The sequence below is a fragment of the Janthinobacterium sp. OK676 genome, assembly GCF_900103595.1.
Classification (GTDB): domain Bacteria; phylum Pseudomonadota; class Gammaproteobacteria; order Burkholderiales; family Burkholderiaceae_D; genus Janthinobacterium.
Window position 1 is genome coordinate 401,015 of record NZ_FNHA01000002.1, and the last position, 57,671, is coordinate 458,685.

Genomic DNA, 57,671 nt, shown 5'->3' on the forward strand with positions numbered 1-57,671 from the left:
GAACAGCACGCTATTGCCGGGCACGTCCGCCGGATGCATGATGTCGTTCATGTTCAGGCTCAGCAGTTCCTCGGCGGACCGGCCCAGCATGCAGCACAGGGCGCCGTTGACCCTCTGGAAACGGCCGTCGAGGCCCAGCTCGGACAAGCCCACCGAAGCCTGGCCGAAAATGGCCGCCATGCGCTCCTGGCTGGCGTAAAGTTCATCCTCGATCTGGCGCCGCTCCGTCACGTCGAACGACACACCCACGTAGCGGCGCTGGCCCGGCACGCGGCCGGCCACCACCTCGCCCTGGCGCGCGATCCAGCGCAGCGCCCCATCGGCCGGGCGGCGGATGCGGTACTCCACGTATTCGAGGGGATTGGGCGCCACGTCAAGCTTGCTCGGTCCAACCTTTTGCTGGTCGCGCGCGTCGACCAGGCTCACCAGCAGGCCTTCCGTCACGTCCTCCTCGTCGCCGATGCCCCACAGGCGGCGGAAGGTGGGCGACACCAGCATCGCGCCCGTCTCGGGGAACCATTCGAAGGTGCCGATGCCGCCTGCCTGCTGGGCCAGGCGCAAACGCTCCTCGCCTTCCATGCGCTCGGTGACGTCGATGCCTTCGACGAGAATGCCCGTGACCACGCCCTCGTCATCCTTGATGGGCTGGTAGACGAAATCGATCTGGCGCTGGCCCGTCTGCCCGTCCGCCGTCCGCAGATCCACGGTCACCTGGCGCCCTTCGTACGCTTCGCCCGTGCGGTAGACCTGATCGAGCAGCGCAATAAAACCTTGCTCCTTGACTTCTGGCAAGGCCGCTTCGACCGTCTTGCCCAGCAAATCGCGGTGGCCGACCAGGCGCAGATAATGTTCATTCGCCAGTTCGAACACGTGCTGCGGTCCGCGCAGCAAGGCCATGAAGCTGGGCGCCTGCTGGAACAGGGCGCGCAGCAGCGCGCGCTCCTCGCCCAGGCGGCGGTTGGCCGCGCGCACGGCCTCGCTCTCGGCCTGCAAGGTCGTATTGAGTTTGCCCAGCTCGGCCGTGGCCAGCTTCAGCTGGCGCCCCTCTTCCATGCGCGCCGTCAATTCCAGCGCCGTGCACAGCACGCCGTCCACCTGGCCGTTGGCGCCATGCACGGGCGTATAAAACAGGTCGAAGCAGACGTCGGCGCGCTGTCCGCCGCGCAACAGCGGCAAGCAGCATTCGCGGTGCACCTGCGTCTCGCCGCGCAGCCCCGCGTCGAGGATGCGCGCATTCCAGTCCCAGATTTCGGGCCAGATGCCCGGCACCGTGCCGCCCAGCGCCGCCGGATGGCGCTCGCCTGCGATCTGGATGTAGTCGTCGTTGTAAATCATCACGTGCTGCGGGCCCCACATCAGCACCATCGCCATCGGCGAATTGAGCACGATGTCGACGCTGGTGCGCAAATGGGCGGGCCAGCCATCGAGCGGGCCCAGGCTGGTGGCGGACCAGTCGTGCTGACGCACCAGCTCGCCCATGCTGCCGCCGCCGCGCGGCCAGGCTGGCGCGCTCATGTGGCCAGTCCCGCTTGCACGCACACCTGGCACTGGCGCGGGATGCGCACGGTCGCCAGCGTGCCCTGCGCGGCCGTCGAACTGATCTCGACCGTGCCGCCGTGGGCCTTGACGAACATGTTCACCGTGTACAGGCCCAGTCCCAGGCCCTGCCCCGTCCGGCGCTTCTCGCCCGCTTGCTGGAATGGCTCGAACAGGGTCGGCAGCAAGGCGGGGGGGATAACGCCGCGATTGGCGATGCGCAACTCGATGCGCTCGGCATCCCGTCCATCGAGGGCCAGTTGCACGGGCGCCCCCGCCTCGCCATGCGTGATGGCATTGTTTAACAGATTCGACATGACTTGCGACAGCAGGCCCGCATCGCATTGACCGTGCAGGTCGCCCACGCTGCTGACTTCGACAAGCGGGGCCTGCCCTGCCGTCTCGCACTCCTCGACGATGGCGCGCGCCAGCGCCAGGTAGTCGTGCGTGCTACTGCGCAACTCCATCGTGCCGGAACGGATGCGCGCCAGGTCCAGCAACTGGTCGACCATGCGCCCCATGCGCTTGGCGCTGCTTTCGATGCGCTGCGCCGTGACGATCACCTTCGGGTGGTCGCTCATCATCGGCAACAGCATGGCGCCGTTCATCACGACGGACAAGGGCGTGCGCAAGTCGTGGCCCAGCACGGCCGTGAACAGCTCGTTCAGGTGCAAGGCATGCTTGAGCTCGTCGAGCTGGGCCGACAATTCGCGCTTCTGCTGGTACAGCTGGACGAGCACGGCCACCTTGCTTTGCAAGGCTTTCACGTCGATGGGCTTGTACAGGAAATCGACGGCGCCCGCCTCGTAGCCGCGGAAGCTGTAGCTCGGCTCGCGCGACGCGGCCGTGAGGAAAATCAGGGGAATGCTGCGCGTGCGTTCGCTGCCGCGTATCAGCTCGGCCAGCTCGAAGCCATCCATCTGCGGCATTTGCACGTCGATCAGGGCCAGCGCCACTTCATGCGTCAACAGCAATTCCAGCGCTTGCGCGCCAGAGTTTGCCTTCAGGATGACAATACCGGGCCGTGCCAGCACGGCTTCGGCGGCGACCAGGTTTTGCGCGATGTCGTCAACGACGAGGATATGGATAGGTGCGGTCACGGGGTCATCTTCAGGCATCGCAACGGCAAGATGCCATCGTGTTTCGATATGGACATAAATATTGTTTCAATTCTCACATATATTACACGCACTACACCACTCCCATTCACTTGTGTTCGCCATTGCCCAACAATGCCAGGCTGGCCGCCATCTGCGGCAAATCGAGCACGCGGTCGGCGCCGGCCCGCTTGAGCGCGGCGGCCGGCATGATGCCACAACTGGCCCACTGCGGGTCTTGCACCCAGGCACTGCCGCCCAGTTGCCGCACGCGCGCCAGGCCCGCCGCACCATCGGCCGAGGCGCCCGTCAGGATGATGGCCAGCATGGTTCGCCGGTAAGCCAGGGCCGCCGTTTCCAGCAAGACATCGATGGACGGGCGCGAAAAATACACGGGTTCTTCCTGCGACAGGGAAAAACAGCCATCGGGTTCCACCTGCAGGTGGTAGTCGGGCGGCGCGAAATACACAACGCCGGCCCGCAGCGGCTCCTTGTCCTCGGCCTCGCGCAAGGGCAGCTGGCAACGTTCCGCATACAGCTGCGGCAACTGACTGGAGCGGCCCGGCGCCAGGTGCAGCACCACCACGACCGTTGCGCGGCAGGTCGCGGGCAAGGCGCGCAGCACGATGCCCAGCGCTTCCACGCCGCCGGCCGAAGCGCCGATGGCGATCAGGCGCAGGCCGGCGGGCGGCGGCGCGACGTCGCAGGTCGGCAGCATGTCAGGCACGCTGGAAAATGCGTTCGGCCGGGCTCAGCTCGTTGAAGCTGGCCGCATGGCGGCTGAAATGCAGGCTTTCCTTCATGCCCAAGCCCAGGAAGCCCCGGTTCACCAGCGCTTCATGGAACAGGCCCAGGCTGCGGTCCTGCAAGTCTTTATTGAAATAAATCATCACGTTACGGCAGGAAACCATGTGCACCTCCGAAAACACGCTGTCCGTCGCCAGGCTGTGGTCGGCGAAGACGAACTGGCGCCGCAAGCGCCGGTCAAAGATGGCGCCCTTGTAGGCGGCCGTGTAATAGTCGGACAGCGAGCGCTTGCCGCCCGCCAGCTGGTAATTCTCGCTGAACTGGGCGATGCGCTCGATCGGATAGATGCCCGCTTCGGCGGCGGTCAGCGCTTCGACGTTGATGTCGGTCGCATAAATCATGCTGCGCTCGAGCAAGCCCTCTTCTTCCAGCAAGATGGCCAGCGACCACACTTCTTCGCCGCTGCTGCAGCCGGCCACCCATATCTTGATGGAAGGATAGGTATGCAGGATGGGCACGACTTTTTCGCGCAGGGCACGAAAATACGCGGGATCGCGGAACATCTCGCTCACTTGCACCGTGAAAAACTGCAGCATCTGCGCGAACATGGCGGGCTCGTGCAAGATGCGGTCCTGCAATTGCGACAGGCTGGCGCAGCCGAAGCGCTCCATGGCCTGGCGCATGCGCCGGCGCAGGGAGGCCACGGAATAATCGCGGAAATCGTGCTGATAGCGCAGCAGTATTCCCTCAAGCAATAACTTCAGTTCTATATCGAAAATATCGTCATCTAACAACATCCACCTCATCGGATACCTGACCGTTGAACAGCGTGCAAAGCGCAGCGCGCAGTCACTGCCAAATGCTAGCAGATCGCCGGCAATTATCCTGTAGAGAAAGTTTCAGTTAGGTACGCTGGCGTACACTCACGCGTTTTTTCTGGCTCTGTCATCAGCAAGTAGGGGAAATGCCGGAATCTTCCTGTGGCCGTGCTGTCTGACTCTGCATACTCACTCTGCGGGAGCCAATCATGCGGCCAGCCGAATGGATCACCTTGATTGCGCAGTTTGCCCGGTTGAGCCGACGCCAGCGGCAGGCAGGCATTGCCCTGTTGCATGGCAACTCTCCACACGACGCGACCATCGCGCTGCTGGAAAGCGTGGCCCAGCCGCGATTGGCCTGTCCCGCCTGCCATTCAGACCACTTGCGGGCAAAGGGGCGCTGACAAAGGCGCAGCTGCATCGCTGTTGATTGCCCGTCATCGACAAGGACGTGCTGCTGGTCTCCGACGGCCATGCTGCCTACCGGGCTTTTGCCCGGGAAGCTCGTATCAGCCACCAGGCCGTCAACTTGCGCGCCGGCATCCGCGTGCAGGGCGCCGCCCACGTGCAGAACGTCAACGCGTATCACAGCCGATTGCGACAATGGCTGGGGCCGTTTCATGGCGTGGCGACACGGTATCTGCCGAACTACCTGGGGTGGTGCTGGATACTCGACGCCAGACGCATCCGCTCACCCGAAACGTTATTGAAGGCAACACTGGGCGCATTCCCACATCTGACGGTGACATAGCTTTTTTTCTCAGGCATCCACGCCCTTCATCCCTTCTTCCGTATAGCGCGCGCCGGCCGCCATGCCCAAGGGAAAGGCCGCGTTCATCGCCGCCAGTTCCGCCCCGTCCAGCTGCACGGCCAGCGCGCCGAGGTTGTCTTGCAAATACGCGATGCGCTTGGTGCCGGGAATGGGAATGATGTCGTCGCCTTGCGCCAGCAGCCAGGCCAGCGCCAGCTGGGCCGGGGTGCAGCCTTTCGTGCGCGCCATGTCCTTGACCTGCGCGACGATGGCCTGGTTGCGCGCCAGGTTCTCGGCCGCGAAGCGGGGATTGAAGTGGCGAAAGTCGCCCGCGTCGAGGCTGGCCGCATCGGCGATGGCGCCCGTGAGGAAACCGCGCCCCAGCGGGCTGTAGGCAAAGAAACTGGCGCCCACGCTGCGGCAGGCGGCCAGCACGCCCTGCTCCGGTTCGCGCGTCCACAGCGAGTATTCGCTCTGCACGGCCGCCACGGGGCAGATGGCCGCCGCGCGCCGCAAAGTGACGGCGCTCACTTCGCACAAGCCCACGGCGCGAATCTTGCCCTCTTGCCGCAGTTGCGCCAGCACACCCATCGACTCTTCCAGTGGCGTCTCCAGGTTCAGGCGGTGCAGATAGAACAGGTCGATGCGCTCGACGCCCAGACGCGCCAGCGACGCTTCGCAGGCCTGGCGGATGTAGGCCGGGGAATTGTCGACGCGGCGCGCATAGCTGCCCGCCTCGCGCGCCAGGCCGCACTTGCTGGCGACCAGGGCCTGGCCCGGGTGGCGCGCCAAAAAGCGCCCCAGCAATTGCTCGTTGTGGCCGAAACCGTAGGCGTCGGCCGTGTCGAACAGGGTCACGCCCGCCGCCAGGGCCGCTTCCAGGGTGGCCAAGGATTGCGCCTCGTCCGTGGCGCCATAGAATTCCGACATGCCCATGCAACCCAGGCCCAATGCCGAACTGCTCATACCGCTATTGCCGATGCGTCGTTGTTGCATGCTGCTCTCCTCGGTGGTTGACTCGATGCCGCCAGTCTGGACCGCGCCGGCTGGCAAGGGAATGCCCGATTTCGTGATACCTTTCTGGTATGAGAGCCCTCGATACCCATGCCTTGAGCCTGTTTTGCGCCGTCGCCCGCTGCCTGAACTTCCGCCAGGCGGCGGAGCAATTGCACATGACCCAGCCGCCATTGTCGCGCGCCATCAAGGGGCTGGAAGACAGGCTGGGCGCGCGCCTGTTCGAACGCGACACGCAAGGCGTGGCCTTGACGCCAGCGGGCCGTACCCTGCTGCCGCAGGCGCTGCACATCCTCGATTTGCTCGATATTGCACAGCAATCGCTGCGACAAGACAGCGCCCCCGCGCGCCTGCGCCTGGGCTTGACGAGTTCCGTGGCGGCCGGCCTGTTCCGTCCTTTGCTGGCGGCGCTGGAGGAGCAACTGGGCAATATCCGCCTGGAATTGACGGCCGCGCCGTCGCCGCGCCTGGTCGCCGCCGTGCGCAAGGGCCAGCTCGATGCGGCCCTGCTTGCGCTGCCCAGCGCCGCGTTCGAACTGGCAGTGCAGCCGCTGGCGCGCCAACCCATGATGCTGGCCCTGCCCGCCGGGCACCGGCTGGCGAAAAAGCGCAAGCTGAGCCTGCTTGACATCGCCCAGGAACCCATCTACTGGTTCGAACGGGCGCGCCAGCCCGCCTTTTTCGACCATTGCCAGCAAGTATTCCGCCGCCATGGCTTCGCGCCGCATTTCTTGCGCGAAGCGCCCGACCACCATGTGCTGCTCGGCGACGTGGCGGCCGGCAAGGGCATGGCGCTGCTGGCCGACTCGTTCCGCGCGCTGCGCATGGATGGCGTGGCCTACCGGCAACTGGCGGAGGGTGAGGAATTGGCGGCCGGCATCGGCCTGGCCTGGCAGCCTGATGCCGGTCATGCGGCCCTGCCACTGCTGCGCCAGCTGGCGCAGGAACACCTGACAAAGTAAGGGCCGCGCGCGGATGCGCCAGACGCGCTACCATGTCGCCTTCCCCATTTTCAAGCGCCACCACGACCATGACGTTTACCATCAGCGACGCCGCCTACGGCACCGACACCCCCGCAGCAAAACAAGCCATGTACGCGGACTTGCGCTCGCAGCTGCAAGGCTTGCTGTCGGGCGAGAGCGACCTGATCGCCAATACGGCCAACTTCAGTTCGCTGGTCTTCAACACCATGCCGGGCCTCAACTGGGCCGGCTTTTATTTCCTCAAGGGCGATGAACTGGTGCTGGGACCGTTCCAGGGCAAGCCGGCCTGCATCCGCATCAAAAAGGGACGCGGCGTGTGCGGCACCACGGTGGTCGAAGGCAAGTCCATCGTCGTGCACGATGTGCATGCGTTTCCCGGCCACATCGCCTGCGACGTCAATTCCCGTTCGGAACTGGTGGTGCCCGTGTTTGCGCACGGCCAGACCATCGGCGTGTTCGACCTCGACAGCCCGTTGACGGGCCGTTTCGACGACGTCGACGCGCAAGGCGTGGAATCCTTGGTGCGCGTGCTGGAAGCGGCTATCGTTGCTGAATAGTTGCTGAATAACTAGTTGCCTGCCTTGACAGCGATGAATTCGCCCTTGCCGACGGTGGCCAGGCACGTCGTGTAGCGGCTGTCGGCGCGGATGGCCTCGATAAAGTCGGCCATGTCCGCGTAGTGCGAACTGGCGTTGTCGACCACCAGCACGCCGCCGGGCGCCAGCGCGCGGTCCAGCTGCGGCCACCACTGCGCGTATTGCTGGCGCGCGGAATCGAGGAAGATGAAATCGTAGGCGCCGTCCGCCGCATCGCGCAGCACGTCGCCCGCATCCGCCAGCAATTGCCCGATCACGCCCTGCAATTGCGCGCGCACGAAGTTGTCGTGCGCCATGTCGAACTTGTCCTGCGCCTTTTCCACCGTCACGACACTGCCGCCCAGCGCCTGCACGGCGCGTGCCAGCCACAAGGTGGAATAACCGTTCGAGGTGCCGAGTTCCAGCACCCGCCGCGCGCCGCGCGCGTGCACCATCACGGCCAGCAATTCACCCGTGTCGCGCGTGATGTTGAGCATGCGGCTGGCGCGCGCCGTGTGCGCCGCATCATTGGACACGCCAAACGTTTCAAGTTCACTCAACAGTGTATCGATGCTGGGCATGGCGCCTCCTTGTTCAAAACACCAGCATAGCAAAAAAACTATGCCGGTGCGCGGCGCAGCGGACGTTTCAGGTATTGCACCATCACCACGCCCAGCAGGGTCACGCCGCCGCCGATCACATCGTAGCTGTGCAGGGTTTCACCAAGGAACAGCATGGCGATGATCACCGTGAAGACGGGCAGCAGATTCATCAAGGTCGTCGCGCGGCTCGGACCCAGCTTGGCCAGGCCATGCATCCATAAAAACGGCGCGATGATGGAGGCGGGGATGCCGGCAAACAGCACCAGCGGCAAGCCGGCGCCCGTGACGGACGGCGCGGACTGGCTCAGGTAATACACGAACAGCACGGGCACGGCGCACCAGACCTGGATCAGCAGAGAGTGCCAGTTATTCAGGGGAATCTTCCAGCGCTTGAGCAGCACGCCATAGCCCGCATACGACAAACACGCCAGCAACATCAGGGCGTCGCCCACGGCCGCGCCGTGCGCAATCAGGGCGGCCGGGTCGCCATGGCTGAGCAAGTAGGCGAGTCCCAGCAGCGACACGAGACCGCCAAACACGCCGCCCACGGTGGGCGTCTCGCCCAGCAGCAGCACGGACAGACCCACGGCCAGCAGCGGCATCAGCGAGGCGAGGATGCCCATATTGGTCGCCGTCGTCGTTTGCGCGGCGATGTAGGCGAGGCACTGGTACATGACCATGCCCAGCATGCCCAGCACAAACAGCTTGCCCAGATACGGCCGCACCACGGCCCGCTGCTTCCACACGGCGCGGCCGAACACGAGCGCCAGCAGCACGCCGGCCAGCAGCCAGCGATAGAACGAGATGGCGGCCGGGTCGATCACGCCGACGGCCATCTTGCTGACGATGGTATTGATGGCCCAGATCAGCACGGCGATCACGGGTAACAGATAGTGCTTGGCTTGCATGTGGCGTACTCCAGTGTTCAAGACCGCCATTTTCGCATGGTCTGATTCCATGGATATAATGAAAATCGGACAAACGATGCGAAGAACAGGACAAAGACACCATGGCCAGCAACCAGCATTTCCCCGCCGTTTCCGACGTCCTGCCCTATCCCGTGTATTTCCGCCTCGACGATTACCACGCGCACCAGCAATTCGATTACCAGAGCCATCCGTGGGGACAGCTCACGTATTGCTCCACAGGCGTGATGGAAATCATGGTGGCGGGCCAGCGCTACCTGTCGCCGCCCCAGTACGCCGTATGGATACCGCCCGAGACCTTGCACGACGGCTATATCCGCCAGGATGTCGTATTTCACTCCGCCTACATCGACGCCAGCCTGTGCACGCAGTTGCCGGCGCAGCCGTGCGCGCTGGTATTGAGTCCCCTGCTCAAGGCCATACTCGGCGACTTCGCCGCGCGCAACGTCACCACGCCCGCCACCGAAGCCGACCAGCGCCTGGCGCAGGTGCTGGTCGACCAGCTGCGGCTGGCGCCGTGCAGCCGCAACTACCTGCCAGGCAGCGACGAGCCCGTCATCGCGGCGCTGCTGGCCGCCCTGCAGGCGGAGCCCGGCAGTAACCGCTCACTGGCCGAATGGGCCGCGCAATTGCACGTCACGGAACGCACTTTGGCGCGCCGCTGCCAGCGCGAACTGGGCATGCCGTTTGGCGAATGGCGCCAGCGCCAGCGCTTCCTGGCCGCCCTGCCCCTGCTGGAAAAAGGCGACACCGTGCAGGCGATCGCGCTGGAACTGGGCTACAGCACGGCTTCCGCCTTCATCGCCATGTTTCGCCGCCAGGGCGGCGGCACGCCCGACCAGTTCCGCCGCGGCTTGCGCTGAAAAAGCGGATCGGCTTTGTCATGGTTTGTCATATGGGGATGCTAAAATTCAAACATCTTTCCAGAGAGCAAAAGGACGCGCATGAACCCCAGCACCGACACGGCCACCGATATCGAGGGCAGCGAGGACATGCCCCAGGCATCCGCAATGGCCGTGACGGCGCCAGCGCCCCTCAAGCTCGACAAGGAAGAAATACCCACGGTGCTGGGCAAGCTGCGCTCCCTGGTGCAGGACAAGACGCGCTTCGAGCCGCAGGACATCACGCCGCTGGACGAGGAAGACGTGCTGCAGGATTTTTCGCTGCAGGCGAACTACGCGCTCGAGGCGCGCTTCGAGCAGCGCGTCATCAATGGCTATTTCACGCCAGCGGGCAATGACTGCCGCTGTGGCTCCCACGAGGTGGGAGCACTCGCTCACGCGCAGGAGAAGGAAAGGCTGCGCCGCGCGGCCGGCAAGCTCGACAATGCCCTGCGCCAGCCGGGCCAGGCCTACGACGGCGTCGAGGCGGGCATCTACCTGCCGCACGCCGTCAAGTACTGGCATCTGGACACCTGCGGCAACTGCCATGGAAAAGGCCGCATCGGCTGCCACACCTGCCACGGCGCGACGACGGAAACGTGCTGGAACTGCCATGGCGGGCGCACCGTCAGCTGCGACGGCTATGGCTGCTACGGCAGCGGCAAGGTATCGTGCTCGTATTGCAGCGGCAGCGGCACGGTCTCCGAACAAGTCACCGACTACATTACGGTGCAAGTACCCACTACCACCTACAGCAACGGCAGCTCGCACACCAGCTACCACAGCGAAACGCGGCCCCAGTACCGCACCGAATACCGCTCTTGCTACCATTGCAGCTACGGCAAGGTCACGTGCAATAGCTGCCACGGCTCCGGCAACATCAATTGCGGCACCTGCCGCGCCAGCGGCAGCGTGACGTGCCGTACCTGCAGCGGCGTGGGCGACTTGCGCTGCAACCCGTGCGACGGTTCCGGCAAGGTGGGCAAGGCGGCCTGGGTCGACGTGCACGTGACGCCGGGCTACAGCGTCAGCCTGCCCAAGCAGGCGCCCGACGACGCGCGCCGCATCCGCGACAAGGAAAGCGTGCACTCACTGGCGGACATTGCCAGCAGCCTCGCCCTGGCGAAAGTGAGCATTTACAATGAAGACCAGCCGCAGGAAGTCGACGCCCTGTATGGCGGCAAGCTGCGCATCGTGCGCCTCGATGCATCATGCAACGCAGAAAAGCACCATCTGGTGGCGTACGGCACGGACTTGCGCTGGCTGACCCTGGACGACATCGTGGAAAAGCTGCTGCGCGGCGACCTCAAGGCGCTCAGCGACGCGCTGGCCGGCAGCGCCGACGACGGCCTGTTCTCCGCCCACGTGCAAGGCTTGCTGACGCCGCTGCGCGACGTGGCCGCCTCGGAACTGAATGCGGACGTCATCGAATCCGTCCTCAGCGGAGAAGCCGACCACGCGCACGTCGATGTCGTCTCCGCCGACTATGCCAACAATGTGCGCACCTGCGTGCTCGGCGCCTTGCGCCAGGTCTACACGCGGCTGGCCAAGCAATTCTGGTGGAAAAGCGCGCTGGCCGCGCTGGCCGCCGCCATCGCCACCTGGTTCTTCGCCGGGCGCGGTGCGGCCGCCGTCGCCGGCTTGCTCGTCACGGGCGCCGGCTACTGGCTGTTCAACCGCAAGGTGAAAGCCGTGCTGAGCGAGGCGCTGGGCGGCGAGCGGCAAGCCGAACGGGCCATGGGCATCGCCGGCAAGGGACGCCGCAACCAGCTGGCGCAAGTGCTGATCCTCGCGCCCGCCAGCCTGGCCGTGCTGGCCGCCAGCTATGGCTTGCCCGTGCGCGTGCGCCCGGTGTCCCCACCGCCGCAAACGGCCATGGCCTCGGCCCCCGTCGCGCCCCATGCGCCAGCGCCCGTGCCGCCGGATGCGAGCAGCGCCAAGGCCGTCAAGCTGTACGAAAATGGCGACAAGGCGCAGGCCCTGGCCATGCTGGAAAGCCTGGTCGGCAAGGGCGACGCGGGCGCGTATGGCCTGTATGGCTGGATGCTGCTGATGGGCGAAGGCAAGCCCGGTCCCGTCACCGCGCCAACGGCGCAGCAGCGGCAAGCGCGCCAGGTGGCCGCCAAGCCCCTGATCGGCAAGGGCCTCGTGAAGAACGACAGCTATGCATTAACGGCGAAAGGCGTGATGCTGGCAGAAGGCTGGCAGGAACCGCGCAACATGGCGCGCGGCCTCGACCTGCTGAAACAGGCGGCGAACAAGGGCAATGCGCAAGCGATGCACTTGCTGGGCCTGTACAACGTGCGCGGCTACCAGATTCCCGTCAACCACAAGGAAGCGCGCAAATGGTTCACCCTGGCCGCCGACAAGGGCAGCGCGGGCGACATCTACAACCTGGGACTGATGGACTGGGAAGGCGCGGGCCTGGCGCGCCCGGACCGCGCCAGCGCCATGCAGCGCTGGAAGATCGCCGCCGCCATGGGAGAAGAACGGGCCATCAAGGCGGTGGCGCAAGGCAAACCTTAAGCTGCCGCCGCCAGTGCCTGCAAGGCCATCGGGTTCGGCGTCGGCTCGGCGATTTTCGTCAGCAGGTTGCGGTCCGTGTGGTGGAACGGTTCGTCCTTGCCGCGGATAAGCATGACCGTGTCTTCGTCGTAGCCCCAGGTGCCATCGGCGTGGATATCGACCTTGATCCGGTATTCGACGGTGGTGAATGCGTGTTCGAGGAAGGGATTCGAGCAGATGCCGTACGCCGTCGAATCGCGCTTGGCCACCAGTTCGAAACTGGTGGCGTCGGCCGTCGTCGTGCCGGACGCCATGGCGATCTGGCCGCGCGGGATGGCCAGGGTCTGGATCACGGCGCCCGTGGCCGGTTCCCACAGCCAGTAGCCGACCTGCTCATGATACGTCTTGACTTGATCCGGCTTGGTGATGTGGATGTAGTAGCGCAAGCCGTAGAACAGTTGCGGGCCGTTGGTGACGGGGTCGATCGGCTGCAGTTCGATGCGCTCGACGAAGGCCTGCTTGCGCGGGCCGTCCGCTTTCGGCTTGACGTCCAGGCCGCGCGTGCCCGTCCAGATGCCGGCCATGCCCGTCAAGGGGCCCAGGTTGTTCAGGGTGTGCACGTCGGCGGACGGCTCGGTGTAGATATCTTCGGGAAAATCGCTCATGCGGAAGTCTTCAAAATGGGGCAACGGTGCTTGCCGCCATTGTAAGACGCAGGGCACTCTCAGGGAAAGAGCGCGATGTGGCGTTCGATGAACAGCAGGGCGGCGGCAGCCAGCGCGGGGCGCTGCGCTTCGAACACCGTTTCGTCGCGCGTTTGCAGCAGATTGGCGGCCACCTCGGGCAGGTCCAGTGCGCCGGCGATGAGCGCCGCCACCGCGTCGATATTCACGTACAGGGCGCTGTCGTAACCTTCCCAGTCCACATAGGCCAGCCACTCGGCCAGCATCACCATGCCAGCGACGGGCGGCGCCAGGGCCGCGATGCGCTCCGCGCGCAGCACGCTGTCGCTGCCGATGCCGATGCCTTCCTGCTGCAGCACGGCCAGCGCCACGTGCTGCAGCGCGTCTTCCGGATCGCGCCGGTATTTATTCAGCAGACGCTGCGTCAGCGTATAACGTTCGGCCTCGATGCCGCGCAGGGCGGCCGCCACGTCGTCGTCATGCAGCGCCAGGTGGCGCGCCGCGCAAGCGACATCCACGCCGGCTTTCGCGGCGACGATATCGGTGAGCTGCTGCCGGCGCGCGTCATCCATGCTTACACCAGCGGCTCGGTCGAACCGGTCAGGGTAAAGATTTCAAAGCCCGTGTCCGTGACGGCCAGCGAGTGCTCGAACTGCGCCGACAGCGAGCGGTCCTTCGTCACCGTCGTCCATTTGTCGGGCAAGACCTTGACCTGGTAGCTGCCCACGTTGAGCATCGGTTCGATGGTAAAAATCATGCCCGGCTCCAGCACGATGCCCGTGCCGGCGCGGCCATAGTGCAGCACTTGCGGCGTGTCGTGGAAGACCTGGCCCACGCCATGGCCGCAGAAGTCGCGCACGGAGGAAAAGCCCTGCGCCTTGGCCACCGCTTCGATGGCGGCGCCCACGTCGCCCAGGGTCGCGCCCGGACGCACGGTGTGGATGCCGGCCATCATGGCTTCATATGCCGTGTTGACGAGGCGATTGGCCAGGATGGACACGGCGCCCACCTTGAAGGTGCGGCTGGTGTCGCCGAACCAGCCGTTGAACTTCGGCGTCACGTCGATGTTGAGGATGTCGCCCACTTTGAGGATCTTGGTGTCCGACGGGATGCCGTGCGTGACCACGTGATTGACGGAGATGCAGCTGGCGTGCTTGTAGCCGTGGTAGTCGATGGTACCCGGGATGGCACCGGCGGCGCGCATGAACTCTTCGCACAGGGCGTCGAGCTTGGCCGTCGACACGCCCGGTTTCACGAAAGGCGCGATGTAGTCGAGCGTGTCGGCGGCGATGCGGCCGGCCGCGCGCATGCCGATGAAACCTTCTTCGTCGTGCAGGGGGATTTTCTTGCCGTGTTCAAGCTGGGTGGAATAGCGCATGGGGATTCTTTTCTTTGTTAGTGTGAGGTGGGGTGGGCGGCCCAGCCGCGCACGGCGTCGTGCGAGGCGCGCAGCATGGCGTCGACGCTGGCCGGTATCGGTCGCTCCTGGGTCAGGTAAGGCTTGACGACGGCCACGGGCGCGTCGATCAGCACGAATTTGAGCAGCATGTGATCGAGGTCCAGCTCCGTCGTGGCGGGCATGGACTCGGCGCAGCGGGCAAAGCAGGCGTCGAGCGCGGCCTGCTCTTCTTCTACGGCGGCCAGCAATTCCTCGCTGAGGCCGTTGCTGAAATCGGGGTTGTCCGCGCATTGCAGCAGGAAGCGCGCATACACGGGTTTGCGCCGGCACCAGTCCAGCAAGCCGTGCACGCCGGCCCAGGTGTCGCCGCCGAGCCAGCGGCTGGCCACTTCCTCGCGGAAGTCGCTTTTCACGCGCAGCCAGGCGCGCGCCAGGATGGCGTTGCGCGAATCGAAGCGGTGATACACGGAGCCGATGGGCGCGCCGGCCTTGACGGCGATGGCGGCCATCGAGACGGCGCCCACGCCGCACTGGGCGGCGACGGCGATCGCGCTGTCGATGAAGTTGTTTTCGTTGAATTTGGCTAGTCTGACCATTCAAATAGAATACAGATTCTATTTGAATCCGTCAAGCGGCCCCAGATGCGCCGACAAGAGTTGCCCCGCTGCCTTACAATGGTATGCACGAACCGCTACAAGGAGAATCCGCTTGCTTACGCCCCCCTTCATCGCCTCCTCCCGCTTCGACGATCCACGCCTGGCGTTGGAACAAGTGCAAGCCATTTACCGCAGCAGCATCGAACATTTGCGCGATGCGCTGCAGCGCTTTGTCGCCGGCGAAGACATGCACGAAAGAGTGCGCGCCTGCTACCCCTTCGTGCGCATCCAGACCGATACCGTGGCGCGCGCCGACTCGCCGCTGGCCTACGGCTTTGTCGCCGGCCCGGGCGTGTTTGAAACCACCCTGACGCGCCCCGACCTGTTTGGAGATTACTACCTCGACCAGTTCACCCTGCTGCTGAAAAACCATAACGGCGGCCAGACGGTGCACCTGGAAGTGGGCGTCAGCGCCCAGCCCATCCCCGTGCATTTCTCGTTCGCCGAGCATGACCATATCGAGGGCAATATGGATGCGGGACGCCGCATGGCCATGCGCGATCTGTTCGACCTGCCCGACCTGTCAGCCATGGACGACGGCATCGCCAACGGCACGCACGAACCGGCGCACGGCGAAGCGCAGCCGCTGTCGCTGTTCACGGGACCGCGCGTCGACTACTCGCTGCAGCGCCTGCGCCACTACAGCGGCACCTCGCCACAGCACTTCCAGAACTTCGTCCTGTTTACCAATTACCAGTTCTACATCGACGAATTCATCCGCCTGGGCCACGCCATGATGGAGCGCGCGCCCGATGCGACCGCGCCCTCGGACGACGATGGCTACATCGCCTTTGTCGAACCGGGCAACGTGGTCACGCGCAGGGTCGGCCAGACGGTCGAGAGCGAGGATGCGCTGGGCGCCGCGCCGCCGCGCCTGCCGCAGATGCCCGCCTACCATTTGCTGCGCGCGGACGGCAGCGGCATCACCATGGTCAATATCGGCGTGGGACCGGCCAATGCGAAGACCATCACCGACCATATCGCCGTGCTGCGCCCGCACGCCTGGCTGATGCTGGGGCACTGTGCCGGCTTGCGCACCACGCAAAGCCTGGGCGACTACGTGCTGGCGCATGCGTACGTGCGCGAAGACCACGTGCTCGACGAAGACTTGCCGCTGTGGGTGCCGATACCGCCGCTGGCGGAAATCCAGCAGGCGCTGCAAACGGCCGTGGCGGAAATCACCCAGCTGACGGGGCATGACTTGAAACACATCATGCGCACGGGGACGGTGGCCAGCACGGACAACCGCAACTGGGAACTGCTGCCGCAGCGCACGCCGGAGCGCCGTTTCAGCCAGAGCCGCGCCATCGCGCTGGACATGGAAAGCGCGACGATCGCCGCCAACGGCTTCCGTTTCCGCGTCCCCTACGGCACCCTGCTGTGCGTGAGCGACAAGCCGCTGCACGGCGAAATCAAGCTGCCCGGCATGGCCAACCACTTCTACCGCGAACGGGTCGACCAGCATCTGCGCATCGGCATCCGCGCCGTGGAACTGCTGCGCCGCCAGGGCGTGGATCGCCTGCACAGCCGGAAATTACGCAGCTTTGCGGAAGTGGCGTTTCAGTAAGCGTGCGTCAGGGGAAAAACCGGGGATCGTAGCTCCATCGCCTGACGGTGCTGGCGGTGACCGCCGCGGCATCGGCATGGCGGGGGTTGAGCAAGACATTGTATTCGTCGGGCACGATCACGGAAGGCACCAGCAACAAGGCGGATTTTCCCGCTGCAATCCAGCCATCGCCAGCCCGCTTGCCCGACAAGCCGGCCGGTATGGCGTCCCAGCCGCCAGGAAATGGATCGAGTACCTGACGCGCACTCCACACGCCATCGGGAATGGCGATACGCACCAGGTAACGGTTGAATGGCAGGCCGCCGCCCCGCAGGTAATGCACGGTTTCCAGGGTGGCCAGGGCGATACTCGTCGAACAATACACGACGGGCGCGCCCTTGCTGTTCCAGCGGCCACCCGTGATCCTGGCGCCGGTGCCGCTCAGGTCACTGGCGGCATAAGCTGGCGTCTCGACGGCAATACGCCAGAGCACGTTCATGCATAGGCCCCGCTCTGCGTCATGGACAGCAATTCCGCCACCAGTTTTTGCCCCTCGAAGGTGTCCATGTAGCTGGCCGGCGTGGCACCCGCCAGCGCAGGCAGCGGTTTGCTCAGCCAATCGGAGACCCAGCGCGCCGCGTCAAAACCGGCGGGATCGCCCGATTGTTCGACCATCGCCTGCACCATGCCAATCAGGGTTTCAATCCCCAGCACGCGCTCCGATTCATCCTTCGACAGCAAGCTGGCGTCTTTTTCCTTGCGGCTGATGGTGGCGCGCGACAGTCCCAGGCTGGACAACAGGAATTCCTTGCTCATGCCCATGCGCGCGGACAGCCGGCTGATCGTCGAGGCTGGAATACCCCGCCGTATCAGCGCAATGCGCGCATCAGTATCAAAACCGTACAGCGCCATGCCTTCGTACAGCGTCCTCGATTGCTGAGCCGGGACGGGAGCATCAATGTGTCGTTCCATAGTCACCTCCTTTAAGACGTTAGTATAGCTCAAATGAGGCAAGTCACAAGAAAAGCACAAGGTCAAAAAAATGCCGCTCAGCGCAAGCTGAACGGCATGAGCGGCGGCGCCGCACCGTATTCCAGGAGGTTTCTTACAGGAAGCGGTCCAGTATCTTGCGCGTCGTCTTGTCGATATTGAACATGTCGCGTATCAAAAAGTGGATGCCGTGATTATCGGCGATCAAGAGCGAGGTGGCGCCGATGCGGCGGATGTCTTCCTCGCCTTTCAGCACGAACTGCGTCTCGCCCCGGTCCGTGTCGACATGCCAGGTGCACGGCGTGGCGAAGCTGGAAACGCTTTTCACGCGCGCGATCTCGGGCATGAATTCGCGCCCTTCCAGCTCTTCCTGCAGCAGGCTGCGCGCCGGTTCCGGCAAGGCGTCGAGGCGGTCGATCCACGCCACTTCCTTGCCATCGCCCAGCACCAGCGAAATGCCTTCCGACGGCGACTGGATGGGGAAGGCGCGCACGGGCGCCACGCCCTCAAAAACCTGGCCGTTCGCGTCCGTCATCACCAGCTTGCCGAAGGTGTCGCGGTGTAATGTAAAAGTTGTGCTGGCCATGCTTATTCCTTGTCGTCGAGCGCGAGTTCGTTGTTGCGCGCCTGTGCTTCGTAGAGGCGGAAATAGGCGCCCTCTTTCGCCATCAATTCATCATGGCTGCCCACTTCGACGACCTGACCGCGGTCCAGCACCACCAGGCGGTCGGCGCGGTGCAGGGTCGACAGCCTGTGCGCGATGGCGATCGTCGTGCGGCCCTGTACCAGGTTGTCCAGCGCCTTCTGGATTTCCTTTTCCGTTTCCGAGTCGACCGACGATGTCGCTTCATCCATGATCAGGATGCGCGGATCGATCAGCAGCGCGCGGGCGATCGAGATGCGCTGGCGTTCGCCGCCGGACAAGCCCTGACCACGCTCGCCCACCATCGAATCGTAGCCTTGCGGCAGGCGCAGGATGAATTCGTGCGCATGCGCGGCGCGCGCGGCGGCGATAATTTCCTGGCGCGTCGCGTGCGGCTTGCCGTAGGCGATATTTTCCGCGATGGTGCCGAAGAACAGGAACGGCTCCTGCAGCACCAGGCCGATGTTGCGGCGGTAATCGGAGACGGCGAACGAGCGGATGTCCACGCCGTCGAGCAGAATCGCCCCTTCCGACACGTCGTAGAAACGGCAGATCAGGTTGACCAGGGTGCTCTTGCCCGAACCGCTGTGGCCTACCAGGCCGATCATCTCGCCGGCCTTGATGTTCAGGGTGATGCCGCGGTTGACGGCCCGGTTGCCATAGCGGAAGCCGACTTCGCGCAAGTCGATGCGACCTTCGATCTTGTCCAGTTTCACCGGTTGCGCCGGTTCCGGCACGCTCGACACGTGGTCGAGGATGTCGAAGATGCGCTTGGCGGCCGACGCCGATTTCTGCGTCACGGAGACGATGCGGCTCATCGAGTCGAGGCGGCCATAAAAACGCGTGCTGTAGGCGATGAAGGCGGTCAGCACGCCGACGGTGATTTCGCCGCGCGACAGCTGCCAGATGCCAAAGCACCAGATGACCAGCAAACCCATCTCCGTCAGGAACGAGACGGTCGGCGAGAACAGCGACCAGACCTTGTTCAATTTGTCGTTGACGGCCAGGTTGTGCGCGTTGGCGTCGCGGAAGCGGGCCGCTTCGCGTTTTTCCTGCGCAAACGCTTTCACCACGCGGATGCCGGGAATCGTATCGGCCAGCACGTTGGTCACTTCGCTCCACACGCGGTCGATCTTTTCAAAGCCCGTGCGCAGGCGGTCGCGCACCAGGTGGATCATCCAGGCGATGAAGGGCAATGGCGCCAGGGTCATGATGGCCAGCCACGGATTCATCGACCACAGGATCACGCCCGTCATGATGATCATCAGCACGTCGGAAGCAAAATCGAGCAGATGCAGCGAGAGGAAGACGCAGATGCGGTCACTGCCGCTGCCGATGCGCGCCATCAGGTCGCCCGTGCGCTTGCCGCCGAAAAATTCCAGCGACAGTTTCATCAGGTGTTCATACGTGGCCGAGCGCAAGTCGGCGCCCATGCGTTCGGACACCAGGGCCAGCACATAGGTCTTGCCCCAGCCCAGCAGCCAGGCCAGCAGGGCCGAACCGAGCAAGCCGCTCATGTAGTACACCACCAGCCACGGGTCGATGTGCTTGCCGTTCTGATACGGGATCAGCACATTGTCCATCAGCGGCGCCGTCAGGTACGGTGGAATCATGTGCGCAGCCGTGCTCAGCAGCATCAGCATGAAGCCCAGGGCCAGCTGGCCGCGGTAGGGATGGGCGAAGCGCCACAGGCGGAACAGGGTCCAGGTCGATGGCGGCGTGTGCAGCACCTTGGCGCAGATCGGGCATTCTTCCTGCTCCGGCTCCAGAGGCGCCTTGCAGCTCGGGCACACTTCCTGCTCCGCTTCCAGCACGGGCTGGCCCGTCAGGTGACTGTCGAGGCGCTCGACGAACTGTTCCAGCACGCGGATCGCATGCAGGTTCTGGCCCAGGGTGAAGCGCCACGACGCCAGGCGGCCGTGGTCGTCGAACAGTTCCAGGTGGCCGACGCCGGCGTGGTCGTGGTGCGTCAGGCGCAATCCGTGGCGGAAAGACCAACTTTTCCAGACGGTATCGCCCGGCGAACGGGCCAGCAAACGCTTCTCGGTGACAACTATTATGCCTTTTGTGAAACGTAATCGCGCATCGAGGTCAACCTCAACGCTACTTAAAACGTTCTCCCCTGGAGAAAGGTTGCTTTCCACTTCCGCCAGCCAGTGTTCCGGCAGCGAAGTGAGGGGAATAGTTGTTGCAGGAACACTCAGTTCAGTTGTCATCGTAAAGCATACTCCGGCTCGAGGCCAAGCCCTTCAGGGCGGGATTTGGGGGATGGGGCAGTCGCCCGATCAATGTTTGTGTACTGCGCGATGGCGAGGTGGATGCACCAGTGGCAATTTCCTGTATTGTATCGAATGGATGCCTGCCGGTAAGGAATGATGGCAAAACGAAGCAAAAAAATCAGCGGCCAACGTACAGGAGCAAGTATACAACAGCCCGCTGTTGCGCAAATGCTCCAGCTTGGCCCGGAGTCGGTATCTTTATAACAAGTATGGCAACAATTAGTAACAATTAGAATGGCAACACCAGCAGAATACGAGAAGCAAACGCGACAAGAGACCACTAAAAGTGGCACACTGCGCATACCCGGGATAAAGAACCAAGCAAGAGCCTGAAAAGACTCTGTAGAGCCAACATAAAGTATCTGGCGCCCAGACGCCTGGCTTGTTATCAAGAAACCACTTACATGATCAAGAAGAAGAACATCGAATTCGTCCGCGTCACCCACTTACGCGGCCCCAACATCTGGACTTACCGCCCGGTGATTGAAGCCTGGGTCGACATCGGCGAACTGGAAGACTATCCATCCAATACCCTGCCCGGCCTGTACGAGCGCCTGGTGGCGTGGCTGCCCGGCATGATCGAGCACCGCTGCGGCGTGGGCGAACGGGGCGGCTTTTTCGAGCGCCTGCGCGAAGGCACGTGGTCGGCCCACATCCTCGAGCACGTGGTGCTGGAGCTGCAAAACCTGGCAGGCATGCGCACGGGCTTCGGCCAGACGCGTTCGACCAGCCGGCGCGGCGTCTACAAGATGGCCTTCCGCACGCGCGAAGAGCACGTGGGCCGCGCCGCCCTGGCCGCCGCGCGCACACTGCTGATGGCCGCCATCAACGATGAAGCCTACGACCTGGAAGCGGCCCTGGCGCCGCTGCGCGACATGGTCGATTCGCGCTGCCTGGGCCCGAGCACGGCCAGCATCGTCGATGCGGCCACCGAGCGCCGCATTCCTTCCCTGCGCCTGAACGACGGCAACCTGGTGCAACTGGGCCACGGCGCCGCGCAGCGCCGCATCTGGACGGCCGAAACGGACCGCACCAGCGCGATTGCCGAAGGCATCGCCAGTGACAAGGATCTCACCAAATTCCTGCTCAAATCGTGCGGCGTGCGCGTCCCTGAAGGCAGCCTGGTGCGCAGCGCCGAAGCGGCCTGGGAAGAAGCGCAGGACATCGGCGTGCCCGTCGTCGTCAAGCCGTATGACGGCAACCATGGCCGCGGCGTCTCGCTGAACCTGATGACGGAAGCGGACGTGAAGGCCGCCTACGCGCTGGCCGCGCGCAAGGGCGACAGCTCGGCCGTGCTGGTGGAAAGCTTCATCACGGGCGACGAACACCGTCTGCTCGTCGTCGGCAACAAGCTGATCGCGGCCGCCAAGGGCGAGTCGCTGTGGGTCGATGGCGACGGCACCTCCAGCGTGCTGGAACTGGTGAACGCGCAGATCAATATCGACCCGCGCCGCGGCGAAGGCGAAGACTTCCCATTGGGTACCGTCAAGCCGCACGAATCGGGTGAAATCGTGCTGGAACTGCAGCGCCAGGGCATGACCGCCCTGTCCGTGCCGCAGGCGGGCCAGAAAGTGCTGATCCAGCCGAACGGCAACGTGGCCATCGACGTCACGGACGACGTGCATCCGTCCGTCGTGCATGCGGCCCTGCTGGCCGCGCGCGTGGTCGGCCTGGACATCGCCGGCATCGACCTGGTCACCACCGACATCACGCGTCCGCTGGAAGAGCAGCGCGGCGCCATCATCGAAGTCAATGCCAGCCCTGGCCTGCTGGCGCACATCAAGCCGGGCGTGGGCCAGCCCCGCCCTGTCGGCGCGGCCATCGTCGACCACCTGTTCGCGCCCGAGGAAACGGGCCGCATTCCGCTGATCGGCGTGACGGGCACGCGCGGCGCCAGCCTGATCGTGCGCATGCTGTGCAAGCTGCTCAACCTGTCGGGTCTGCATACGGGCGCCGTCTGCAGCGAAGGCATGTATCTGGACCAGCGCAGAGTCGTCAGCAGCGATTGCGTGAACTGGGACGCGGGCCAGCGTTTGCTGCTCAACCGCACCGTGCAGACGGCCCTGTTCGAGAGCAATCCGCGCATGATCCTGGCCGAAGGCCTGGCCTACGACAAATGCCAGGTCGGCATCGTCACGGACATGGGCAGCCTCGATAGCGTCAAGGATTTCGACGTGCTGGATGAAGCGGGCCTGTACAAGGCCGTGCGCAGCCAGGTCGACGTGGTGGTGCCGACGGGCGTGGCCGTGCTCAACGCCGCCAACGCGCACGTGCTGGAACTGGCCGAACTGTGCGACGGCACCGTGACCCTGTATGCGCAGGATGGCGGCTTGCCAGCCATCGCGGCGCAACTGGCCGCCGGCCAGCGCGCCGTCTTCGTGCGCGGCAACCACATCGTGCTGGCCGAAGGCGGCATCGAAACGGTGTTGCTGTGCCTGGACCTGCTGAAACCGGCCACGGCCGGCAATGTCGACAGCGTGCTGGCCGTCGCGGCCGCCGCCTGGGCCATGAATCTGCCCGTCGATCTGATCTGCGCCGGTTTACGTACCTTCGACGCGGCTCCCGGCTGCATCGGCAACTGAGGCAAAGCAGCACTCAAGCCCGGCCAGGACGGCCGGGCCCACAAGAACACAACAGGATTACGGTTTAATTATGGAAGTATCTCGCGTACGGGCCTTGCGTGGCCCTAACCTCTGGAGCCACGACACCGCCGTGGAAGCCATTGTTTCCTGCACCACGCAGGAACTCGACATCGCCCAGCTGCCCGGCTTCGAAGCCCGCCTGCGCGCACTCTTTCCGCAACTGAGCCCGCTGCAACCGCTGGGCAACTACAACGCCGCGCCAATGGCGCAGGTGCTGGAACTGGCGGCGCTGGGCCTGCAGGCGCAAGCCGGCTGCCCGGTCACCTTCAGCCGCACCACGCCGACCCTGGAAACGGGCATCTTCCAGGTCGTCGTCGAATATTCGGAGGAAGCCGTCGGCCGCCTGGCCCTAGAACTGGCGCAGCAGCTGTGCCGCGCCGCGCTCGACGATGCGCCGTTCGACCTGGCCGGCGCCCTGCAGCAGTTGCAGGAACTCGATGAAGACGTGCGCCTCGGTCCATCGACGGGCGCCATCGTCAACGCCGCCGTGGCGCGCAACATCCCGTTCCGCCGCCTGACCGAAGGCAGCCTGGTGACGTTCGGCTGGGGCAGCAAGCAGCGCAAGATCCAGGCCGCCGAAATGGACGGCACCAGCGCGATCGCCGAAGCCATCGCGCAAGACAAGGAACTGACCAAGAAGCTGCTGGACTCGGCCGGCGTGCCCGTACCGCAAGGCCGCGTCGCCATCGATGCGGACGATGCCTGGGCCGCCGCATGCGAGATCGGCCTGCCCGTCGTCGTGAAGCCAAAAGATGGCAACCAGGGCAAGGGCGTCACCGTCAACGTCACCACGCGCGAACAGCTGACGGCCGGCTTTCTCGCGGCGCAGGAATTCCGCGACGATATCCTCGTCGAACGCTATCTGCCGGGCCACGATTTCCGCTTGCTCGTCATCGGCAACAAGATGGTGGCGGCGGCTCGCCGCGACCCGCCGCAAGTGGTGGGCGACGGCCAGCATACGGTGCGCGAACTGGTCGACCAGGTCAACCTGGATCCGCGCCGCGGCAGCGGCCACGCCACATCGCTGACGAAAATCCGCTTCGACGACATCGCCCTGGCCAGCCTGGCCAAGCAGGGCTACGTGGCCGACTCCGTGCCGCCGGTCGGCCAGCGCGTGATCTTGCGCAATAACGCCAACCTGTCGACGGGCGGCTCGGCCACCGACGTCACCGTCGACGTGCACCCGGAAGTGGCGGCGCGCGCCGTCGCGGCCGCACACATGGTGGGCCTGGACATCTGCGGCGTGGACGTGGTCTCCGACAGCATCCTGAAACCGCTGGAAGAGCAGAACGCCGGCATCGTGGAAGTGAACGCCGCACCGGGCCTGCGCATGCACCTGGCGCCGTCGTTCGGCAAGCCGCGCCCTGTGGGCGAAGCCATCATCGCCGCCATGTTCGCCGAAGGCGACGATGGCCGCATTCCCGTCGTTGCCGTCACCGGCACCAACGGCAAGACCACCACCGTGCGCCTGATCGCCCACCTGCTCACCACGTCGGGCCTGCGCACGGGCATGACCAATACCGATGGCGTGTACATCGAAGGACGCCAGATCGACAGCGGCGACTGCAGCGGCCCGCGCAGCGCGCGCAACGTGCTGCTGCACCCGGACGTGGACGCGGCCGTGTTCGAGACGGCGCGTGGCGGCATGCTGCGCGAAGGCCTGGCTTTCGACCGCTGCCAGGTCGCCGTGGTGACGAACATCGGCGCGGGCGACCACCTGGGCCTGAACTACATCACCACCGTGGAAGACCTCGCGGTCCTGAAGCGCGTGATCGTGCAGAACGTGGCCGACAGCGGCGTGGCCGTGTTGAACGCCACCGATCCGGCCGTGGCCCGCATGGCCAAGAATTGCAGCGGCACGGTGACCTTCTTCGCCGCCGACAAGACGCATCCCGTAATGGCCACGCACCGCGCGCAGGGCAACCGCGTCGTGTACGTGGAAGACGGCAAGCTGGTCGCGGCGCAAGGCAAGGAACGCCACGAAATCGCCCTGTCGCAGGTGCCGATCACGCGCAACGGCGCCATCGGCTTCCAGGTCGACAACGTCATGGCCTCCCTGGCCGCCGCCTGGGCCGTGGGCCTGGACTGGAAAACCATCGCGCTGGGCTTGAAAACCTTTGCCAATGAAGCCGACAATGCGCCGGGCCGCTTCAACGTGTTCGATTACAAGGGCGCCACCCTGATCGCCGACTACGGCCACAATCCGGACGCCATCCTGGCACTGGTGCAGGCGGTGGAAAGCATGCCGGCCAAGCGCCGCTCGGTCGTCATCAGCGGCGCCGGCGACCGCCGCGACGAAGACATCCGCCAGCAGACGGAAATCCTTGGCGCCGCCTTCGACGACGTGCTCCTGTACCAGGACCAGTGCCAGCGCGGCCGCGCCGACGGCGAAGTCGTGGCATTGCTGCGCCAGGGTTTGAACGGCGCCAAGCGCACCAGCCATATCGATGAAATCAACGGCGAATTCGTCGCCATCGACAAGGCCCTGGCACGCCTCGGCGAAGGCGACCTGTGCCTGATCCTGATCGACCAGGTGGAAGAAGCGCTGGCGCACATCGCCAAGCGCGTCGCCGAAGCCTAAGCACAGCATCGCTGCGCACGAGGGCGGCCTGCGGGCCGCCCTTTTTCATCCCTGCGCCTCAGTCGGCACCGGCTTTCCCGATCGCCTGCGCGGCCAGCGCGCCGGCCCGCATCTCGCTGGCAAACAGCGTCGCCGCATGCGCGATGGCGCGGGTGGCACGCGCGAGGAAATGCGTCCAGTGCTGCTGCTCGAGCAGCAGCATCTCGATGCAGAACCACACCTGGCCGCGCTGCACATGGCCTTTCACCAGCTTGATGCGGCGGTTGACTTCATCGAGCGCGGCATGCACGCGCAGCAGCTCTTCCTGTGTATCGATACTCCACACATTCGGCAACAGCAGTTTTCCAAATTGCGCGTCATCGGCGTCAAAGCACAGGACATAGCCCATGCCTTCGAAACGGAAGACGATATCGCCATCGCTGTCGATCTGCGCCTGATATCCGTCCGCTTGCAAGTGCCGCAGCAACGGTTCGGTGATAGTGGATGCCAACATGGTGCTTCCTTTCATTGAGTGGGATGGCGACGCCCCGTCTGGTGCCGCTGCATCGCTACCTCAACGCCGCCGCCGGCAAAAAATACAAAACTATTTTCGCCACGTGTGGAGAGCGGGCAAGGCCGGCAGGCGCATGAATGCGGCAGGGATACCGGAATTGATATGGACATCGCAAAAGAAGTCATTTGTGGCGCAAAGTCATTCCCCCCTACCATGCTTCCTGAGCCAGTTCCTGCTCTGGCGGCGACTGCCGCAGCGTTCTCAACATAACTAAAATACAGGTGGAGACAAGATGATGCAATTGATGGCACCGGGCACCCGCACGTCCCGACAAAACACACGCTTGACCTTGAAGGCGACGGTGGCCGCCTTGGCCGGCGCCGGCCTGCTGAGCAGCGCTTCCGTCCGGGCGCAACAGGCGCCCGCAGTGGAAACACCGGTGGAAGAAACGGCGGCGCCGGCGCCGGCCGACAATGCCGGCATGGCCGTCGTCGCCGTCACGGGCGTGCGCAGGGCGGCGCAAAGCGCGCAGACGATCAAGAAAAACAACGACCAGGTGGTCGACTCCATCGTCGCCGATGAAATCGGCAAATTCCCCGACAAGAACGTGGCCGAAATCCTCGGCCGCGTGACGGGCGTGCAGATCCGCCGCGAAGGCGGTGAAGCGGGCACCGTCATCATCCGCGGCTTGCCTGGCGTGGTGACCCTGCTCAACGGCCGCGAAATGTTCACGTCCGTGGGCCGCAGCCTGTACCTGGCCGACATCCCGACGGCCATGCTGCAGCGCGTGGACGTGTACAAATCGCAGGGCGCCGACATGGTCGAAGGCGGCACGGCCGGCGTGGTCGACGTGCGCACCAACCGCCCGTTCGATTTCAAGGGTTTTACGGCATCGGGCAACGTGCGCGCCGAACACCGCGACAAGTCCGGCTCGACGGACCCGAACGTCGGCGGCATGGTCTCGAACCGCTGGAAGACCCAATACGGCGAATTCGGCGCCCTGCTTGGCCTGTCTTACCAGCGCGGCAGGTACTATGACGAGACAATCTGGAACGCCGAACCCGTCAAGCGCCCCGACGCGGGCAACATCACGGGTCCCGATTCCGTCGGCATGATCCCCACCGTGGGCGACCGCAAGCGCTACGCGGCCAACGCCGCCTTCCAGTGGCGCCCGAACTCGCAGGTGGAAGTGTATGCGGAAGGCATGTCAACCCTGATCAAGCACGCCTTCGACAGCCAGTTCTTCGTCGGTTCGCTGCCCTGGGGCCAGAACCCGGACATCACCCTGATCCCCGGCACCAATCAGGCGGCCACGGTGGGCAAGATCGACGGCCCCTGGTCGCCGTTCACGCTGGGCTCGACCCAGGCGCGGCGCGACCGCTCAATCGGTTCGCAAGGCGCCATCGGCGCGCGCTGGGACATCACGCCGCAGCTGCGCGCCACGACGGAGCTGGCGCGCACGGTGAGCAACTTCGAGCGCGAATTTCCCATCCTCGACTTCCTCGCCCATCCGACCAGCATCATCGGCAGCACGAACGTGAACGGCGGTGCGCAGATCAGCTACCCCGGCTACAACATGACGGATCCGAAGAACTACACCCTGCTCGGCTTCTACGACAATCACAGTCACGACGAAGGCAGCTCGACCGACTGGCGCGGCGACGTCAGCTACGACATGGACAGCACGGGCTTCTTCCGCGAATTCTCGGGCGGCGTGCGCCTGGCCAAGCGCAAGGCCGAATCGGTCCGCGAAAAAAATGGCCAGGGCGGGCTGACGTCGACGATCTATGCGGATGCGATTCCCGGCCTGGCGTGCACCTCGCACGAGAACACGGGCAACTTCGGCCTGCAAAGCTGGCTGACGCCATGCCGCGACTTCATGCTCAACAACACGGCCGCGCTGCGCCAGCTGTTTACGGGCAGCAGCGAACGCAGCCCAGACGATCCGATGACCCATTACAAGGATGTGGAAAAAACCAATGCCGTCTACGGCAAGGCGCGCATCGGCTTTGACCTGGCGCAAGTACCGGTCGACGGCACCCTGGGCGTGCGCGTGGTGCAGACCAAGCAGGACTTGCAAGGCAATTCCTCGCAAAACGGCACCATCACGCCCGTGCGCGTAAAAACCTCGGACACGGACGTGTTGCCCAGCATGACCTTGAAAGCCATGCTGCGCCAGGACCTGATCGCCCGCATGACGGCCGGCAAAGCCGTGCAGCGCCCGAACTTCGCCGACTTCAACCCCGGCGTGAGCCTGGGCCAGAGCCTGGAAATGGTGCGCCCGACGGGTAGCGGCGGCAATCCCGACCTCAAACCCGTGGAAGGCAGGAACCTCGACGTGGCGCTGGAATGGTATTTCGCCCAGACGGGTTCCGTCACGGCCACCGTGTTCCGCCACAACTTCAAGAATTACATCCTGTCCGGCTCGGCCAAGGAAACGTATGGCGGCATCGAGTACGACATCACGCGTCCGCGCAACACCTCGAAAGGCCATCTGCAAGGCCTGGAAATGGCGTACCAGCAGTTCTATGACAAGCTGCCCGGCTGGATGAGCGGCCTGGGCCTGCAGGCGAACGCCACCTACATGACGGGCGAACTGGAAGAATTGAACGGCAGCGTGCACCCGTTCACCGGCATGTCGAAGTGGTCGGCCAATATCGTCGGCCTGTACGAACAGGGACCGTGGTCGGCGCGCCTGGCCTACAGCTGGCGCGACAAATACGTCGACGACTACAACTACCGCGGCAAGGGCATCCACCTGACAGTGGCGCCAACCAAGACCCTGGACGCGTCGGTCTCGTACAAGCTCAACCCGAACACCACGGTGACCCTGGACGCGAACAACCTGCTCGATTCGACCTACCGCGACTACCACGACACGCCGGACTATGTGCGCGACGTGCGGCGCTATGACAAGGTCGTAGGTTTATCCGTCCGCTGGAGCTACTAGTGAACACCTGACCAAACCGGCTGCGCGGCGCGCTTTGCGGCCGGCGATGCACACGGCACTACAGTGCCGCTGCGCTTCTCGGCCACAAATCACTGCCGCTCGCGATGGTTTTGTCAGGCGTCGAAACGTCGTTGAAATACATGTCTTCTTCCTTGAGGAGTTTCAGCGCCAGCTGGCAACGGCTGGCGTTTTTTTGCCTTGAGGAATCTATCCGACACAGGAATTGATTTAACGCAAAGTGGCGGCGCCGGGGCGCTTTTATGCTGGCAGCTTGACCATCGAACCCGGCGGGGACAGCATGCGCGATGCACGGCACGTCGATACACAGCTATTTCAACCCGATATCCCCGTGCGGCTCGACATGCGCACGGCGGCGCTGGTCGAGCATGCGCTGGCCTTGCAGGAAATGGCCGGCACGGGCGCCGCCGCCCTGTTTTTGCACTGCCACGACGTGCCGCTGCCCACCGCCTTGCGCGTGCTGACGACGGGACCGCACCGCAAACCGGCCGCGCCGCACCTGTTTGCCCGCCTGCGTCCGCGCACGGCTGCCCTGGCGCAAGGCGCGCCGCTACCGGCGCGCTGACGAATCCTGTACCATCGCCGCAACCTATCAAATGAGGCACGGCGATGCAGGCAGCGACACCCCACGATTCCTATGCGGCACTGATGGACCTGATCAAGGCGCGCCATGCGGAACTGAGCCCGCAATTCCAGGCCGGCGCCCGCTACCTGGCCGACCATCCGGACGAAGTGGCCGTGTCGTCGATGCGCAGCATCGCCGCGCGCGCGCAGGTGCAATCGGCCGCCCTCGTACGCCTGGCGCAGCAACTGGGCTTTGCCGGCTGGCCGGAACTGAAAGCCATCTTCGTCGAACGCCTGCGCGCGGGACAGGCCGGGTATGCGGCAAAAGCGGGCGCGCTGGCCGGCAAGGACGGGGACCTGGTCACCGAAGTATTCTCGGTGCAGCAGCGCAACCTGGCCGCCACGGAAAGCGCCAACCACGCCGCCCTGGAGGCCGCCGCCGCTCTGCTGCAGGCAGCGCCCCGCGTGCACGTGGCCGGTTTCCGCGCCGCCCACCCCATCGCCTACACCCTGCATTATCTGTACCGCTTGCTGCGCCCCAGCGTGCAGCTGCTGAGCGGCCAGGGCGGCACCCTGGAAATGGACTTGCGCGCCCTGCAAGCGGACGAAGCCGTCGTCGTCGCCAGCTTCGCGCCGTATTCTAGCGAAGCGCTGCTGGTGGCGCAGGCGGCGCGCCAGGCCGGCTGCCAGGTGGTCGCCATCAGCGACAGCGCCATGTCGCCGCTGGCCCTGCTGGCCGACGCCAGCATCGTCATCGCCGTCGACAGCCCTTCGTTCTTCCCCTCCATCGTGGCCGGCGTCGCGGCCGTGGAAAGCCTGGTGGAATTGCTCGTGGCGCGCGCGGGGCCCGATGCCGTACTAGCCATCGGCGCGGCGGAAAACCAGTTGCGGACGCTGGGTGCCTATGCAAAAACATCAAATGATGCAACTTAAATATAAATACATCAAACGTTGCAATGTGGCGCAACGCAGCCTATAATCGGCCATCTCCTCCTTGCCGATAAGAAAGCGATGCCATGAGCCACGTCTTCCACCGCAGCCTGACCGCCAGCTATCCCGTCGCCGCCGGCGGCGATGGCCCCTACCTGATCGATGCCGATGGCAAGCGCTACCTGGACGCCTGCGGCGGCGCCGCCGTCTCCTGCCTAGGCCATTCGGATGCGGCCGTGATCGCCGCCGTGCAGCAGCAGATTGCCACGCTGGCGTACGCGCACAGCTCCTTTTTTACCACCGAACCGATGGAGCAGCTGGCCGACTTCCTCGTCGCCCGGGCGCCAGCCGGCATCGACAGCGTGTATTTCGTCTCGGGCGGTTCGGAAGCGGTGGAAAGCGCGCTCAAGCTGGCGCGCCAGTATTTCGTGGAACGGGGCCAGCCGCAGCGCCGCCACGTCATCGCGCGCCGCCAAAGCTACCACGGCAATACGCTGGGCGCGCTGGCCACGGGCGGCAACGCCTGGCGCCGCCAGCAGTTCGAACCGCTGCTCATTGGCGTCACCCACGTGTCGCCCTGCTACGCCTGGCGCGACCAGCAGGAAGCTGAAACGGATGGCGACTACGTGGCGCGCCTGGGCCAGGAACTGGAAGACCATATCGCCGCACTGGGCGCGGACAACGTCATGGCCTTCATCGCCGAACCCGTCGTCGGTGCCACGGCCGGCGCCCTGCCCGCCGTCGCCGGCTATTTTGCGCGCATGCGCGAGATCTGCCAGCGCCACGGCATCCTGCTGATCCTCGACGAAGTCATGTGCGGCATGGGCCGCACGGGCAGCCTGTTCGCCTGCGAGCAGGAAGGCGTCACGGCTGACCTGATCTGCATCGCCAAGGGCCTCGGTGCCGGCTACCAGCCCATCGGCGCCGTCATGGTATCGACGGATATCCGCGACACCCTCCGCGCCGGCACGGGTTTCTTCCAGCACGGCCACACGTATATCGGCCACGCCACGGCCTGCGCCGCCGCCCTGGCCGTACAGCGGCAGATCGAGGAACGCGATTTATTGGCCAACGTGCGCGCCATGGGCGGCCTGCTGCAAGAACGGCTGCGCCAGCGTTTCGACGGCCATGCGCACGTGGGCGACATCCGCGGCCGCGGCCTGTTCCTCGGTCTGGAACTGGTACAGGACCGCAATACCAAGCAGCCGTTCGACCCGGTCCGCCGCCTGCACGCGCGCATCAAGGCGCAAGCCATGCAAAACGGACTGATGTGCTACCCCATGGGCGGCACCATCGACGGCCTGCACGGCGACCACATCCTGCTGGCGCCGCCCTACATCGTCGACGCCAGCCACGTCGATGAGATCGTCGGCAAGCTGGGCATGGCCATCGATGCCTGTGTGGCGTAACCGCGCATGCCTGTGGCAGAAACGCGCAAAGGCGACTGCCAGCAGTTTCTGTTCACTCCTTGTCAATATTAATTGACTTATTCTAAACAATCGTTTTAAATCAGGAAGTTACTCAAAATCAATCATCTTGGGCATTCAATCATCGCATTACCCCTTTTCGATGCTTGACGCCCACGTTGATGCACTCTGAAGCCAAGGTATATGGAACTGCTCGACTCCCTGCGTCAGCCCCCACTGCAAGACGACACGATCAGCGGACACTATGAAGTGCGCCGCTTGCTGGGCGAAGGCGGTTTCGGCCATGTATTCGAAGCGTGGGATGCCAAGCTGTGCCGTAGCGTGGCGCTGAAGCGGCTGAAACCGCAAGCGGACGTGCTGCATCCGGAAAAACTGATCAATGAAGCGCGCCTGGCCGCTTCGCTCAAGCATGCGGCCTTCGTGCGCATTTTTGCCATCGAGGGCCAAGGCACGGGCCAGTCCATCGTCATGGAACTGGTCGAAGGCCAGACCCTGGGCCAGTTCATGCACGGCGGCAAGGCAGACTTGCAAGCCGCACTCGACATCGCCTACCAGATCGCCGACGCGATGGACGAGGCGCACGCCATGGACCTCGTGCACGGCGACCTGAAACCGTCGAACCTGATGCTGGAAGCGGACGGTCAAGTGCGCATCCTCGACTTCGGCCTGGCCCGCCACATCGACCCGCAAGCGACGCAAACGACGACCCTGTGCGACCTGCAAGGCACCATCGCCTACATGGCGCCCGAGCGCCTGATGGGCCGCCTGCCCGACACGCGCGGCGACGTGTATGCCTTGGGCGCCATGCTGTACGAAATGCTGGCCGGCCAGCGCCACTTCGCCCACCTGAACGGCCTGGCCCTGGCCTCCGCCCACATGCAGGCGACGGAACCGTGGCCCGACCTGCCGGACTCCGTCCCGCCCGCCATCAACGCCCTCGTGCGCGCGATGACGGCGCACGACCCGGCCGAACGGCCACGCACCATGCGCGACGTGCGCGAGGCGCTAGGTGTACAGCAAATACCTGCGGCAACAACGACCGCCCTCGACGCCGACAGCAAGCCCGCTCAGCCTGCCAAGCCGCCGGTCTCAATTGCCATCGAGCTACAAGTTCCCGTCAAGCGCGCCTTGCTGGCGGCAAGCGCCATCGTCTTGCTGGGCCTAGGTGTCTGGCAAGGACCAAAACTATGGGCAACAGTAAGCAGCCAATACGCCACAAAGCCATATTCGGAAATGGCTGCGATGCAGGCAGGCATGGAAGCGTTGCGTCTATTTGACCGGGATACCAGCCAGGCACAGGCAATCGGACATTTCATGACTGTGCTGCAACATAATCCAAGTAATGCGGCGGCAGCAGCAGGCCTGTCACTGGCGTCGAGCTTCCGTTATACGGGAAATGGACGCGATGCTACTTGGCTGCAAAGAGCCGATGTCAGCGCAAAGCAGGCATTGGCAGCAGATAATCAGTTAGCACTTGCCCATGTCGCACAAGCGTGGGTACTGGAATTCCAGGGAAAGAATGACGAGGCGCTGCACGAAGCAAACATCTCATTGAACTTGGAACCAAACAATATGCTGGCGTTGTATGGCAAGGCACGCTTACATATCGCCGCACACAATTTTGATCTGGCGCACGCAGTACTGAAACAAGCCGTTGCGGCTTATCCCAATGAACGCATGTTCGATATGTCACTGGGTGTGTTGAATTACAGAAAGGGTGACTACGCGGCTGCCGAACAAATTTTTCGCAAGTGTATAAGTATGGACCCGCAGTCACCCGGAGCCTATGCCTATTTAAATGCAACTTTGCTGCGCCAGAACCGTGAAGACGAGGCACTTGCGGTTCTCCAGCAAGGTCTGCTGGTGCGTCCGCATTGGGAACTCTACACCAACTTGGGCACCTCGCTGTTTGCCAAGGGCGACTACCTTGGTGCGGTACAAGCATTTGAAAATGCCGTTTCCGAAAAAAAAGGCAGCCCCGGCACCTATTTACTTTGGGCCAACCTGGCTGATGCGCAACGTTGGGTTCCCTCATTGGCCCAAGCATCGAAACAATCGTATTTACGTGCGATCGCCCTGCTGCAACCCATGCTCGCGCGCATGCCCAATGACATTACCTTGAATTCGCGCATGGCCCTGTACCAAGCCTACGCCGGAGAAAAGGAAGCCGCTCTGGCAAACGTGCAGCACGCATTAAACTTGGCACCACAGATCGCCGATGTGCAGTTTCGCGCGGCCCTGACGCATGAACTGACTGGCAACCGCAGCAAGGCCCTGGCTGCGCTACTACAAGCCAGCAAGCTTGGCTACCCTCTCAATCTGATCGAATCAGCGCCCGATCTGTTGAACCTGCGGCGTGATGCCCGTTACCAACAATTTCTCATCAACCTGGAAAGAGACCGTAAAAAATGACGCCTGTAAGCCCTTGGATGAAGTTATCCGTGCACTTCGATGCAGACCAGATCACCAACCAGCTCGACTACAACTTCACCTCTTGCGATGGCACGGCCGATCCCCGCCATGGTCCCTACATGGGTGGCGTGCATTTCCAGAAAGGCCAGCATGTCTATCTCGACGTTACCTGCTGCGGCTCCAAGGATAGCGGCTTCACATCGTTCCAGATCATCGATTGCTGCATCATCACCGTACCGCAACTGACTCAGATTGGCCCGAAAGTACCCACCGTTTATTCACCGCCATCGCCATTCCTCCAGTCGGTAGGCGCCACCTACCATTTCCCGCTGGACTTCGAAATCCAGCAACTGTTGGGCGAACCAGAGCAGGCGCCCCTGCACCGCATCCGCCAAGAGTGGAAACATAATCTGGATGTCGGCTATACCGCTGGTCGTTGGGAATTGTCCTTCGTCATGACGGTACGCATCATGCGCGGCGAAGACACACAACCGGAACTGCGCGTCTTTTCCTTCGACCCGGAAAGCTCGGTGGGCGGCGACGGTAACTTATAAAATCAACTATGCATATTGCTGCCTTTCGATAAGGCATTGATGTCCGCGCATACGCAAAGCCGTATCGACATTGTCGATGCGGCTTTTTCATCTGCGCACGCAATACGCCGCCCTGCCCGCCGAAAGCGGTAAAATGACGGCCTTGAACCCAAGCTCCGCCACATGGCGCGGCCTAGAATGCACATAGCACCACACACAGCCCGGCAGGCATACGCCTCCCTGCCGCCGGACCAACGACAAAGAACACATGACCACCGTCCCAAAAGAAATCAACGCCGCCGCGGCAAAGAAAAATTCGGCTGAAAAGCTCACTCCCATGATGCAGCAATATTTAGGCATCAAGGAGAACCACCCGACGATGTTGGTCTTCTACCGCATGGGCGATTTCTACGAGCTGTTTTTCGAGGATGCGGAAAAAGCGTCGCGCTTGCTGGGCATTACCCTGACGGCGCGCGGCGTGGCCAGTGGCAACCCCATTAAAATGTGCGGCGTGCCATTTCATTCGCTCGACGGCTATCTGGCCAAGCTGGTCAAGCTGGGCGAGTCGGTGGCCATTTGCGAACAGATCGGCGACCCGGCCACCAGCAAGGGTCCCGTCGAGCGCAAGGTCATGCGCGTCGTCACGCCCGGCACCCTGACGGATGCGGACTTGCTGCCGGAGAAGGCCGAGCGCCCGCTGCTGGCCATGTGCAGCATCACGCAGCGCAAGACGGTGACCACGGGCCTGGCCTGGCTGTCGCTGGCCAGCGGCGCCTTGAAACTGATGGAGTTTTCCGGCGACAGCAGCACCGTGGCCGTGCGATTGCAGCAGGAACTGGAACGCATCGTGCCGGCTGAAATTCTCAGCGGCGACAATGGCAACCTGTTTGACGACTACGCGGGCACGCACATCAACCGCGTGCCGGACTGGCATTTCGACGTGGTGGGCGGCCACAAGGCCCTGCTGGATCAATTGGGCGTGGCGACCTTGACGGGCTTTGGCGCCGATGGCCTCGGCGCCGCGTTCGGCGCAGCCGGCGCGTTGCTGCGCTATGCGCAGTCGACGCAGGGACGCGGTCTGCAGCACGTGCGTTCGCTGACGACGGAAACGGAAAGTGAATTCATCGGCCTGGATGCGGCCACACGCCGCAACCTGGAACTGACGGAAACCATCCGCGGCCAGGAATCGCCCACTTTATTTTCCCTGCTGGATCATTGCCGCACGGCCATGGGTTCGCGCATGCTGCGCCACTGGCTGCACCATGCGCGGCGCGACCAGAAGGTGGCGCGCGCGCGCCATGAAGCCATCGCCGCGCTGGCGCAAAGCGAAGCGGCCGGTCCGCTCGCCGCCACTCTGGCGCAAGTGCCCGATATCGAACGCATCACCACGCGCATCGCGCTGCTGTCGGCGCGTCCGCGCGACCTGGCCGCCCTGCGCGACGGCCTGCTGCAACTGCCGGCCCTGCGCGGCGACGTCGTCCGCTGTTATGGTCCTGGCCAGGGCGGCGAGAACGGCTTGCTGGCCACCATCCACACGGCCCTGGCGACGCCGGCCGCCTGCCTGGACTTGCTGGTGCGCGCCGTGGCGCAGGAACCGGCCGCCATGGTGCGCGACGGCGGTGTATTTGCCACCGCTTTCGATGCGGAACTGGACGAATTGCGCGCGCTGTCGGAAAACGCGGGCCAGTTCCTGCTCGACCTGGAAACGCGCGAACGGGCCCGTACGGGCATCGCCAACCTGCGCGTCGAATACAACAAGGTGCACGGCTTCTATATTGAAGTCACGCACGGCCAGACGGACAAGGTGCCGGACGACTACCGCCGCCGCCAGACCCTGAAAAACGCCGAGCGCTACATCACGCCGGAATTGAAGGTGTTCGAAGACAAGGCCCTGTCGGCGCAGGACAAGGCCCTCGTGCGCGAAAAAATGCTGTACGACCTGCTGCTGGCCGACCTGGCGCCGCACATCGGCACCTTGCAGACGATTTCGCAAGGCCTGGCCCAGCTCGACACCCTGAATGCGCTGACGGAACACGCGCAGCAGCACAACTGGGCCGCGCCGCAACTGGTCGACGAGCCGTGCATCAACATCGTCGAAGGCCGCCATCCCGTGGTGGAAAAGCAGATCGAGCGCTTCATCGCCAACGACTGCCGCTTCGTCAACGAGCGCCGGCTGCTGTTGATCACCGGCCCGAACATGGGCGGTAAATCGACCTTCATGCGCCAGGTGGCACTGATCACCCTGCTGGCCTACGTGGGCAGCTACGTGCCGGCCGCGTCCGCCACCATCGGCCCCATCGACCGCATCTTCACGCGCATCGGCGCCACCGACGACCTGGCCGGCGGACGCTCGACCTTCATGGTGGAAATGACGGAGTCGGCCGCCATTTTGAACGGCGCCACCGAACACTCGCTGGTGCTGATGGATGAAGTGGGCCGCGGTACCTCGACCTTCGACGGCCTGGCCCTGGCATGGGCCATCGCGCGCCATCTGATCGACACAAGCCGCAGCTTCACCCTGTTCGCCACACATTACTTTGAGCTGACGCAACTGCCGGACAGCCACCCGAGCGCCGCCAACGTGCACTTGTCCGCCGTCGAGCACAAGGACAGCATCGTCTTCCTGCACGCCGTGCAAGCCGGTCCCGCTTCGCAAAGCTACGGCTTGCAGGTGGCGCAACTGGCCGGCGTGCCGCAGCCCGTGATCAAGGCCGCGCGCAAGCACCTGGCGCGCCTGGAAGCGCAGGCGCTCGACGCCACGCCGCAGCGCGACCTGTTCGCCGCCCCGGCCGCCGATCCGTATGCGCAGGAGGAAGAAGAGGAAGCATCGGCGCCGCTGGCCGCGTTGAACGCGGCGCAGCAAGCCTTGCTCGACGCCATCGCCGACCTCGATCCCGATGCGCTCACGCCGCGCGATGCGCTCGAGCAGCTGTACCAGTTGAAACGGCTGGCCGCCGCATGACCTGCCGGCGCGGCGCGATCCACCTGCTGGCCGCCGGCTTGCTGGCTGCCAGCCTGCCGTGGCAAGCGGCGCTGGCCGCCCAGAGCGACCAGGCCGGCTTCGAGTTTGCCGTGCTGGGCCACTCCTTCAACGCGGGGCCCGACGATGGCCCCCTGAAAAAAGCCATCGCCGACACAAGCGCCTTCAATGCGTCGTTCGTCGTGGCCACCGGCATCAAGGCGGCCAGCGAATCGTGCAGCGACAAGCTGTACAGCCAGCGCAAGGACTTGCTCGACGCCAGCGGCCCGCCGCTGATCGTCTCGCTGTCGGCCAGCGACTGGGCCAACTGCCGCAACTCGCGCGGCAGGGTCAACGCCATCGAACGCCTGAACCGCTTGCGCGACGTTTATTTCGCCGACGACCAGAGCCTGGGCCAGCGCAAGCTGACCCTGTCGCGGCTGTCATCGACGGCGAAGTTCCGCAGCTATGCGGAAAACGCCCACTGGGAATATGGCGGCGTGCTGTTTGCCACCATCAACCTGCCCGCGAATAACAACCATTTCCTGCCGGAAGCGGGACGCAACAGCGAATTCGAAGACCGCCTGGTTGCCAACCGTTCCTGGCTGCAGCGCCTGTTCGCCATGGCGCAGCGCAAACAGCTCGACGGCATCGTGCTGTTTTCCGATGGCGACATGGGCGTGCTCGATGAAGACGACAATTCGTTGCTGCCCAGCTTCAGTTCGAAACAGGACGGCTTTGCCGGACCGCGCAAGCAGGTTCGTACCCTGGCGAAGAAGTTCAGCGGCAAGGTGTTGCTCGTCGATACGCAGCGCGATGGCGACGCGGACGGCAAGGAAGGGAAAAGTAAAAAGGCCGCGGCCAAGGCAGGCGGGCCGAAAATCAGCTGGAAAGGCAACCTGGGCCACGTCAGCATCGACAACGACTGGTCCGCCATCGCCGTACGGCCAGGCAAGACGCCATTCTTTGAGGTGCGTCAACGGGCCGTCAGGCCATCGGCGCAAGCGAGGGCCAAAGCGTCGACTGTACGCCGTTAATAACAGCGGCACAAACGAACAGGCCGGCATATAGCCGGCCTGGAACAAGCAGTATTAATGAATCGGATGCGTACGGAAGTGGTCGCCCTCTTCGCCTTCGCCTTCATCATCTTCATCGCCATGGTCATGGCCGTGTGCGCCATGCACGTGGCCGTGGGCGATTTCTTCGTCGGTGGCGGCGCGCACGTCGGCGACGGTCAGCGAGAAGCGCAGCGCGATGCCGGCCAGCGGATGGTTGCCATCCAGCACGACCTTGTCGTCGGCGATATCGGTGACGGTGAAGATCATCGCTTCTTCGTCCGGCGAATCGCTTTCCGGCATGCCTTCGAACTGCATGCCCACTTCCAGCGGCTCAGGCAGGCGGTTGCGCGGCTCGACCTTGACCAAGGCGGGATCGTATTCACCGAAAGCATCATCCGGTTCGATCTGGATCGTGTTGGAATAGCCAACTTCCTTGCCGTCGAGTTCTTCTTCGATCTTCGGCAGGGTGTTTTCATAATCACCGTGCAGGTAGACCATCGGCTGGCGGCCGTCTTCGATCAGATTGTCTTGCGCGTCTGACAGTTTGTAGTTGACAGTCACGACCGTATTTTTGGCAATCTTCATTATGCTTCCTTTCATTGTATAAGCTGGCAAATTATACCTTCACGCCGCCAACGGCAGGCGCATTCCTGCATTTCCGGTTGTTATAATGGGCGCATGAAAACATTAACTCTCCTCGGCGATATCACGCCGGCGCAATTCCTGCGTGACTACTGGCATAAAAAGCCCCTGTTGATCCGTCAAGCCGTACCCGGCTTCAAGGCGCTGTTCGATTTCAAGGCCCTGGCCGAGCTGGCTACCCTCGATCACGTTGAATCGCGCCTGGTCAGCCATGCGGATGGCCACTGGAACATGCAGCAAGGTCCGCTGACCAGCCTGCCCTCGCTGAAACAGAAGGAATGGACCCTGCTGGTGCAGGGCGCCAACCTGCACAGCGCCAAGGCTGACGCCCTGCTGCGCCAGTTCCGTTTCCTGCCGGACGCGCGCCTGGACGACCTGATGGTCAGCTTCGCCACCGATGGCGGCGGCGTGGGCCCGCATTTCGATTCCTATGACGTGTTCCTGCTGCAAGGCCAAGGCAAGCGCCACTGGCGCATCGGCGCGCAGAAAGACTTGAGCCTGATCGACGGCTTGCCGCTGAAAATCCTCAGCAACTTCACGCCCGACGAAGAATTCACCCTGGAACCGGGCGACATGCTGTACCTGCCGCCCCACTACGCACACGACGGCGTGGCCATCGGCGACTGCCAGACGTATTCGATCGGTTTCCGCTCGCCTTCGTTCCAGGAACTGGGCGAAGCTTTCCTGCAATTCATGGCCGATTCGATCGACTTGCCGGGCATTTACAGCGATCCGGACCTGAAAGCGTCGGGCAAGCCGGCGGAAATCCCCCGTGAAATGCTCAGCACCATCGCGGAAGAGCTGAACAAAGTGCGCTTCACGGAAGAAGACGTCACGATTTTCCTCGGTGAACACCTGTCGGAACCGAAGCACAATGTGTTTTTCACGCCGCTGTCGAAACCGCTGACGGTGGGCCGCTTCGCGGACGCCGCGCAGAAAAAGGGTGTCGTGTTGTCGCGCAAGACGCTGATGCTGTATCGTGGCAAGAATGTCTTCATCAATGGCGAATCGTTTGCCATTGGCAAGGCCGATAAAACGGCCCTGGAAACCCTGGCCAACGAACGCGCCCTGGATGGCGCCGCCGTGGCCCAGGCTTCCGATGACGTGATGGATGCCTTGTACACCTGGTATCAGGATGGCTGGATCGAACTGGCTTGAATGGGTGCGGCGTAGCAAAGTGGTATTACAGTAGGCAAAATAACAGCTTCTGCGCCAGCGCAATGAAACATATTATTTTTATATCGTTTTGTCGCGCTTTCGCAAAACACTTACACTTGCTTGCAATTTGCTTCGGCAAATATTGCGATATCACAAAATAGTTGCGAATTTGCCTCTTGCTCCTATTGCGACGCACCAAAAATCGCTATAATATTCGGTTAGGAAGTTTCCGTTGTCTGGCAGGCACCACCTGGTACGAAAAGCCTTCGAAGACGACCTAACGAGCGATAATTACCGGTAATTATTCATCGCAACAATGTTGATTTATTTTTTGAAATAATTAAGGAAAACAAATGAAAAAATCCCTGCTGATCGCCTCCCTGATGGTTGTTGCTCTGGCTGCTTGCAGCAAAAAAGAAGAAGCTCCTGCACCAGCACCAGTAGTTGAAACCCCAGCACCAGCACCAGCAGTTGAAGCTGCTCCAGCTGCTGCTGCTGACGCTGCTGCTTCGGCCGCTACCGACGCTGCTGCTGCTGCTTCGAGCGCTGCTTCGGCCGCTTCGGACGCTGCTGCTGCCGCTTCGGCTGCTGCATCGGCTGCTAAGTAATTTAGCACCCCGCAAGAAAGAAAGCCGGCCTTCGGGCCGGCTTTTTTGCGTCCGGCGTGTTATCCGCAGGATATGACGCCGGACGCAGGCAATAAAAAAGGCTGGCCCGGTTTCCCGGGCCAGCCTTTTTTAATGCGCGGCAGGTTTGGATACCTGCCGCGTAGCTGACGCTTATTTCAACTGATCGTTCAGCAGGCCCAGGATCTTCTCTGCCACTGGCGAAGTGTCGGGTTTGCCTTCGTTGCTGAGGATGCTGACCAGGCTGGTCGAACCCGTGCCGGCCTTGACGAGAACGCGGTAGCGCTGCGCTTCCTTGTCCTTGTCGGACGACGAGCCCCAGCTGAACAGTTTCGAGAAGAAACCATCTTTCTTGACGGCGTCCGGATCGACGTAACGCACGAAATACGTGCCTTGCGTGCGGTCGCGGTCTTCCACGGTGAAGCCGACGCGGTCCAGCGCCAGGCCGACACGGCGCCAGGCGCGGTCGAACGCTTCATCGACTTCGATGGCGCGCGCAGGCGTGGCGGCGTCGCCGACCAGCTTGGCGTGCTGCGGCTGCACGATGGCGGCGTCGACAGCCGTCTTCGCCTGCGCATCGTCGCTGGCCGCGCCCAGGCGCGTCATCAGCTTGGCCAGGAATTGCGCTTCCAGGCCCGGATCGTTCGGGCGAGCGGTCCAGGTGGTGGTTTCCTTGTCGCGGCCCGTAACGACCTCTTCCACGCCGCGGTGGCTGATGTAGATCTCGGTCGAACCGTCGGCCAGGCGCTCCACGCGGGTGCGGAACTTGTCTTTTTCACCGGTCGAGTACAGCGAGTCGAAAGCCTTGCCGATGGTGCTGCGGATAAAGTCCTGCGGCACCTTGGCGCGGTTTTCGTTCCACTCGGTTTCCATGATGCCGGCCGTCGGCTGGTCGACGGCGATGGAAAAGCCCGAATCTTCCCAGAACTGCTTGAGTTGCGGCCACAGCACTTCAGGCGACTGCTTGACGACCAGCCAGCGCTGGTTGCCCGCGCGCTCGACCTTCACGCCGCCTGCCGTGACCGGCACGACACCGACCACGCCATCGGCGCCCACGACGACAGGCGTACCGGCCGTGGCGTTGCGCTGCGCGTTGTAGCCGGAAGCGGTGGCCACGCCGTTTTTCGCATCGGGCAAGGAGTAGCGGTTGTCCTGCTGCAACTGCGTCAAGTCAGGCGGCACGTCCAGGGTACCGGCTTTCTTGACCGACTTGTAGTCGACCTTGTCGCCGCCTACTACCGAACTGATCATGCCGCAGCCCGCGAGGCTGGCTGCGATGGCGCCGATGACGATGCCGCGGACGGCGATGGTGGCAGGCGCCGATTGGTTTTTCTTGCAATTAGTCATGTCGTAACTGGATAAGAAGCTAAGTAGCAGCTGGAATCAGGGAAGGTCCGGACTGGTCGAGTCCGGGCTTGAAGTTCGGCCTTAAGACAGGATACCGGCGTCGCGCAAGGCATCGCGCACGGTGGCATGGCAGTTTTCAGCCAGCGGCACCAGCGGCAAGCGTATGCCGGCAGGCATCAGGCCCATTTCAGCCATCGCCCATTTGACGGGCACCGGGTTGGGCTCGACAAACAGCTTCTGGTGCAGAGGGAAAACCTTGTTATTGATGGCGATTGCCGTGGCGCGCTCGCCCGCCATGGCCGCGACGCACAGTTCGTGCATGGCGCGCGGCGCGACGTTGGCCGTCACGGAAATATTGCCGTGGCCGCCGCAGAACATCAGCGCCATGGCCGTCGGATCGTCGCCCGAGTACACGGCGAAGTCCGCTGGGACCAAACGCAGCAGGTCGATGCCGCGGCCGATATTGCCGGTCGCATCTTTCACGCCAACGATATTCGGGATGGCGGACAGGCGCACGATGGTCTCGTTGCTCATGTCGGCAACCGTGCGGCCAGGCACGTTGTACAGGATGACGGGAATGTCGACGGCTTCGGCGATGGCCTTGAAGTGCTGGTACATGCCTTCCTGGGTAGGACGGTTGTAGTATGGCACCACTTGCAGGACAGCATCGGCGCCCGCTTCTTTCGCGTAACGCGTCAGTTTGATGGCCTCGGCCGTGGAGTTGCCTCCGGCGCCGGCGATGATAGGAATGCGTCCCTTGGCATGTTCGACGGTCAACTGTATCAGTTCGCAGTGTTCTTCCACGCTGACTGTTGCCGATTCGCCCGTTGTGCCAACGATGACGATGCCGTCCGTACCCTCGGCGATATGCCAGTCGATCAGCTTGCGCAGACCTGGAAAGTCCAGACTGCCGTCTGCGTGCATCGGGGTGACGATTGCTACAATGCTGCCCTTGATCATAGTAAGTTTATAGCGCCGATAAATAAAACAACGATTGTAGCGGATAGCCCGCGCCTGTGGTGCATTCTGACATAGTATGGCCGCTCAAAACGTCGGCAGCAGCGCTGCCAACCGTGGAAAATCCGGCCGGACGGCACAAATTCGTTGCACCAGAGCAGCTTTTGGCTGTTCCACGCGCCCATCCTCATACGCTACCACACGCAAGCCCTGCTGCACCGCCCAGGTCAGCATTTCGCCTTCCTTCAGCAGGAATTTCGGATTCGACGGCTTGCCGAACTGCTCATTGCCTTCGGCAAACGTTTCGTACAACAACACGCCATCGGGTGCCAGGCTGGCAACCATGGCGTCCAGCAGCGGCCGGTGCAGATAATTGGTGACGACGATGCCGGCAAAGCGGCCGGGTGCGAAGGGCCACACGGCTCCCGGCGCCTCCAGGTCCACCAGCGAAGTGGTGATGCCCGTGCCGGCCGCCTTTTCCAGCATTTCCGGATCATGGTCGAGCGCGATCACGGGGTGGCCCAGGCTCACCAGGTGGCGCGCATGGCGGCCTGCGCCGCAGGCCAGGTCCAGCACTTCGCCGCCCGGGATCAGGGGCGCCCAGCGGCGCAGCCAGCCGGAAATCGCTTCGGTTTCTAATATTGGTTCAGTGACTTGCATCGGTACTTCCATCAATTATTTGCGACTATCCAGTTGCTTGTTTCACGTCAACAGGGCCGTCAGCGGCGTGACCACGGTGACAAAAATGCCGATGACAAATTCGATCGCCGCCAGCAAGGCGCGGTTCAAGATGCCCGTATACATCAGCAGCACCAGGGCGCCGAACACATACAGGCTGTAGCGCTCGATGCTGGCGTACGGGCGCGCCAGCTGCATCGGCAGCAAGCCCGTCATGATGCGTCCGCCATCGAGGGGCGGCACGGGAATCAGGTTAAAGACGAACATGGCCGCATTCACGCTGACGCCGGCGCCCGCCATCTTGCGGAAAAACATGCCCATTTCCGTCGGCGGCATAACGCTGAGCACGACAAAGGCGATCATCCAGCCCAGGCCCATGGCGAAATTGGCGCCAGGCCCGGCAAAGGCCACCCAGGCCATCTGCTTCTTCGGATTGCGCAGCCGGCTGAAATCGACGGGCACCGGCTTGGCATAGCCGAACGGCACCTGGATCGTGAAATACAGCATCAAGGGCAGCAAGATCGTGCCGAAAGGATCGATATGCCGGATGGGATTGAGGCTCAGCCGGCCCTCGTTCGAGGCTGTGGGATCGCCGAAATAGCGGGCCGCGTAGCCGTGCGCCGCCTCATGCAGGGAAATGGCAAACAGCACCGGCACCAGGTACACCGCAACGGTCTGGACTATCGTATTGAAATCACTCATGACCGCGATTCTACCAGAGGCGCCATAGCCTCTTTCTTACGTTGTCATTAAGAACAGATGAAGAGCGGCGCGGCAAGGACGCACCCTGCCCCTCTACAAGCCCAGCACGGCCGGGTCGCCGCGTCCCACGCGCACCACTTCCGGCTCCGGTCCCGTCAGGTCGATCACGGTGCTGGGGCCATGCGCGCAGACGCCGCCATCGATGATCAGGTCGACCAGCTTTTCCAGGCGCTCGCGGATGGTGTCGGCATCCGTCAGGCTCTCTTCGTCGCCGGGCAAGGTCAATGTCGCGCCCAGCAGCGGCTGGCCTAGCTCTTCCAGCAGGCATTGCACGATGCGGTGCTGCGGCACGCGCAGGCCGATGGTCTTGCGCGATGGGTGGCTGAGGCGGCGCGGCACTTCCTTGGTCGCTTCCAGGATGAAGGTGTAGGCGCCCGGCGTGGCCGCCTTGAGCAGGCGGAACTGGCGGTTGTCCACGCGGGCGTACACGCCCAGCTCGCTCAAGTCGCGGCACAGCAAGGTGAGATGGTGCTTTTCATCCACGCCACGGATGCGGCGCAGGCGCTCGACGGCGCCCTTGTCGTCGAGCTGGCATACGAGCGCGTAGCAGGAATCCGTGGGCAAGGCCACGACGCCGCCGGACTGGATGATTTGCGCCGCCTGCTTGATCAGGCGCAATTGCGGATTATCAGGGTGAATCTGGAAAAATTGACTCATGTGTAAGCGTTCTGGCGGACCAGCTTGTTAAGTTAGCATTATTGTACGCCGCGCAGCGCGGCGATGCGTTGTTCGATCGGCGGATGGGTGGCGAACAGCGCGCCCCAGCCACCATTGCCGCCGCTGATGCCCAGCGCCTGCATCGATTGCGGCAGCTCACCCGGATGCACGCCGCCCAGGCGGGCCAGCGCGTGCATCATCGGCGTGGGACTGCCCAGCAGCTTGGCCGAACCGGCATCGGCGCGGAATTCGCGCTGGCGCGAGAACCAGGCAACGATGATGGAAGCGAGCAGGCCGAAAATCACTTCGCACACCATCACAGTGACGAAATAGCCGATACCGCGCCCGCCGCCCTCGCGGTTGTTATTTTTCAGCAGCACATTGTCGACGAAGAACCCCACGACGCGGGCCATGAAGACGACGAAGGTGTTCACCACACCCTGGATCAGGGTGAGTGTCACCATGTCGCCATTGGCGACGTGGGCGATCTCATGGCCCAGCACGGCTTCGACTTCATCGCGGTTCATGCTTTGCAACAAGCCCGTGGAGACGGCCACCAGCGCCGAATTCTTGAAGGCGCCCGTGGCAAACGCATTCGCGTCGCCTTCGTACACGGCCACTTCCGGCATGGCGATGCCGGCCCGCTCGGACAGCGCGCGCACGGTATTGACCAGCCACAATTCCGTCGACGAGGTCGGGTTGTCGATCACGCGCGCGCCCGTGCTCCACTTGGCCATCGGTTTGCTGATCAACAGGGAAAAGATCGATCCCGTGAAGCCCACCACCAGCGAAAACACCAGCAGGCTGCCCAGGTTCAGGCTGCTGCCGCGCGCCGGATTGCCCACGCCCAGCAAACTGAGCACGAGCGACAGCACCAGCATCACGGCCAGGTTGGTGGCGATAAAAAGGACGATACGTTTCATGGGCAATGGCTCCGGAAAAAACAAGAATAACTAAAAGATAAGTATGCTGCCGCGACTTTTCAAGCCCGCGCGGCAGGCGCAGGCCAGCCGCGTCCTAGAACCAGTCGTGCCAGATGGGCGTAACGCTGGCAGGTAAAGGCGGCAACTTGGCAAAATCCACGCGCGATTCGCCCGGCGCATGGAAATCCGTGCCGCGCGAGGCGAGGAAGCCGTAGGCGTTGGCCAACTGCGCGTATTCCGGATACTGGTCCGGGCTATGGCTGCCCGTGACGACTTCGATGGCCACGCCGCCGAGCTGCTTGAATTCATCGAACAGCACGCCTTGCGCCATGTCGCTGAAACGGTAGCGGCCCGGATGGGCAATGACGGCCACGCCACCCGCGCCGCGTATCCAGCCCACCGCTTCGGCCAGGGTGGCCCAGCGGTGCTCGACGTAGCCAGGCTTGCCTTCCGACAGGTACTTCTTGAACACGTCGGGGATGTTCGCGCATTTCCCCATTTCCACGATGTAGCGGGCAAAGTGCGTGCGCGACATCAGGTCCGGGTTGCCGACGAATTTCAAGGCCCCTTCATAGGCGTCGGGGATGCCGGCCAGGTCCAGTTGGCGGGCGATTTCGCGGCCGCGCGCGTCGCGCCCCGAGCGCGTCTGGTGCAAGCCCTGCACGAGGCCCGGATTGTTTTCATCGACTTGCAAGCCCACGATGTGCACGGTTTCGCCGGCCCACGTAATGGAAATTTCCACGCCGGCCACGAAGCGCATGCCCAGGTCCAGTGCGGCCGCGCGCGCGGCGGCCACGCCCGACACTTCATCGTGGTCCGTCAGCGCCCACACGTCGACACCGGCCTTGCGTGCGTAGGCGGCCACGGCGGCGGGCGCAAGTACGCCGTCGGAAATATTCGAATGACAATGCAGGTCGACTTTAAGCATGTGAAAACAATACCCTGCACGGGCTCAGCATGGAAGAAGTTTTCATTGTACGCTGCTTGTCCAATAGCGCTGCGGCGTTCCCGACACACATCAGGCCAAAAAGGCTTCCACGAGACGCGCCAGTGCCGCCGGCTGGTCATGGTGCAGCATGTGGCCCGCGTCCAGCATCATCTCGCAGCGCACATCCTTGATGCAGGCCAAACGCCGGTCGATTTCGATGCGGGCCTGCTCCTTCGGCCCCATCCATTGCCACATATTCGTGTCATCGGCCTCCACCCACAGCACAGGTGCCGTGATGCGGCGCCAGCACGCCATCACTTCTTCCACCTGGTACAGGATGGGATTGACCCGCTTGTGCTGCGGGTCGCCCATGATGTCCCACTCACCCGCCTCGTTCTGCGCCGACCAGTGCTCGGCGAGGAAAGCGGCGCGTTCGTCCGGCAGGCGCGGGTTGGTCTTTTGCAGGCGCTCGGCCACAGCCTTTTGCGTGGGATAGCTGCGCATGGCGGGCGGCTCGCGCAATTCGTCCAGCCACTTGGCGTAGCGGCCCGGCGCCTGCTCCGGCCTGGTTGCCATCATGCCGAAGCCTTCCAGGTTGATGAAACGGCTGATGCGCTCGGGCCGCACGCCCGCGTACAGGCCGGCCACGTTGGCGCCCATGCTGTGACCGAGCAGCTTGACGGGGGCATCGGGCGAATAATGCAGCAGCATGGCGTCGAGGTCGGCCAGGTAGTCGGGGAACCAGTAAGTGTCCGATTGCGTGTAGTCGCTGAGGCCAAAGCCGCGCCAGTCGGGCGCGATCACGTGCCAGTCGCCTTGCAACTCGTCGACGACGAACTGGAACGAGGCGGCCACGTCCATCCAGCCATGCACCATGAACAGGATGGGCGCCCCTACACGGCCCCAGTGGCGCACGTGCGTGCGGGCGCCGCGGATGTTGATGAATTCGGAACGGGAAAGTTTCATGGGTTTCATCTCATTGCCTGCCTTGAAAGTGACGCGAATGGCGCCACATGCTGTGTCTGTAGATAGTGCGGACATAAAAGTACGACCGTTCGATAATTATACCGGATTGACGGCCGGCGCCCGGACTTGCCCTGCAACAGCGTAAAATAGCGCAAAACTTCCGCGTCCGGCCGCGCCCGGCGCTTCCACCACCGCCACAGGCTAACGATGACACTCTACCAATTGGGCGCCGATGCGCCGCAGATTGATGCTTCCGCTTTTGTTGCCGACACGGCCAACGTGATCGGCAAGGTGACCCTGGAAGCGAATACGTCCGTATGGTTCGGCGCCACGATTCGCGGCGACAACGAACGCATTACCGTGGGCGCCAACAGCAATGTGCAGGAAGGCGCCGTGCTGCACACGGACCCGGGCTACCCGCTCGACATCGGATCGAACGTCACCATCGGCCATCAGGCGATGTTGCATGGCTGCACGATCGGCGATGGCGCCCTGGTCGGCATCCAGGCCGTGATCCTGAATGGCGCGAAGATCGGCAAGAATTGTCTGGTCGGCGCGGGCGCCCTGGTCACGGAAGGCAAGGAATTTCCCGACAATATGCTGATCCTCGGCTCACCGGCAAAAGCCGTGCGGGCCCTGACCGCAGACGATATCACCAGGCTACAAGGCAACGCCGTGAACTATGTGCAACGCGGCCAGCTATTTAATACGCAACTCAAGAAGATTGGATAAAAGTATGACGACTGAAACCACGGGCGCCGTCAGCGCTGCCGCCACCGGCCAGGATACCCTGCAAAAATTTATTTTCGACAACGCCGCCGTGCGCGGCCAGTTCATCGACGTCTCCCACACCTGGCAGGAAGTGGTGTCGCGCCACGCCTACCCGACGGCCGTGAAAAAAGTGCTGGGCGAAATGGTGGCTGCCGCCGCCCTGCTGTCGGCCAACCTGAAATTCAACGGCTCCATCATCATGCAAATCCATGGTGACGGTCCCGTGCGCCTGATGGTCGTCGAGTGCGATTCCGACCTGCGTTTGCGCGCCACGGCCAAGCTGGACCCGGACGCCGCCATTGCCGACGGCGCCACCGTGCCGCAATTGCTCAACGCCACGGGCAAGGGCCGCTTCATCATCACCCTGGACCCGGCCGACAAGGTGCCAGGCCAGCAGCCGTACCAGGGCATCGTGCCGCTCGACGGCGACGACATGGCCACCGTCATCGAAAACTACATGTTGCGCTCGGAACAGCTCGACACGCGTCTGTGGCTGGCCACGGACGACACCGTCTCGCGCGGCCTGCTGCTGCAAAAGCTGCCCCACCATGGCGGCAAGGCCGAAGCGACACCCGTATCGGAAGAAGATGCGCTGGACACGTGGAACCGCGCCGTGATGCTGGCGTCGACCCTGAAAGAGGAAGAAATCCTCGCTACCGACATCGATACCCTGATGCAGCGTTTGTTCTGGGAAGAAACGATCCGCGTCTTCGACCCGCTGCACCCGAGCTTCCACTGCACTTGCACGCGCGAAAAAGTGGGCAATATGCTCAAGATGCTGGGCGAGCAGGAAGTCAACGATACTCTGGCTGAAATCGGCCACGTGGGCGTGAACTGCGACTTCTGCGGCCAGCATTATGATTTCGACAAGGTCGATTGCGCGCAGCTGTTCATTACGGATGCGCCGGCCGAAGTCCTGATTCCGCCAGCCGCCAGCATCAACTAAGCCCGACCCAGCATTACAGTTTCGCCATCATCGTTCCGCGCCGCCCCTGAGGCGGCGCAATTGTTTCTGCTGTCATCTTCCCGTCATCAGTTCGTCATCAGCCCGTCACGCGCCGCCGTTACGCTGCGCAGCTTGCATTACCCACACTACTTTCCACAGGCTGATGATGACCACCCACTTGACGCTGGCCTTGCGCCGCCATTCCTTCCACGTATTGCTGGGCGCTTGCGCCGCAGGCTTGAGTTTGCCTGCCCTGGCGCAAACGGTCGTAGCCGCCGCCGTGGCGTCCGCAGCCACCGAGATGGCCGCGCCTGCCGCTGCCGCCGACGACGGCTCACCGATAACCACCGTGGAGATTTCCTCGCGCAAGACGCGCTCCTCGGTCGCCCTGAGCAAGAATGAAATCCAGAAAATCCTGCCCGGCACGAATCCCCTGAAAGCCTTGCAAACCTTGCCTGGCGTCAGCTTCCAGACGGCTGATCCATGGGGCAACAACGAGCAGAACCTGTCGCTGTTCGTGCATGGCTTTTCCGGCCAGCAACTGGGCTACACCATGGATGGCGTGCCGCTGGGCGACCAGCAGTACGGCAACTACAACGGCCTGTCGCCGCAGCGCGCCGTCATCAGCGAAAACGTGCGCAGCGTCGTGCTGTCGTCGGGCGCGGGCGATTTGGCCACGGCCTCGACCAGCAACCTGGGCGGCACCATCGAAACCTATTCCAGCGACCCGCTGGCCACACAGGGCGCCAGCGTGCAGCAAACGGTGGGCAGCCACCGCACTTCGCGCACGTTTGCCCGCTACGACACGGGCGCCTTCGGCGACGGCGGCAGCGCTTATTTTTCCATCCTGCACCATGAAGCGCGCGCCTGGGACTTCGATGCGCGCCAGGGCGGCGACCAGTTCAACGCCAAATACGTCAACCGCAGCGACGCGGGCAAGCTGACCCTGTTCTTCAATTACTCGGACAAGATCGAGCCGAACGAAGACAGCACCGTGCACGTGGCCGGCGAAACGAGCGCGCCGTACACGCGCCCCTTCCTGTACCCGGATTTCAAGGCGGCCCTCAATTATCTGTCGCCGACGGGCGCCACGCCTGCCGCCGACGGCAACAATTACCGCAATTACTACAGCGACGCGCAGCGCACCGATTACCTGGCCTACGCCAAGTTCGACGCCAACTTGTCCGAAGGCATGACGTGGTCGAACCAGGTGTATTACCACAAGGATGACGGCGCGGGCGTGGTGGCCGGCCCCATCGGCGTGGCCGGCTTGCCGGGCCTGTTCAGCGTGTACTATCCGAAACAGAATTTGAAGGAAGTCTTCGGCAACTCGGGCTATGCCGTGCGCACGACGGAATACGACATCAAGCGGGGCGGCTTCATTTCCACCTTGCGCAAGGAAATCGGCGAGCACCAGATCGAAGCGGGCCTGTGGCTGGAACAGAACCGCTCGTCCGCCTACCGCCGCTGGTACGCGCTGGACGTCAACAACCCAACGTCGCCTTACGACCGCCCCAGCAATCCTTTGATCACGCAATACGGCAGCGAGATCGACAACAAGGTGGTGCAGCTGCACTTGCAGGATGAATGGCGCATCCGCCCCGATATCGCGCTGCAGGCCGGCTTCAAGTCCAGCCTGCAGTTTGCCGATGGCCAATTCCCCGTGCAGCCGGCCAGGGGCGCCATCGCCGGCGGTTCGACGGCCTTGCCGGTCGGCACCATCAACACGAAAAAATGGTTCTTGCCGCAAGTGGGCGCGCGCTGGGATGTCACGCCGCAAGACCAGCTGTACTTCAATATCCAGAAAAACATGCGCCAGTTCGTCACCTATGGCGGCGGTGGCGCCTCGCCATGGAGCTTGTCGAGCCAGGCCGCTTTTGATTTGTTCAAGCGCGACGCCAAGCCGGAAACGGCCCTCACCTATGAAGTGGGCGTGCGCGGCAGCCATCCATTGAACATGGGCGCCATCACGGCCATCGATGGCCAGGTCAACGTCTACCACGTCGACTTCAGCAACCGCTTGCTGCAGATCAGCCCGACGCCCGTGATTTCCTCCATCATCGGCGGCAACCCCGTGCTGGCCAACGTGGGCAGCGTGCGCACGGACGGCATCGACATCGCCGGCACTGTTCACTTCGGCAACAATTTTTCGTTCTACAATGCCTTGTCATACAACCGTTCGCAGTACGCGGACAATTACAACAATGGCGCCGCGCTGGTACTGACGGCCGGCAAGAACGTGCCGGGCTCGCCGGAATGGCTGAACAAGTTCGTGGCTTCCGCGACGTTTGGCGATATCGAAGTACAACTGACGGGAGATTACGTGGGCAAACGCTACGCGACGTACACCAACGATCTGTCCGTGCCCAGCTATTTCCTGATGGGTCTGGGCGTGTCGGGCAAGCTGCCGGCCATGGCCAGCTGGCTGAAAAATCCGCGCTGGCGCCTGAACGTCAGCAACCTGGCCAACCGCGAAGGCGCGCTGAACGTGGTCGTGGGTGCGGCAGACAAAACGTATAACACCTTCCCCATCGCCCCGCGCCAGGGATTCCTTACCTTGACGGCGGACTTCTGATGCGCGCGCCCATCCTCCCGCAGCGCCACTTTTCGCGCCGCAGCTTCGTCCGCGCGGCCGCCGGCGGCCTGGCGCTGGCCGCCGCGCCGGGCTTTGCGGCCGGCCTGCTGGCCACGCCCCCAAGCCGCCCGCTCGTGTTCGCCCACCGGGGCGCCAGCGCCCTGCGTCCCGAGCACACCCTGGCGTCGTACGCCAAGGCCATCCTCGACGGTGCCGACTACGTCGAGCCGGACCTGGTGGCCACGCGCGACGGCATCCTCGTGGCGCGCCATGAAAGCAATCTGATCGACACCACCGACGTGGCGCGCCGTCCCGAGTTCGCCAGCCGGCGCGGCAAGAAGATGGTCGACGGCGAATGGCACGAAGGCTGGTTCGTCGACGACTTCACCCTGGCCGAACTGAAAACCCTGCGCGCCATCGAACGCTTGCCGAAAGTACGCACCGGCAACACCCTGTACGATGGACAATTCCAGATCCCCACATGGGAAGAAATCATCGATTTTGTTGCAGCGCAATCAGCCGCCAGCGGCCGCATCATCGGCCTCGTGCCCGAGCTGAAAAGCTCGACCTACTTTCGCGATGCGGGCCTGGCACTGGAAGACCGTTTCCTGTCGACCATGCTGGCGCACGAATACACGCGCCGCGCGCCGATTGAAATCCAGTCCTTCGAAGTGACAAATTTGAAATACTTGCGCGAGAAGCTGGGACGCCGCGCCAACGTGCGCCTGATGCAGCTGGTGGTGGGCGGCGACGTACGTCCGATGGACGTGGCCAAGGCGGGCGGCAAGCTGACGTTCGGGCAGATGACGACGCCGGCCGGCCTGCGCGACATCGCCGCCTACGCGGACGTGGTGGCGCCGCCAACGCGAGCAATCATCGCATTGGGCGCCGACCAGCGCCTGGCCCAGCCCTCGTCCATCGTTGACGATGCGCACCAGGCGGGCTTGCTGCTGCACACGTGGACCTTCCGTCCGGAAAACCGCTTCCTGGCGGCCGACTTCCGCGACGGCAACGGTGAAAACGCGCGCAACGAAGCCGGTTCCGTGGCCGAAATGCGGCGCTATATCGAAACGGGACTGGACGGCTTTTTCAGCGACGATCCGGGACTGGGACGCATCGCCGCCGGATAAACATTTCGTAACAAATTCTTTTTCAAGGCGTGGCCGGCGGCTACGCCCTTATTATTCGTTTCTTGAATTTCTGAAATTGGAATTTGGAATTAGACATATATCGCGAACTCCATTATTGTGCAATGCAACAACAGACCATTCATGGAGGGCATATGTCCACTTTTACCAACACCTACAGCAACGACAACGACAATTACTTCAGCAACCTGGGCCGCGCCACGCGCGCCTTCCTGGGCGCCCTGCTCGCTTCCAAGCCGTACAGCGCACTGGCACAGAAGGAAGTCATCGCCAGCAGCGTCACCGATGAAGAGCAGCGCTATGTGCGTCCAAGCAAGCGCGACATCGCCCTGCTGAACTCGGAAGCTGCCCGTTACGAAAACCTGATGCCGAACTTGGCTTCTGAACTGCGCTTCCTCGCTTCGCGCGGCTAAAAAATCACGACTAATTTAAAAGGAAATTTTATGATGTTTCTCGAAACCGCATTGATCGCCGTAGCCGTCGTCGTTACCGGCATCCATTTCTACCTGATCTCGACCGGCAAGGCCCGTTTCTGATCAGCAAGTAGCAAGGCAGTTGCAATAATAATGTGATATGTCAGCCTGGCAATCGGTCCAGGCTGACAAGTGGGAAGTAGCAAGTACTCAGTGCGGCGCGGCAGCGTCCACCGGCGTTTCCATCAGTGGCGGGGTTTGTCCCTTGCGCACGATCTGCACGAAAATCTCATTCTGTTTGACCATGCCCAGCTCATAGCGGGCACGCTCCTCGACGGCGCCCGTACCATCTTTCAGGTCGCGCACTTCGGATTCGAGCTTGGCGTTTCGCGCCTTCAATTCCATATTCTTTTTATTGGCCACCGCCACCTGGGCTTCCATGTCGGCAACGCGCAGCCAGCCGCCTTTACCCAGCCAGAGGGGAAATTGGATCAGCAGCAGCAGGGCTGCCAGGGCGAGCGTAATCAGGCGCATGGGGTAGTCGGTTAACAAACCGGCCGGATATCTCCGGCCGGCCAGTGGGTTTTACATCAGCTTACTTCAGATTATAGAACGCATCGCGGCCAGGGTAGCTGGCGATGTCGCCCAGGTCTTCCTCGATACGCAGCAGCTGGTTGTACTTGGCCATGCGGTCCGAACGCGACATCGAGCCGGTCTTGATCTGCAGGGCGTTCGTGGCAACGGCGATATCGGCGATGGTCGAATCTTCCGTTTCGCCCGAGCGGTGCGAAATGACGGCCGTGTAGCCGGCGCGCTTGGCCATTTCGATGGCGGCGAAGGTTTCCGTCAGGGTGCCGATCTGGTTGATCTTGATCAGGATCGAGTTGGCGATGCCTTTCGAGATGCCTTCTTTCAGGATCTTGGTGTTGGTGACGTACAGGTCGTCGCCGACCAGTTGCACTTTCTTGCCCAGTTCGGCCGTCAGGATCGCCCAGCCGTCCCAGTCGCCTTCGTGCATCGCGTCTTCGATCGAGATGATCGGGTACTTGTCGCACCAGGTCGCCAGCAGGTTGGTGAACTCGGTAGCGGTCAGGCTCAGGCCTTCGCCTTCCATTTCGTACTTGCCGTTCTTGTAGAACTCGGACGCGGCGCAATCGAGGCCGATGGCGATCTGCGTGCCTGGCTCGTAGCCCGCTTCTTCGATGGCCTGGATGATCAGCTTGATGGCTTCTTCATGGTTGGCCAGCGATGGCGCGAAACCGCCTTCGTCGCCCACGTTGGTGTTCAGGCCCTTCTTGTGCAGGATCTTTTTCAGCGTGTGGAACACTTCCGCGCCGTAGCGGACGGCTTCCTTGAACGACGGGGCGCCCACTGGAATGATCATGAATTCCTGGATGTCCAGGTTGTTGTCGGCGTGCGCGCCGCCGTTGATGACGTTCATCATCGGCACTGGCATCTGCATGGCGCCCGAACCGCCGAAATAGCGGTACAGCGGCAAGCCTGCTTCTTCGGCGGCAGCCTTGGCAACGGCCATGGAAACGGCCAGGATGGCGTTGGCGCCCAGGCGCGATTTGTTTTCCGTGCCGTCCAGGTCGATCAGGGTACGGTCCAGGAAAGCCTGCTCATTGGCGTCCAGGCCCATGATGGCTTCGGAGATTTCGGTATTGATGTTTTCGCATGCTTGCAGCACGCCCTTGCCGAAGTAGCGCTTGGCGTCGCCATCGCGCAATTCCACGGCTTCGCGCGAACCGGTCGAGGCACCCGACGGCACGGCCGCACGGCCCATCACGCCCGATTCCAGCAACACATCGCATTCGACGGTCGGGTTACCGCGCGAGTCCAGGATTTCGCGACCGATAATATCAACAATAGCACTCATGTCATTCTCCAAAGTTAAGCGTAACAGGGGCTGCACACTGCGTTCTGATGCGCAATTGCACAAAGGGGGCAAAGAAACTCCCGGCGGTAACCATCTGGCCGGGAGCTGTCTTACGGGTAATACTGTCGCTATCGACCGGCGTTATTCAGCGACGGCGTTGGCTTCCTTGTGCGCCAGCGCTGCCTTGATGAACGAGGTAAACAACGGATGGCCGGTACGTGGCGTCGACTTGAACTCGGGATGGTATTGCACGCCCATATACCATGGGTGGGCATTATCACCCGTGCGCGGCAATTCCATGATTTCGCACAAATCTTCGCTCGGCGTGCGGGCCGAAACGATCAGGCCAGCCGCTTCGACACGGGCCAGGTAGTGATTATTGGCTTCGTAGCGATGACGGTGACGCTCGGTCACCACGCTGCCGTAGATCTCGGCGGCGAGGGTGCCCGGATTGACGGCGCAGGTCTGCGCGCCCAGGCGCATGGTACCGCCCAGGTCCGAGTTTTCATCGCGCAACTCGACTTTACCATCGTGGTTTTGCCACTCATTGATCAGTGCAACGACAGGTTGATCCGTATCAAGGTCGAACTCGGTCGAATTCGCGTTCGGCATGCCTGCCTTGTTGCGCGCGTATTCGATCAAGGCCACTTGCATGCCCAGGCAGATGCCCAGGTAAGGGATCTTGTTTTCACGGGCGAACTGGGCCGCCTTGATCTTGCCTTCCACGCCGCGCTTGCCGAAGCCGCCCGGTACCAGGATGGCGTCGTACTTGCCCAGGTTGTCGCAACCGGTCGTTTCGATTTCTTCCGAATCGATGTACTCGATGTTGACGCGGCTTTCCGTGTGGATGCCGGCGTGGCGCAGCGCTTCGATCAGCGACTTGTACGACTCGGTCAGCTCGACATACTTACCGACCATGCCGACGGTCACTTCCGCCTTCGGGTGTTCCATCGTGTAGATCAGCTTGCTCCAGATCGACAGGTCGGCCGGTGCGGGATCGAGGTCCAGCGCATCGCAGATGATCTTGTCGAGGCCCTGGTCGTGCAGCATTTGCGGCACTTTGTAGATGGTGTCGACGTCCCACACGGAAATGACGG

51 protein-coding genes and 1 pseudogene (2 of these 52 running past the window's edge) are annotated in these 57,671 nt (G+C 63.1%); 24 read left to right on the top strand and 28 right to left on the bottom strand.

The features are described 5' to 3' along the window. The 4 genes from BLU39_RS05375 to BLU39_RS05390 all read right to left on the bottom strand — a co-directional run. On the bottom strand, positions 1 to 1,515 hold the 5' portion of the coding sequence (locus BLU39_RS05375; RefSeq protein ID WP_092710672.1) for a hybrid sensor histidine kinase/response regulator. 1,884 nt of this gene lie to the left of the window's left edge; the window shows 1,515 of its 3,399 coding nt (coding positions 1–1,515); the start codon lies at positions 1,513 to 1,515; the stop codon falls past the left edge of the window. Continuing rightward, on the bottom strand, positions 1,512 to 2,636 hold the full coding sequence (locus BLU39_RS05380; protein ID WP_092711305.1) for a hybrid sensor histidine kinase/response regulator: 1,125 nt from the start codon (positions 2,634 to 2,636) through the stop codon (positions 1,512 to 1,514). Before BLU39_RS05380 ends, BLU39_RS05375 begins: the two co-directional genes overlap by 4 nt. Positions 2,637 to 2,742: 106 nt before the next feature. Next, the gene (locus BLU39_RS05385) at positions 2,743 to 3,351 is read right to left on the bottom strand and encodes a chemotaxis protein CheB (RefSeq protein WP_092710675.1); all 609 of its coding nucleotides are present in this window, start codon (positions 3,349 to 3,351) and stop codon (positions 2,743 to 2,745) included. 1 nt (position 3,352) lies between these two features. Then, positions 3,353 to 4,177, bottom strand: coding sequence for a CheR family methyltransferase (locus tag BLU39_RS05390; protein ID WP_198511197.1), 825 nt, complete (start codon positions 4,175 to 4,177; stop codon positions 3,353 to 3,355). A 230-nt stretch (positions 4,178 to 4,407) separates the two neighbouring features. Between BLU39_RS05390 and BLU39_RS28880 the strand changes: the two genes are divergently transcribed. Continuing rightward, positions 4,408 to 4,602, top strand: coding sequence for a hypothetical protein (locus BLU39_RS28880; RefSeq protein WP_232731168.1), 195 nt, complete (start codon positions 4,408 to 4,410; stop codon positions 4,600 to 4,602). Between the two features lie 32 nt (positions 4,603 to 4,634). Next, a pseudogene (locus BLU39_RS28885) lies at positions 4,635 to 4,949 on the top strand (IS1595 family transposase); the annotation flags it as partial. A 9-nt stretch (positions 4,950 to 4,958) separates the two neighbouring features. On the opposite strand, the gene BLU39_RS05400 reads toward BLU39_RS28885, so the two are convergent. Then, positions 4,959 to 5,945 carry an aldo/keto reductase gene (locus tag BLU39_RS05400; protein ID WP_092710678.1) on the bottom strand — a complete coding sequence of 329 codons (987 nt, stop codon included), beginning with the start codon at positions 5,943 to 5,945 and terminating at the stop codon, positions 4,959 to 4,961. Positions 5,946 to 6,034: 89 nt separating this feature from the next. On the opposite strand from BLU39_RS05400, the gene BLU39_RS05405 reads away from it, so the two are divergent. Further along, positions 6,035 to 6,925: a LysR family transcriptional regulator gene (locus BLU39_RS05405; protein WP_232731169.1), complete on the top strand. Its 891-nt coding sequence runs from the start codon at positions 6,035 to 6,037 to the stop codon at positions 6,923 to 6,925. A gap of 68 nt (positions 6,926 to 6,993) precedes the next feature. Then, positions 6,994 to 7,503 carry a GAF domain-containing protein gene (locus BLU39_RS05410; RefSeq protein WP_092710684.1) on the top strand — a complete coding sequence of 170 codons (510 nt, stop codon included), beginning with the start codon at positions 6,994 to 6,996 and terminating at the stop codon, positions 7,501 to 7,503. Positions 7,504 to 7,514: 11 nt separating this feature from the next. On the opposite strand, the gene BLU39_RS05415 is transcribed toward BLU39_RS05410, so the two are convergent. Continuing rightward, a complete protein-coding gene (locus tag BLU39_RS05415) occupies positions 7,515 to 8,102 on the bottom strand; it encodes an O-methyltransferase (RefSeq protein WP_092710687.1) in 588 nt (195 codons plus the stop codon). 38 nt (positions 8,103 to 8,140) lie between these two features. Beyond that, the gene (locus tag BLU39_RS05420; RefSeq protein WP_092710690.1) at positions 8,141 to 9,031 is read right to left on the bottom strand and encodes a DMT family transporter; all 891 of its coding nucleotides are present in this window, start codon (positions 9,029 to 9,031) and stop codon (positions 8,141 to 8,143) included. A gap of 101 nt (positions 9,032 to 9,132) precedes the next feature. Here BLU39_RS05420 and BLU39_RS05425 point away from each other — a divergent pair, with 101 nt between their 5' ends. Both BLU39_RS05425 and BLU39_RS05430 read left to right on the top strand, forming a co-directional pair. Continuing rightward, the gene (locus BLU39_RS05425; RefSeq protein WP_092710692.1) at positions 9,133 to 9,912 is read left to right on the top strand and encodes an AraC family transcriptional regulator; all 780 of its coding nucleotides are present in this window, start codon (positions 9,133 to 9,135) and stop codon (positions 9,910 to 9,912) included. A gap of 81 nt (positions 9,913 to 9,993) precedes the next feature. Then, positions 9,994 to 12,456 (top strand): tetratricopeptide repeat protein, encoded by a 2,463-nt coding sequence (locus BLU39_RS05430; RefSeq protein WP_092710695.1) that lies wholly within the window; start codon positions 9,994 to 9,996, stop codon positions 12,454 to 12,456. On the opposite strand, the gene BLU39_RS05435 is transcribed toward BLU39_RS05430, so the two are convergent. The 4 genes from BLU39_RS05435 to BLU39_RS05450 are packed head-to-tail and all read right to left on the bottom strand — an operon-like array spanning position 12,453 to position 15,113. Further along, positions 12,453 to 13,100 (bottom strand): FABP family protein, encoded by a 648-nt coding sequence (locus tag BLU39_RS05435; RefSeq protein ID WP_034750633.1) that lies wholly within the window; start codon positions 13,098 to 13,100, stop codon positions 12,453 to 12,455. The genes BLU39_RS05430 and BLU39_RS05435 overlap by 4 nt on opposite strands. Before the next feature lie 59 nt (positions 13,101 to 13,159). Further along, positions 13,160 to 13,690: a hypothetical protein gene (locus BLU39_RS05440; RefSeq protein ID WP_092710698.1), complete on the bottom strand. Its 531-nt coding sequence runs from the start codon at positions 13,688 to 13,690 to the stop codon at positions 13,160 to 13,162. Between the two features lie 2 nt (positions 13,691 to 13,692). After that, complete coding sequence (gene map / locus BLU39_RS05445) at positions 13,693 to 14,496, bottom strand: type I methionyl aminopeptidase (RefSeq protein ID WP_092710701.1); 804 nt, start codon at positions 14,494 to 14,496, stop codon at positions 13,693 to 13,695. Positions 14,497 to 14,513: 17 nt separating this feature from the next. Next, positions 14,514 to 15,113: a TetR/AcrR family transcriptional regulator gene (locus BLU39_RS05450; protein ID WP_092710704.1), complete on the bottom strand. Its 600-nt coding sequence runs from the start codon at positions 15,111 to 15,113 to the stop codon at positions 14,514 to 14,516. Positions 15,114 to 15,225: 112 nt separating this feature from the next. Between BLU39_RS05450 and BLU39_RS05455 the strand changes: the two genes are divergently transcribed. Next, entirely contained in the window at positions 15,226 to 16,740 is a 1,515-nt protein-coding gene (locus BLU39_RS05455) for an AMP nucleosidase (RefSeq protein WP_092710707.1), read from the top strand. A gap of 7 nt (positions 16,741 to 16,747) precedes the next feature. Here the strand turns inward: BLU39_RS05455 and BLU39_RS05460 are convergent, their stop codons facing one another. The 4 genes from BLU39_RS05460 to BLU39_RS05475 form a co-directional block, all read right to left on the bottom strand. After that, entirely contained in the window at positions 16,748 to 17,218 is a 471-nt protein-coding gene (locus tag BLU39_RS05460) for an RES family NAD+ phosphorylase (RefSeq protein WP_092710710.1), read from the bottom strand. Next, positions 17,215 to 17,691, bottom strand: a complete 477-nt coding sequence (locus BLU39_RS05465) for an antitoxin Xre-like helix-turn-helix domain-containing protein (protein ID WP_232731170.1) — start codon at positions 17,689 to 17,691, stop codon at positions 17,215 to 17,217. Before BLU39_RS05465 ends, BLU39_RS05460 begins: the two co-directional genes overlap by 4 nt. A gap of 133 nt (positions 17,692 to 17,824) precedes the next feature. Next, positions 17,825 to 18,295 (bottom strand): cyanophycin metabolism-associated DUF1854 family protein, encoded by a 471-nt coding sequence (locus tag BLU39_RS05470; protein WP_092710713.1) that lies wholly within the window; start codon positions 18,293 to 18,295, stop codon positions 17,825 to 17,827. Between the two features lie 2 nt (positions 18,296 to 18,297). Next, positions 18,298 to 20,568 carry a cyanophycin metabolism-associated ABC transporter gene (locus BLU39_RS05475; RefSeq protein WP_092710716.1) on the bottom strand — a complete coding sequence of 757 codons (2,271 nt, stop codon included), beginning with the start codon at positions 20,566 to 20,568 and terminating at the stop codon, positions 18,298 to 18,300. 467 nt (positions 20,569 to 21,035) lie between these two features. On the opposite strand from BLU39_RS05475, the gene cphA (BLU39_RS05480) reads away from it, so the two are divergent. Then, positions 21,036 to 23,213, top strand: coding sequence for a cyanophycin synthetase (gene cphA / locus BLU39_RS05480; RefSeq protein ID WP_092710719.1), 2,178 nt, complete (start codon positions 21,036 to 21,038; stop codon positions 23,211 to 23,213). A gap of 70 nt (positions 23,214 to 23,283) precedes the next feature. Continuing rightward, positions 23,284 to 25,854: a cyanophycin synthetase gene (gene cphA / locus BLU39_RS05485; RefSeq protein ID WP_092710722.1), complete on the top strand. Its 2,571-nt coding sequence runs from the start codon at positions 23,284 to 23,286 to the stop codon at positions 25,852 to 25,854. A 58-nt stretch (positions 25,855 to 25,912) separates the two neighbouring features. On the opposite strand, the gene BLU39_RS05490 is transcribed toward cphA (BLU39_RS05485), so the two are convergent. After that, positions 25,913 to 26,347, bottom strand: a complete 435-nt coding sequence (locus BLU39_RS05490) for a hypothetical protein (protein ID WP_092710725.1) — start codon at positions 26,345 to 26,347, stop codon at positions 25,913 to 25,915. 292 nt (positions 26,348 to 26,639) lie between these two features. Between BLU39_RS05490 and BLU39_RS05495 the strand changes: the two genes are divergently transcribed. From BLU39_RS05495 to BLU39_RS05530, 8 genes are all read left to right on the top strand, one after another. Beyond that, positions 26,640 to 29,297 carry a TonB-dependent receptor gene (locus tag BLU39_RS05495; RefSeq protein WP_254788893.1) on the top strand — a complete coding sequence of 886 codons (2,658 nt, stop codon included), beginning with the start codon at positions 26,640 to 26,642 and terminating at the stop codon, positions 29,295 to 29,297. 271 nt (positions 29,298 to 29,568) lie between these two features. Further along, positions 29,569 to 29,880: a hypothetical protein gene (locus BLU39_RS05500; protein ID WP_139178173.1), complete on the top strand. Its 312-nt coding sequence runs from the start codon at positions 29,569 to 29,571 to the stop codon at positions 29,878 to 29,880. Between the two features lie 44 nt (positions 29,881 to 29,924). Continuing rightward, entirely contained in the window at positions 29,925 to 30,812 is an 888-nt protein-coding gene (locus tag BLU39_RS05505; RefSeq protein WP_092710732.1) for a MurR/RpiR family transcriptional regulator, read from the top strand. An 83-nt stretch (positions 30,813 to 30,895) separates the two neighbouring features. Further along, complete coding sequence (locus tag BLU39_RS05510; RefSeq protein ID WP_092710735.1) at positions 30,896 to 32,218, top strand: aspartate aminotransferase family protein; 1,323 nt, start codon at positions 30,896 to 30,898, stop codon at positions 32,216 to 32,218. 201 nt (positions 32,219 to 32,419) lie between these two features. Further along, complete coding sequence (locus BLU39_RS05515) at positions 32,420 to 34,648, top strand: protein kinase domain-containing protein (RefSeq protein ID WP_092710738.1); 2,229 nt, start codon at positions 32,420 to 32,422, stop codon at positions 34,646 to 34,648. A 29-nt stretch (positions 34,649 to 34,677) separates the two neighbouring features. Then, entirely contained in the window at positions 34,678 to 35,202 is a 525-nt protein-coding gene (locus BLU39_RS05520) for a hypothetical protein (protein ID WP_139178175.1), read from the top strand. 247 nt (positions 35,203 to 35,449) lie between these two features. Beyond that, positions 35,450 to 38,143 (top strand): DNA mismatch repair protein MutS, encoded by a 2,694-nt coding sequence (gene mutS / locus BLU39_RS05525; RefSeq protein WP_092710744.1) that lies wholly within the window; start codon positions 35,450 to 35,452, stop codon positions 38,141 to 38,143. After that, complete coding sequence (locus BLU39_RS05530; RefSeq protein ID WP_092710747.1) at positions 38,140 to 39,177, top strand: hypothetical protein; 1,038 nt, start codon at positions 38,140 to 38,142, stop codon at positions 39,175 to 39,177. The genes mutS and BLU39_RS05530 overlap by 4 nt, the downstream gene beginning before the upstream one ends. 54 nt (positions 39,178 to 39,231) lie before the next feature. Here the strand turns inward: BLU39_RS05530 and BLU39_RS05535 are convergent, their stop codons facing one another. Next, the gene (locus BLU39_RS05535) at positions 39,232 to 39,783 is read right to left on the bottom strand and encodes an FKBP-type peptidyl-prolyl cis-trans isomerase (RefSeq protein ID WP_034750672.1); all 552 of its coding nucleotides are present in this window, start codon (positions 39,781 to 39,783) and stop codon (positions 39,232 to 39,234) included. Between the two features lie 93 nt (positions 39,784 to 39,876). Here BLU39_RS05535 and BLU39_RS05540 point away from each other — a divergent pair, with 93 nt between their 5' ends. Both BLU39_RS05540 and BLU39_RS05545 read left to right on the top strand, forming a co-directional pair. Continuing rightward, positions 39,877 to 40,998: a cupin domain-containing protein gene (locus BLU39_RS05540; RefSeq protein WP_092710750.1), complete on the top strand. Its 1,122-nt coding sequence runs from the start codon at positions 39,877 to 39,879 to the stop codon at positions 40,996 to 40,998. Between the two features lie 353 nt (positions 40,999 to 41,351). Beyond that, entirely contained in the window at positions 41,352 to 41,606 is a 255-nt protein-coding gene (locus tag BLU39_RS05545; protein WP_071650198.1) for a hypothetical protein, read from the top strand. A 171-nt stretch (positions 41,607 to 41,777) separates the two neighbouring features. On the opposite strand, the gene bamC is transcribed toward BLU39_RS05545, so the two are convergent. The 8 genes from bamC to BLU39_RS05585 form a co-directional block, all read right to left on the bottom strand. Beyond that, entirely contained in the window at positions 41,778 to 42,971 is a 1,194-nt protein-coding gene (gene bamC, locus BLU39_RS05550; protein WP_092710753.1) for an outer membrane protein assembly factor BamC, read from the bottom strand. Positions 42,972 to 43,052: 81 nt separating this feature from the next. Further along, entirely contained in the window at positions 43,053 to 43,931 is an 879-nt protein-coding gene (gene dapA / locus BLU39_RS05555) for a 4-hydroxy-tetrahydrodipicolinate synthase (protein WP_034750679.1), read from the bottom strand. Positions 43,932 to 44,015: 84 nt separating this feature from the next. Next, positions 44,016 to 44,588, bottom strand: a complete 573-nt coding sequence (locus BLU39_RS05560) for a class I SAM-dependent methyltransferase (protein ID WP_092710756.1) — start codon at positions 44,586 to 44,588, stop codon at positions 44,016 to 44,018. A 42-nt stretch (positions 44,589 to 44,630) separates the two neighbouring features. Next, positions 44,631 to 45,308: a site-2 protease family protein gene (locus tag BLU39_RS05565; RefSeq protein WP_092710760.1), complete on the bottom strand. Its 678-nt coding sequence runs from the start codon at positions 45,306 to 45,308 to the stop codon at positions 44,631 to 44,633. A 93-nt stretch (positions 45,309 to 45,401) separates the two neighbouring features. Next, positions 45,402 to 46,025: an L-threonylcarbamoyladenylate synthase gene (locus BLU39_RS05570; RefSeq protein WP_046685844.1), complete on the bottom strand. Its 624-nt coding sequence runs from the start codon at positions 46,023 to 46,025 to the stop codon at positions 45,402 to 45,404. Positions 46,026 to 46,063: 38 nt separating this feature from the next. Next, the gene (htpX, locus tag BLU39_RS05575; RefSeq protein ID WP_092711314.1) at positions 46,064 to 46,948 is read right to left on the bottom strand and encodes a protease HtpX; all 885 of its coding nucleotides are present in this window, start codon (positions 46,946 to 46,948) and stop codon (positions 46,064 to 46,066) included. Between the two features lie 94 nt (positions 46,949 to 47,042). After that, complete coding sequence (locus tag BLU39_RS05580; protein ID WP_092710763.1) at positions 47,043 to 47,876, bottom strand: 3',5'-nucleoside bisphosphate phosphatase; 834 nt, start codon at positions 47,874 to 47,876, stop codon at positions 47,043 to 47,045. A gap of 90 nt (positions 47,877 to 47,966) precedes the next feature. Next, complete coding sequence (locus tag BLU39_RS05585) at positions 47,967 to 48,842, bottom strand: alpha/beta fold hydrolase (protein WP_092710766.1); 876 nt, start codon at positions 48,840 to 48,842, stop codon at positions 47,967 to 47,969. 207 nt (positions 48,843 to 49,049) lie between these two features. Here BLU39_RS05585 and BLU39_RS05590 point away from each other — a divergent pair, with 207 nt between their 5' ends. The 5 genes from BLU39_RS05590 (at position 49,050) to BLU39_RS05610 (ending at position 54,695) form a co-directional block, all read left to right on the top strand. Next, positions 49,050 to 49,574, top strand: a complete 525-nt coding sequence (locus BLU39_RS05590; protein WP_092710769.1) for a gamma carbonic anhydrase family protein — start codon at positions 49,050 to 49,052, stop codon at positions 49,572 to 49,574. 4 nt (positions 49,575 to 49,578) lie between these two features. Then, a complete protein-coding gene (gene hslO / locus BLU39_RS05595; protein WP_092710772.1) occupies positions 49,579 to 50,559 on the top strand; it encodes an Hsp33 family molecular chaperone HslO in 981 nt (326 codons plus the stop codon). 163 nt (positions 50,560 to 50,722) lie between these two features. Next, complete coding sequence (locus BLU39_RS05600; protein WP_254788894.1) at positions 50,723 to 53,134, top strand: TonB-dependent receptor; 2,412 nt, start codon at positions 50,723 to 50,725, stop codon at positions 53,132 to 53,134. Next, positions 53,134 to 54,264 (top strand): glycerophosphodiester phosphodiesterase, encoded by a 1,131-nt coding sequence (locus tag BLU39_RS05605; RefSeq protein WP_092710775.1) that lies wholly within the window; start codon positions 53,134 to 53,136, stop codon positions 54,262 to 54,264. The genes BLU39_RS05600 and BLU39_RS05605 overlap by 1 nt, the downstream gene beginning before the upstream one ends. Before the next feature lie 152 nt (positions 54,265 to 54,416). Continuing rightward, positions 54,417 to 54,695, top strand: coding sequence for a hypothetical protein (locus BLU39_RS05610; RefSeq protein ID WP_092710778.1), 279 nt, complete (start codon positions 54,417 to 54,419; stop codon positions 54,693 to 54,695). Between the two features lie 210 nt (positions 54,696 to 54,905). On the opposite strand, the gene ftsB is transcribed toward BLU39_RS05610, so the two are convergent. The 3 genes from ftsB to BLU39_RS05625 all read right to left on the bottom strand — a co-directional run. Further along, positions 54,906 to 55,229 (bottom strand): cell division protein FtsB, encoded by a 324-nt coding sequence (ftsB, locus tag BLU39_RS05615; RefSeq protein WP_092710781.1) that lies wholly within the window; start codon positions 55,227 to 55,229, stop codon positions 54,906 to 54,908. A 61-nt stretch (positions 55,230 to 55,290) separates the two neighbouring features. After that, complete coding sequence (eno, locus tag BLU39_RS05620) at positions 55,291 to 56,574, bottom strand: phosphopyruvate hydratase (RefSeq protein ID WP_034750709.1); 1,284 nt, start codon at positions 56,572 to 56,574, stop codon at positions 55,291 to 55,293. Between the two features lie 141 nt (positions 56,575 to 56,715). Continuing rightward, positions 56,716 to 57,671 carry the 3' portion of a CTP synthase gene (locus BLU39_RS05625; protein WP_092710784.1) on the bottom strand. 697 nt of this gene lie beyond the right edge of the window, so only the last 956 of its 1,653 coding nucleotides appear in the window; its start codon lies off the right edge, out of view; it ends in the stop codon at positions 56,716 to 56,718.

Coding starts and splice junctions, on each gene's coding strand:
- BLU39_RS05405 (WP_232731169.1), top strand. CDS start 6,035: ATGAGAGCCCTCGATACCCATGCCTTGAGCCTGTTTTGCGCCGTCGCC.
- BLU39_RS05505 (WP_092710732.1), top strand. CDS start 29,925: ATGCAGGCAGCGACACCCCACGATTCCTATGCGGCACTGATGGACCTG.
- BLU39_RS05540 (WP_092710750.1), top strand. CDS start 39,877: ATGAAAACATTAACTCTCCTCGGCGATATCACGCCGGCGCAATTCCTG.
- map (WP_092710701.1), bottom strand. CDS start 14,496: ATGCGCTATTCCACCCAGCTTGAACACGGCAAGAAAATCCCCCTGCAC.
- BLU39_RS05580 (WP_092710763.1), bottom strand. CDS start 47,876: ATGCTTAAAGTCGACCTGCATTGTCATTCGAATATTTCCGACGGCGTA.
- BLU39_RS05495 (WP_254788893.1), top strand. CDS start 26,640: ATGATGCAATTGATGGCACCGGGCACCCGCACGTCCCGACAAAACACA.
- BLU39_RS05605 (WP_092710775.1), top strand. CDS start 53,134: ATGCGCGCGCCCATCCTCCCGCAGCGCCACTTTTCGCGCCGCAGCTTC.
- cphA (WP_092710719.1), top strand. CDS start 21,036: ATGATCAAGAAGAAGAACATCGAATTCGTCCGCGTCACCCACTTACGC.
- BLU39_RS05585 (WP_092710766.1), bottom strand. CDS start 48,842: ATGAAACTTTCCCGTTCCGAATTCATCAACATCCGCGGCGCCCGCACG.
- BLU39_RS05530 (WP_092710747.1), top strand. CDS start 38,140: ATGACCTGCCGGCGCGGCGCGATCCACCTGCTGGCCGCCGGCTTGCTG.
- BLU39_RS05385 (WP_092710675.1), bottom strand. CDS start 3,351: ATGCTGCCGACCTGCGACGTCGCGCCGCCGCCCGCCGGCCTGCGCCTG.
- BLU39_RS05460 (WP_092710710.1), bottom strand. CDS start 17,218: ATGAACGTGCTCTGGCGTATTGCCGTCGAGACGCCAGCTTATGCCGCC.
- BLU39_RS05440 (WP_092710698.1), bottom strand. CDS start 13,690: ATGGATGACGCGCGCCGGCAGCAGCTCACCGATATCGTCGCCGCGAAA.
- BLU39_RS05570 (WP_046685844.1), bottom strand. CDS start 46,025: ATGAGTCAATTTTTCCAGATTCACCCTGATAATCCGCAATTGCGCCTG.
- BLU39_RS28880 (WP_232731168.1), top strand. CDS start 4,408: ATGCGGCCAGCCGAATGGATCACCTTGATTGCGCAGTTTGCCCGGTTG.
- BLU39_RS05390 (WP_198511197.1), bottom strand. CDS start 4,177: ATGTTGTTAGATGACGATATTTTCGATATAGAACTGAAGTTATTGCTT.
- BLU39_RS05510 (WP_092710735.1), top strand. CDS start 30,896: ATGAGCCACGTCTTCCACCGCAGCCTGACCGCCAGCTATCCCGTCGCC.
- BLU39_RS05470 (WP_092710713.1), bottom strand. CDS start 18,295: ATGGCCAGCACAACTTTTACATTACACCGCGACACCTTCGGCAAGCTG.
- BLU39_RS05515 (WP_092710738.1), top strand. CDS start 32,420: ATGGAACTGCTCGACTCCCTGCGTCAGCCCCCACTGCAAGACGACACG.
- BLU39_RS05490 (WP_092710725.1), bottom strand. CDS start 26,347: ATGTTGGCATCCACTATCACCGAACCGTTGCTGCGGCACTTGCAAGCG.
- htpX (WP_092711314.1), bottom strand. CDS start 46,948: ATGAAACGTATCGTCCTTTTTATCGCCACCAACCTGGCCGTGATGCTG.
- bamC (WP_092710753.1), bottom strand. CDS start 42,971: ATGACTAATTGCAAGAAAAACCAATCGGCGCCTGCCACCATCGCCGTC.
- BLU39_RS05410 (WP_092710684.1), top strand. CDS start 6,994: ATGACGTTTACCATCAGCGACGCCGCCTACGGCACCGACACCCCCGCA.
- BLU39_RS05430 (WP_092710695.1), top strand. CDS start 9,994: ATGAACCCCAGCACCGACACGGCCACCGATATCGAGGGCAGCGAGGAC.
- BLU39_RS05465 (WP_232731170.1), bottom strand. CDS start 17,691: ATGGAACGACACATTGATGCTCCCGTCCCGGCTCAGCAATCGAGGACG.
- BLU39_RS05475 (WP_092710716.1), bottom strand. CDS start 20,568: ATGACAACTGAACTGAGTGTTCCTGCAACAACTATTCCCCTCACTTCG.
- hslO (WP_092710772.1), top strand. CDS start 49,579: ATGACGACTGAAACCACGGGCGCCGTCAGCGCTGCCGCCACCGGCCAG.
- cphA (WP_092710722.1), top strand. CDS start 23,284: ATGGAAGTATCTCGCGTACGGGCCTTGCGTGGCCCTAACCTCTGGAGC.
- BLU39_RS05420 (WP_092710690.1), bottom strand. CDS start 9,031: ATGCAAGCCAAGCACTATCTGTTACCCGTGATCGCCGTGCTGATCTGG.
- eno (WP_034750709.1), bottom strand. CDS start 56,574: ATGAGTGCTATTGTTGATATTATCGGTCGCGAAATCCTGGACTCGCGC.
- BLU39_RS05425 (WP_092710692.1), top strand. CDS start 9,133: ATGGCCAGCAACCAGCATTTCCCCGCCGTTTCCGACGTCCTGCCCTAT.
- BLU39_RS05545 (WP_071650198.1), top strand. CDS start 41,352: ATGAAAAAATCCCTGCTGATCGCCTCCCTGATGGTTGTTGCTCTGGCT.
- BLU39_RS05400 (WP_092710678.1), bottom strand. CDS start 5,945: ATGCAACAACGACGCATCGGCAATAGCGGTATGAGCAGTTCGGCATTG.
- BLU39_RS05450 (WP_092710704.1), bottom strand. CDS start 15,113: ATGGTCAGACTAGCCAAATTCAACGAAAACAACTTCATCGACAGCGCG.
- mutS (WP_092710744.1), top strand. CDS start 35,450: ATGACCACCGTCCCAAAAGAAATCAACGCCGCCGCGGCAAAGAAAAAT.
- BLU39_RS05435 (WP_034750633.1), bottom strand. CDS start 13,100: ATGAGCGATTTTCCCGAAGATATCTACACCGAGCCGTCCGCCGACGTG.
- dapA (WP_034750679.1), bottom strand. CDS start 43,931: ATGATCAAGGGCAGCATTGTAGCAATCGTCACCCCGATGCACGCAGAC.
- BLU39_RS05590 (WP_092710769.1), top strand. CDS start 49,050: ATGACACTCTACCAATTGGGCGCCGATGCGCCGCAGATTGATGCTTCC.
- BLU39_RS05560 (WP_092710756.1), bottom strand. CDS start 44,588: ATGCAAGTCACTGAACCAATATTAGAAACCGAAGCGATTTCCGGCTGG.
- BLU39_RS05565 (WP_092710760.1), bottom strand. CDS start 45,308: ATGAGTGATTTCAATACGATAGTCCAGACCGTTGCGGTGTACCTGGTG.
- ftsB (WP_092710781.1), bottom strand. CDS start 55,229: ATGCGCCTGATTACGCTCGCCCTGGCAGCCCTGCTGCTGCTGATCCAA.
- BLU39_RS05535 (WP_034750672.1), bottom strand. CDS start 39,783: ATGAAGATTGCCAAAAATACGGTCGTGACTGTCAACTACAAACTGTCA.
- BLU39_RS05415 (WP_092710687.1), bottom strand. CDS start 8,102: ATGCCCAGCATCGATACACTGTTGAGTGAACTTGAAACGTTTGGCGTG.
- BLU39_RS05610 (WP_092710778.1), top strand. CDS start 54,417: ATGTCCACTTTTACCAACACCTACAGCAACGACAACGACAATTACTTC.
- BLU39_RS05600 (WP_254788894.1), top strand. CDS start 50,723: ATGATGACCACCCACTTGACGCTGGCCTTGCGCCGCCATTCCTTCCAC.